The sequence below is a fragment of the Parapedobacter tibetensis genome (assembly GCF_024704835.1).
GTDB classification, from domain to species: domain Bacteria; phylum Bacteroidota; class Bacteroidia; order Sphingobacteriales; family Sphingobacteriaceae; genus Parapedobacter; species Parapedobacter tibetensis.
This window is the reverse complement of the sequence record NZ_JAMXBE010000012.1, coordinates 1-57671: the sequence shown is the minus strand read 5'-3', so window position 1 is coordinate 57671 and position 57671 is coordinate 1. Positions and strand designations below refer to the sequence as shown.

The 57671-nt window shown below is 42.1% G+C and carries 50 protein-coding genes and 2 tRNA genes; 36 read left to right on the top strand and 16 right to left on the bottom strand.

Annotated features, from left to right (window positions below; genetic code table 11):
• Nucleotides 1–184 precede the first annotated feature (184 nt).
• Nucleotides 185–1612: an NAD-dependent succinate-semialdehyde dehydrogenase gene (locus NF543_RS17825; RefSeq protein ID WP_257669535.1), complete on the bottom strand. Its 1428-nt coding sequence runs from the start codon at nucleotides 1610–1612 to the stop codon at nucleotides 185–187.
• 288 nt (nucleotides 1613–1900) lie between these two features.
• Here NF543_RS17825 and NF543_RS17820 point away from each other — a divergent pair, with 288 nt between their 5' ends.
• The 13 genes from NF543_RS17820 (at nucleotide 1901) to NF543_RS17760 (ending at nucleotide 19310) form a co-directional block, all read left to right on the top strand.
• On the top strand, nucleotides 1901–3358 hold the full coding sequence (locus tag NF543_RS17820) for a flippase (RefSeq protein ID WP_257669534.1): 1458 nt from the start codon (nucleotides 1901–1903) through the stop codon (nucleotides 3356–3358).
• Nucleotides 3359–3417: 59 nt separating this feature from the next.
• Nucleotides 3418–4497: a glycosyltransferase WbsX family protein gene (locus NF543_RS17815; RefSeq protein ID WP_257669533.1), complete on the top strand. Its 1080-nt coding sequence runs from the start codon at nucleotides 3418–3420 to the stop codon at nucleotides 4495–4497.
• A 52-nt stretch (nucleotides 4498–4549) separates the two neighbouring features.
• Nucleotides 4550–5674 carry a non-hydrolyzing UDP-N-acetylglucosamine 2-epimerase gene (gene wecB, locus NF543_RS17810; RefSeq protein ID WP_257669532.1) on the top strand — a complete coding sequence of 375 codons (1125 nt, stop codon included), beginning with the start codon at nucleotides 4550–4552 and terminating at the stop codon, nucleotides 5672–5674.
• 4 nt (nucleotides 5675–5678) lie between these two features.
• Nucleotides 5679–6740, top strand: coding sequence for a glycosyltransferase family protein (locus NF543_RS17805; RefSeq protein WP_257669531.1), 1062 nt, complete (start codon nucleotides 5679–5681; stop codon nucleotides 6738–6740).
• Complete coding sequence (locus NF543_RS17800; RefSeq protein WP_257957524.1) at nucleotides 6733–7647, top strand: glycosyltransferase family 2 protein; 915 nt, start codon at nucleotides 6733–6735, stop codon at nucleotides 7645–7647. The genes NF543_RS17805 and NF543_RS17800 overlap by 8 nt, the downstream gene beginning before the upstream one ends.
• Nucleotides 7648–7668: 21 nt before the next feature.
• The gene (locus tag NF543_RS17795) at nucleotides 7669–8583 is read left to right on the top strand and encodes a glycosyltransferase family 2 protein (protein ID WP_257669529.1); all 915 of its coding nucleotides are present in this window, start codon (nucleotides 7669–7671) and stop codon (nucleotides 8581–8583) included.
• Entirely contained in the window at nucleotides 8584–9657 is a 1074-nt protein-coding gene (locus NF543_RS17790; protein ID WP_257669528.1) for an EpsG family protein, read from the top strand.
• Nucleotides 9658–9688: 31 nt separating this feature from the next.
• A complete protein-coding gene (locus NF543_RS17785; protein WP_257669527.1) occupies nucleotides 9689–10774 on the top strand; it encodes a glycosyltransferase family 4 protein in 1086 nt (361 codons plus the stop codon).
• Between the two features lie 9 nt (nucleotides 10775–10783).
• A complete protein-coding gene (locus NF543_RS17780; RefSeq protein ID WP_257669526.1) occupies nucleotides 10784–11929 on the top strand; it encodes a glycosyltransferase family 4 protein in 1146 nt (381 codons plus the stop codon).
• A 142-nt stretch (nucleotides 11930–12071) separates the two neighbouring features.
• Nucleotides 12072–13802: a capsule assembly Wzi family protein gene (locus tag NF543_RS17775; protein ID WP_257669525.1), complete on the top strand. Its 1731-nt coding sequence runs from the start codon at nucleotides 12072–12074 to the stop codon at nucleotides 13800–13802.
• A gap of 38 nt (nucleotides 13803–13840) precedes the next feature.
• On the top strand, nucleotides 13841–15520 hold the full coding sequence (locus NF543_RS17770) for a capsule assembly Wzi family protein (RefSeq protein WP_257669524.1): 1680 nt from the start codon (nucleotides 13841–13843) through the stop codon (nucleotides 15518–15520).
• Nucleotides 15521–15721: 201 nt separating this feature from the next.
• A complete protein-coding gene (locus tag NF543_RS17765; RefSeq protein ID WP_444511714.1) occupies nucleotides 15722–18226 on the top strand; it encodes an SLBB domain-containing protein in 2505 nt (834 codons plus the stop codon).
• 16 nt (nucleotides 18227–18242) lie between these two features.
• The gene (locus tag NF543_RS17760) at nucleotides 18243–19310 is read left to right on the top strand and encodes a Wzz/FepE/Etk N-terminal domain-containing protein (RefSeq protein WP_257669522.1); all 1068 of its coding nucleotides are present in this window, start codon (nucleotides 18243–18245) and stop codon (nucleotides 19308–19310) included.
• Nucleotides 19311–19329: 19 nt separating this feature from the next.
• On the opposite strand, the gene NF543_RS17755 is transcribed toward NF543_RS17760, so the two are convergent.
• The 3 genes from NF543_RS17755 to NF543_RS17745 form a co-directional block, all read right to left on the bottom strand.
• A complete protein-coding gene (locus NF543_RS17755; RefSeq protein WP_257669521.1) occupies nucleotides 19330–20544 on the bottom strand; it encodes a bifunctional 3,4-dihydroxy-2-butanone-4-phosphate synthase/GTP cyclohydrolase II in 1215 nt (404 codons plus the stop codon).
• Nucleotides 20545–20578: 34 nt separating this feature from the next.
• Nucleotides 20579–22090, bottom strand: coding sequence for an LptF/LptG family permease (locus NF543_RS17750; RefSeq protein ID WP_257669520.1), 1512 nt, complete (start codon nucleotides 22088–22090; stop codon nucleotides 20579–20581).
• A gap of 82 nt (nucleotides 22091–22172) precedes the next feature.
• A complete protein-coding gene (locus tag NF543_RS17745) occupies nucleotides 22173–22550 on the bottom strand; it encodes an START-like domain-containing protein (protein WP_257669519.1) in 378 nt (125 codons plus the stop codon).
• A 103-nt stretch (nucleotides 22551–22653) separates the two neighbouring features.
• Between NF543_RS17745 and NF543_RS17740 the strand changes: the two genes are divergently transcribed.
• From NF543_RS17740 to NF543_RS17720, 5 genes are all read left to right on the top strand, one after another.
• Nucleotides 22654–22727 (top strand) — tRNA-Met (locus NF543_RS17740).
• A gap of 380 nt (nucleotides 22728–23107) precedes the next feature.
• Nucleotides 23108–25426, top strand: coding sequence for an Rv1355c family protein (locus tag NF543_RS17735; protein ID WP_257669518.1), 2319 nt, complete (start codon nucleotides 23108–23110; stop codon nucleotides 25424–25426).
• Nucleotides 25427–25428: 2 nt separating this feature from the next.
• Entirely contained in the window at nucleotides 25429–26136 is a 708-nt protein-coding gene (locus NF543_RS17730; RefSeq protein WP_257669517.1) for a GNAT family N-acetyltransferase, read from the top strand.
• Nucleotides 26137–26199: 63 nt separating this feature from the next.
• Nucleotides 26200–28326 (top strand): sensor histidine kinase, encoded by a 2127-nt coding sequence (locus tag NF543_RS17725; protein ID WP_257669516.1) that lies wholly within the window; start codon nucleotides 26200–26202, stop codon nucleotides 28324–28326.
• 79 nt (nucleotides 28327–28405) lie between these two features.
• On the top strand, nucleotides 28406–29491 hold the full coding sequence (locus NF543_RS17720; RefSeq protein WP_257669515.1) for a hybrid sensor histidine kinase/response regulator: 1086 nt from the start codon (nucleotides 28406–28408) through the stop codon (nucleotides 29489–29491).
• A 12-nt stretch (nucleotides 29492–29503) separates the two neighbouring features.
• Here the strand turns inward: NF543_RS17720 and NF543_RS17715 are convergent, their stop codons facing one another.
• The 5 genes from NF543_RS17715 to rplM all read right to left on the bottom strand — a co-directional run bounded on the left by NF543_RS17715 (nucleotide 29504) and on the right by rplM (nucleotide 33030).
• The gene (locus NF543_RS17715) at nucleotides 29504–29965 is read right to left on the bottom strand and encodes a response regulator (RefSeq protein WP_257669514.1); all 462 of its coding nucleotides are present in this window, start codon (nucleotides 29963–29965) and stop codon (nucleotides 29504–29506) included.
• 367 nt (nucleotides 29966–30332) lie between these two features.
• On the bottom strand, nucleotides 30333–31172 hold the full coding sequence (gene tsf, locus NF543_RS17710) for a translation elongation factor Ts (RefSeq protein WP_257669513.1): 840 nt from the start codon (nucleotides 31170–31172) through the stop codon (nucleotides 30333–30335).
• 119 nt (nucleotides 31173–31291) lie between these two features.
• Nucleotides 31292–32167, bottom strand: coding sequence for a 30S ribosomal protein S2 (gene rpsB / locus NF543_RS17705; protein ID WP_257669512.1), 876 nt, complete (start codon nucleotides 32165–32167; stop codon nucleotides 31292–31294).
• 21 nt (nucleotides 32168–32188) lie between these two features.
• Nucleotides 32189–32575: a 30S ribosomal protein S9 gene (gene rpsI, locus NF543_RS17700; protein ID WP_257669511.1), complete on the bottom strand. Its 387-nt coding sequence runs from the start codon at nucleotides 32573–32575 to the stop codon at nucleotides 32189–32191.
• Between the two features lie 11 nt (nucleotides 32576–32586).
• Nucleotides 32587–33030 (bottom strand): 50S ribosomal protein L13, encoded by a 444-nt coding sequence (rplM, locus tag NF543_RS17695; protein WP_257669510.1) that lies wholly within the window; start codon nucleotides 33028–33030, stop codon nucleotides 32587–32589.
• A 323-nt stretch (nucleotides 33031–33353) separates the two neighbouring features.
• On the opposite strand from rplM, the gene NF543_RS17690 reads away from it, so the two are divergent.
• From NF543_RS17690 to NF543_RS17670, 5 genes are all read left to right on the top strand, one after another.
• Nucleotides 33354–35099, top strand: coding sequence for a tetratricopeptide repeat protein (locus tag NF543_RS17690; RefSeq protein WP_257669509.1), 1746 nt, complete (start codon nucleotides 33354–33356; stop codon nucleotides 35097–35099).
• Complete coding sequence (gene lolB1 / locus NF543_RS17685; protein ID WP_257669508.1) at nucleotides 35077–35874, top strand: lipoprotein insertase outer membrane protein LolB1; 798 nt, start codon at nucleotides 35077–35079, stop codon at nucleotides 35872–35874. Before NF543_RS17690 ends, lolB1 begins: the two co-directional genes overlap by 23 nt.
• A 100-nt stretch (nucleotides 35875–35974) precedes the next feature.
• Complete coding sequence (locus NF543_RS17680) at nucleotides 35975–37261, top strand: murein hydrolase activator EnvC family protein (protein ID WP_257669507.1); 1287 nt, start codon at nucleotides 35975–35977, stop codon at nucleotides 37259–37261.
• 176 nt (nucleotides 37262–37437) lie between these two features.
• Nucleotides 37438–37620 carry a twin-arginine translocase TatA/TatE family subunit gene (gene tatA, locus NF543_RS17675; protein ID WP_188752827.1) on the top strand — a complete coding sequence of 61 codons (183 nt, stop codon included), beginning with the start codon at nucleotides 37438–37440 and terminating at the stop codon, nucleotides 37618–37620.
• 255 nt (nucleotides 37621–37875) lie between these two features.
• Nucleotides 37876–39306 carry a LysM peptidoglycan-binding domain-containing protein gene (locus NF543_RS17670; protein ID WP_257669506.1) on the top strand — a complete coding sequence of 477 codons (1431 nt, stop codon included), beginning with the start codon at nucleotides 37876–37878 and terminating at the stop codon, nucleotides 39304–39306.
• A 20-nt stretch (nucleotides 39307–39326) separates the two neighbouring features.
• Here NF543_RS17670 and NF543_RS17665 read toward each other — a convergent pair whose 3' ends face one another.
• Together NF543_RS17665 and NF543_RS17660 are read right to left on the bottom strand one after the other, a co-directional pair.
• Nucleotides 39327–39839 (bottom strand): phosphoribosyltransferase family protein, encoded by a 513-nt coding sequence (locus tag NF543_RS17665; protein WP_257669505.1) that lies wholly within the window; start codon nucleotides 39837–39839, stop codon nucleotides 39327–39329.
• Nucleotides 39840–40020: 181 nt separating this feature from the next.
• Nucleotides 40021–40596: a C40 family peptidase gene (locus tag NF543_RS17660; protein ID WP_257669504.1), complete on the bottom strand. Its 576-nt coding sequence runs from the start codon at nucleotides 40594–40596 to the stop codon at nucleotides 40021–40023.
• Nucleotides 40597–41026: 430 nt separating this feature from the next.
• Here NF543_RS17660 and thrA point away from each other — a divergent pair, with 430 nt between their 5' ends.
• From thrA to thrC, 3 genes are all read left to right on the top strand, one after another.
• On the top strand, nucleotides 41027–43474 hold the full coding sequence (gene thrA / locus NF543_RS17655) for a bifunctional aspartate kinase/homoserine dehydrogenase I (protein WP_257669503.1): 2448 nt from the start codon (nucleotides 41027–41029) through the stop codon (nucleotides 43472–43474).
• Nucleotides 43475–43507: 33 nt separating this feature from the next.
• Complete coding sequence (locus tag NF543_RS17650) at nucleotides 43508–44506, top strand: homoserine kinase (protein ID WP_257669502.1); 999 nt, start codon at nucleotides 43508–43510, stop codon at nucleotides 44504–44506.
• 78 nt (nucleotides 44507–44584) lie between these two features.
• Nucleotides 44585–45892: a threonine synthase gene (thrC, locus tag NF543_RS17645; protein ID WP_257669501.1), complete on the top strand. Its 1308-nt coding sequence runs from the start codon at nucleotides 44585–44587 to the stop codon at nucleotides 45890–45892.
• Nucleotides 45893–45924: 32 nt separating this feature from the next.
• On the opposite strand, the gene NF543_RS17640 is transcribed toward thrC, so the two are convergent.
• A complete protein-coding gene (locus tag NF543_RS17640) occupies nucleotides 45925–46533 on the bottom strand; it encodes an ABC transporter substrate-binding protein (protein ID WP_257669500.1) in 609 nt (202 codons plus the stop codon).
• Between the two features lie 123 nt (nucleotides 46534–46656).
• Nucleotides 46657–46833, bottom strand: coding sequence for a hypothetical protein (locus NF543_RS17635; RefSeq protein ID WP_257669499.1), 177 nt, complete (start codon nucleotides 46831–46833; stop codon nucleotides 46657–46659).
• 227 nt (nucleotides 46834–47060) lie between these two features.
• Between NF543_RS17635 and NF543_RS17630 the strand changes: the two genes are divergently transcribed.
• From NF543_RS17630 to NF543_RS17620, 4 genes are all read left to right on the top strand, one after another.
• Nucleotides 47061–48071, top strand: a complete 1011-nt coding sequence (locus tag NF543_RS17630) for a sensor histidine kinase (RefSeq protein ID WP_257669498.1) — start codon at nucleotides 47061–47063, stop codon at nucleotides 48069–48071.
• Between the two features lie 17 nt (nucleotides 48072–48088).
• The gene (locus NF543_RS17625; protein WP_257669497.1) at nucleotides 48089–48808 is read left to right on the top strand and encodes a LytR/AlgR family response regulator transcription factor; all 720 of its coding nucleotides are present in this window, start codon (nucleotides 48089–48091) and stop codon (nucleotides 48806–48808) included.
• Between the two features lie 39 nt (nucleotides 48809–48847).
• A complete protein-coding gene (locus tag NF543_RS25575) occupies nucleotides 48848–49129 on the top strand; it encodes a GIY-YIG nuclease family protein (RefSeq protein WP_373275019.1) in 282 nt (93 codons plus the stop codon).
• A gap of 26 nt (nucleotides 49130–49155) precedes the next feature.
• Nucleotides 49156–49232, top strand: a tRNA-Pro gene (locus NF543_RS17620).
• Between the two features lie 81 nt (nucleotides 49233–49313).
• On the opposite strand, the gene NF543_RS17615 is transcribed toward NF543_RS17620, so the two are convergent.
• On the bottom strand, nucleotides 49314–49682 hold the full coding sequence (locus tag NF543_RS17615) for a winged helix-turn-helix transcriptional regulator (protein ID WP_257669496.1): 369 nt from the start codon (nucleotides 49680–49682) through the stop codon (nucleotides 49314–49316).
• A gap of 81 nt (nucleotides 49683–49763) precedes the next feature.
• Between NF543_RS17615 and NF543_RS17610 the strand changes: the two genes are divergently transcribed.
• From NF543_RS17610 to NF543_RS17585, 6 genes are all read left to right on the top strand, one after another.
• On the top strand, nucleotides 49764–50177 hold the full coding sequence (locus NF543_RS17610; RefSeq protein ID WP_257669495.1) for a DoxX family protein: 414 nt from the start codon (nucleotides 49764–49766) through the stop codon (nucleotides 50175–50177).
• A 312-nt stretch (nucleotides 50178–50489) separates the two neighbouring features.
• Nucleotides 50490–51413 carry a helix-turn-helix domain-containing protein gene (locus NF543_RS17605; protein ID WP_257669494.1) on the top strand — a complete coding sequence of 308 codons (924 nt, stop codon included), beginning with the start codon at nucleotides 50490–50492 and terminating at the stop codon, nucleotides 51411–51413.
• Between the two features lie 113 nt (nucleotides 51414–51526).
• The gene (locus NF543_RS17600; protein ID WP_257669493.1) at nucleotides 51527–52294 is read left to right on the top strand and encodes an SDR family oxidoreductase; all 768 of its coding nucleotides are present in this window, start codon (nucleotides 51527–51529) and stop codon (nucleotides 52292–52294) included.
• A 369-nt stretch (nucleotides 52295–52663) separates the two neighbouring features.
• On the top strand, nucleotides 52664–53611 hold the full coding sequence (locus NF543_RS17595; RefSeq protein WP_257669492.1) for a hypothetical protein: 948 nt from the start codon (nucleotides 52664–52666) through the stop codon (nucleotides 53609–53611).
• Between the two features lie 84 nt (nucleotides 53612–53695).
• On the top strand, nucleotides 53696–54166 hold the full coding sequence (locus tag NF543_RS17590) for a DUF4199 domain-containing protein (RefSeq protein ID WP_257669491.1): 471 nt from the start codon (nucleotides 53696–53698) through the stop codon (nucleotides 54164–54166).
• Nucleotides 54167–54223: 57 nt separating this feature from the next.
• Nucleotides 54224–54529: a YbaB/EbfC family nucleoid-associated protein gene (locus NF543_RS17585; protein WP_257669490.1), complete on the top strand. Its 306-nt coding sequence runs from the start codon at nucleotides 54224–54226 to the stop codon at nucleotides 54527–54529.
• Nucleotides 54530–54672: 143 nt separating this feature from the next.
• Here the strand turns inward: NF543_RS17585 and NF543_RS17580 are convergent, their stop codons facing one another.
• Nucleotides 54673–55527, bottom strand: coding sequence for an N-acetylglucosamine kinase (locus tag NF543_RS17580; RefSeq protein ID WP_257669489.1), 855 nt, complete (start codon nucleotides 55525–55527; stop codon nucleotides 54673–54675).
• 194 nt (nucleotides 55528–55721) lie between these two features.
• Complete coding sequence (locus tag NF543_RS17575) at nucleotides 55722–57344, bottom strand: MFS transporter (protein WP_257669488.1); 1623 nt, start codon at nucleotides 57342–57344, stop codon at nucleotides 55722–55724.
• Nucleotides 57345–57671: the final 327 nt, after the last annotated feature.

Sequence of the window (57671 nt, the reverse complement as noted above, 5' to 3'; positions counted from 1 at the left end):
TATGGGATTCATCGTCAACCCATGTGGTGACCATTGGAGCCTAAACGGTGCCCGCCAGTTCCTGTATGGTTTCCGTGAGCAACCATATGGGTGTTTATATACCTTTGGGATAGACAGCTAACCGGATATTTTCTTAAATTTAGCTGATAATATATTAACAGAATTATTCGCCTACTCAAATAAACTACTCAAAACAAAGGTATTTCAATTCAGTGTATTCATCGAGCCCATGCTTTGATCCTTCGCGCCCCATACCGGATTGCTTGATACCGCCAAAGGGTGCCACAGCATTGGAGAGCAGTCCGGTGTTGATGCCCACCATCCCGGCTTCGATTTGTTCAGCTACACGCCAACATCGATTCACCCCGTTGCTATAAAAATAAGCCGCTAAGCCGAACTCCGTGTCATTGGCCATAGCGATACCTTCTTCCTCCTTTTTGAAACGGAATAAGGCGCATACAGGGCCGAACGTTTCTTCTTGTGCGACTAGCGCCTTTACGTCTACATCGGCCAAAACGGTGGGCTGGTAGAAAAAGCCCGATTTTGCCTTGCCACCAGTTAGCAGCTTCGCACCCCTATCAAGGGCATCTGTTACATGCGCTTTTACTTTGTCCACCCCATCCTGATTAATGAGTGGCCCTACCTGGACACCATCATCGAGGCCGTTGCCTACGTTGAGTTTCTTCACGGCAGTTGTAAGCTTCTTGGCAAAGGCGTCGAATATCCCATCCTGTACCAAAAAGCGATTGACGGACACACAGGTTTGTCCAGAATTTCGGAACTTGCCTATGATAGCCCCTTTCACGGCTGCATCAATGTCGGCATCGTCAAAGACAAGGAAGGGGGCATTACCTCCTAGCTCCAAGGAAACCTTCTTGATGGTCCCTGCCGCCTGTTGCATCAGGGATCTACCCACCTCGGTGGAGCCGGTGAATGATATTTTTCGGATTTTGTCGTTGGTGGCCAATTCCTGTCCGATACCCTTGCTGTCCTTACCGGTAATGACATTGAAAACCCCTGGAGGAAATCCGGATTGATGCGCCATAAGGGCCAAGGCCAATGCTGTGAGTGGGGTTTGTGAGGCAGGGCGAAGCACCACCGTGCAGCCTGCAGCCAATGCAGGGGCTACTTTGCGGGTAATCATGGCCAAGGGAAAGTTCCATGGCGTGATGGCCGAAACTACGCCAACAGCTTGACGGATGGTGAGCAGACGCTGCCCCATTTTAGGAGCAGGTATGGTTTCACCATAGGCGCGTTTCGCTTCTTCGGCAAACCACTCCACGAAAGATGCGCCGTAGTCCACTTCCTTTAGACTTTCGGCTAAGGGTTTTCCGCTTTCAAGCGTCATGATATGGGCTAATTCATTCTTTGCATCCATGATGCGCCTGAACCATTCCATGATGAGATTGCTTCGTTTGAATGCCTCAAGATCTCGCCAGCCCGGCCAGGCGGCGTACGCATGATCTATCGCCTTACGGCAATCAGCCACGGTGAGATCCGCTACTGAGGCAATCACTTTGTGCGTGGCCGGGTTGATAACATCGAAGGATTGCGTCCCTTTGATCCATTTGCCGTTGATGTAGGATTTGTCAGTGATTAGTGTATTGCTCATGTTGAAAAATAATAGATAAATGGGAGTGTTAATAAATTAAACACGCGATAAGCTTAATGGTTTTTTGTTACATATTTTGTCATTACTCATTTATTATGCGGATTAATTTTGTGATGTTCTCGTGAAACTGATAAATTTCTTCTTGTTCTTCAATAATATGGATTTCTTGTGAATATTCTATACTTATGGATTAATTGATAGTAGTGTTTGCTTTACCGATATAATCATATTAGCTTTAACCGATTTTTATCAATCTGTAAGATAGAATAACTCACAGTTTAGAAGTAAATGAGCGATATTAAAAGAAATTACTTTTACAATGTATTGGTTAATATTTTTAATACCGTTACACCTTTAGTGAGCTTTCCCTATATCAGTAGAATACTAATGCCTGATGGAGTAGGGAAGGCGCAATTCCTGCTTAGCTTTGCGCAATATTTCGTGGTACTGGCCTCTTTGGGAATCCCTTTGTACGGAATAAGGGAAATAGCTAAGGCGAGACATAATAGATTATCCTTATCAAAGACTTTTCTGGAAATTTTCATAATAAATATCCTATCATCTGTACTCATATCGTTTGTTTATTTGCTGGTTGTTTTCAATTATCAGCCATTTACTATTGAATATCCTTCTTTTTTATTAGTGGGGCTATTGGTTTTTCTCAGTTTCATGAATACTGATTGGTTCTATTCGGGATTAGAGCAATTTAAGCAAATTTCCTTGAGGTCTATGATTGTGAAAATTCTATCGCTAATAGGCCTTTTTCTGTTTGTGAAAACCAAAGCGGATTTGTGGATTTATTTATCTATTGCAGTGTCGTCGTTTTTGGGCAACCAACTTTGGAATGTTTGGATGCTAAAGAAACATGTTGTTTTCTCGTTCCATGGACTAAGGATATATCAACACGTTCGGCCTATTATGCTTAATTTCGGAGTCCTATTTGCTATAAGCATTTATACGGTACTTGATACAATTTTATTGGGTTTGTTGGCCAATGACGCAAGCGTTGGATACTATTCTGCAGCTGTCAAGATAAGCAAGGTTATCATTCCCATCATTACTGCCTTAGGGGTGGTTTTGTTGCCAAGATTATCCATTGCAATGAGTCAAAATAACCAAGAAGAAGTCCAATATCTGGCTGAGAAATCCTTTTGGTATATCAATATGCTGGCAATTCCAGCATTTTTGGGGTTGTTTGTCTTTGCTGATGAGTTTATTTGGCTTATTAGTGGCCCGGCATTTGGAGAATCGATTCTTCCTATGAAAATATTGTCTCCATTAGTATTAATTATTGGCTTAGCCCATTTCTTTGCTTTTCAGATATTAATTCCTGCAAAGAAGGAAAAGCAATATTTATTTGCCGTAGTGGTGGGAGGGGGATGCTGTCTTGTTTTGAATATATTGCTGGTGCCTCATTATCAAGCGGTGGGTGCAGCTATCGCAAATTTAGTCACGGAATTGGTCATTACCGTGATTTCCGTTCTCTTTGTTAAGCGATTTTTTAGAATAGATTTGACGTGGGGGAAATTCATGTTTAAGGTATTTTATGTTGCCATTCTTTTTAGTTTGATAGCAATGGCTTGCCGGATAGTAAGCACCAATGCTTTTATTATATTGGCACTAGGTATACCTCTGTGCGGGATTTTATACTTTTGTACGGTATTTTTTCTTGAGAGGGATCAATATCTGAAAGATTTATTAGCGATTCAACGTCAAAAATGGTTTAGTTCTCATAAATTAAAGTGAGGTAGATCTAGTCGAATACATGTAATGAATTGCACCTCCATAATAGACTTAGCTGTTATATGATTAGATTAATTGCTTATTATCTACCTCAGTTCCATCCGATAGCTGAAAACAATCTGTGGCATGGTATGGGCTTTACTGAATGGACGAATGTTGGCAAAGCCAAACCCCTGTTTAGAGGTCACTATCAACCCAGGGTTCCTACAGATTTAGGGTATTATGATTTACGTTTGTCTTCCACTAGAATTCAACAGGCCGAAATGGCGGCAAGACATGGTATCGAAGGGTTTTGCTATTGGCACTATTGGTTTGGTAACGGGAGAAGGTTGCTGGAGACACCATTCAATGAGGTGCTGAAATCAGGTGACCCATCGTTTCCTTTCTGCTTAGCCTGGGCTAATGAAACATGGAGGGGTATTTGGCATGGAGTTTCAAAAGGCAAAACACTCATTGAGCAAGTGTATCCGGGCACACAAGATTATATTGATCATTTTAATGCGCTATTGCCTGCTTTCCAGGATTCCAGGTATATTAAAATCGACGGAAAGCCTATCTTTACTATATATGTGCCTTTTGACATCCCCGATTGTAAGATAATGTTTGATATATGGAACGATTTGGCAGTGAAAAATGGTTTAAAGGGGATGTATTTTATTGGGCACACCACGCATAAGGAGAAATTACCAACGTTATATTCCTTGGGATTTGATGCGGTGAATTTGCTACGCCTCTATGATATAAAGGAGGCAAATGCACCCTCTTTATTTGATAAGGTATTGCATAAATCACATATAAAATACCATAATATATTTCCCTATTCCAAAGCCATGCAGTATTTTACCGGAGAAGAAGATTCCCAGGAACGATGCTATCCAACCCTTATTCCTAATTGGGATCACTCGCCAAGGAGTGGGATCAATGGGTATATTTTGACAGATTCTACACCTACATTGTTTCGTAAGCATATCAGGCAAACGTTTGATGCTATCAAAGGTAAACCGGCGGACCAACAGGTGGTTTTTATAAAATCATGGAATGAATGGGGCGAGGGTAATTATTTAGAGCCTGACTTGAAATTTGGACGAGCATATCTTGAAGTACTGGCCGATGAGGTCTCAAAATATAATAGTAATCCATAGTTTTTGTAGTGATTATATGTGCTGCTTAACTAAATCGTCGTGATCTTGAAATATGAATAAAATCCTGATAGTATTTGGCACAAGGCCTGAAGCCATAAAAATGGCCCCGCTGGTGAAAGCACTTAAAGATAATGGCTCATTTGAAGCGAAGGTATGCGTGACAGCCCAGCATCGTGAACTATTGGATCAGATTTTGCATTTTTTTGAGATTAGACCCGACTATGACCTCAATCTGATGCGTGATAATCAACGTCTATCCGGACTTTCTGCCAATGTGATCGAGGGTATGAGCACCATCTTGAACGAGTTTAAACCCGATTTGGTATTGGTCCATGGGGATACCACCACTTCCACGTTTGCAGCATTAGCCGCATATTATGCCCAGATTCCGGTCGGTCATGTAGAGGCTGGTTTACGAACTTATGATAGATACGCCCCTTTTCCAGAGGAAATTAATAGGCAGTTGACAGCCAGAATTGCAAGCCTGCATTTCGCGCCCACTAAAATGGCTGGAGCCAACCTGCTCAACGAACATATTGACGGTGAACACATTTTTATAACGGGTAATACGGTAATAGATGCCTTGTATTGGGCAAAAGATAAACTTAATGATTATCATGATGATGAAATTAATTTCCTAAAGTCTAAGCTTTCCCCTGAAAAGCGATTAATTGTAGTGACTGCACATCGCCGTGAGAATTTTGGCCAAGGGATTATTGATATTTGCTTTGCACTAAAATATCTTGCTGAAACGGAAGATGTGGAAATTGTATTCCCAGTACATCCCAACCCGAATGTACAAAAACCGATAAATGAGCTTTTGGGTCAACTAAAAAATGTCAGATTGGTGAAACCATTAGGTTATCCAGCTTTTACCTGGCTGATGCTTCGGGCCTATATGGTCATTACGGACAGTGGTGGTGTACAGGAGGAAGCACCGGGATTAGGCAAACCTGTATTGGTTATGCGCAAGGTTTCCGAACGCCCTGAAGCTATTATTGCTGGAACAGTAAAATTAGTGGGTACGGATACCCAAAAAATTATTCAGGAAGCTTCCTTATTATTGCATGATAAACATGCCTACAAGGCAATGTCAACTAGTGAAAATCCTTATGGTGATGGAAAAAGCGCCGAGCGAATTGTGGAAATACTAAAGAATCATTTGTTTCAATTTTAGTAAAATGTTACTATTTTTAGCTAATTACCCCAATCAGGATACATGGCATGAAGGGATGTCGCAACGTATAGTGGCTATGGACCAACAATTCAAAGCAGTTGCGCGGACTTACCTGTTTGTTTCCTATCGGTTGTTTGCCAGAAAGGAAGTGGAAAAAATAGCTGATGGGGTCGTCCAATATAGATGCAATTTGTTTATTCACTTTTTTTTGATTTTAAAACTGATTCGAAATGCGGATACCTTATTTTTTCATTCCGTAATTAATGTTTTGCCTGTATTGCCTTTGTTCTTATTTATTCATAAAAAAAGTAAGCTCATATTGGATGCACATGGAGTGGTTCCGGAAGAAATCAAATTATCGGGCCTGGCATTTAAGAGTTTCTTATATAGTCTCAGTGAAAGGATAGTTTTTAAAAGGGTCGATGTTGTCATTGTAGTGACGCACACTATGGAGAATCATTTCAAGGCCAAATACCTTTCATCGCGTCCTACTTTTTTACATTATACCATATTACCCTCACACCTTTATGACAAGGAAATCAATATTGAAATTCCAACTGATGTTGTGGAACTCAGGGTTGTATATAGCGGCAACACGCAATCTTGGCAAAACATCGAATTAATGTTGGAGACGATTAAAAATAATGATTATGGGAATATAAGATTCGATATATTAACGGGAGAGCCTGAACAAATGAAGAAACTCCTTGCAAAATTTGGATTGCAATCCAACAAAAGAATTCATGTACAAACAGTTGATCCGAAGGAGTTGGATGCTTATTACCATAACGCGCATTATGGCTTTGTACTACGTGATGATATTACGGTCAACCATGTTGCCTGCCCTACCAAAATGGTGGAGTACTTGTTCTATGGTATTATACCCATTGTCAAAAGTCCCAAAATAGGTGATTTTGAAGCGATGGGCTACGAATATTTATGTTATAAGGATTTTTCTGTTGACCTTATTCCGACAAAGAGTGAAACCAATCACAAGCTGATTCAAGAGCTTTTGGCCATTAACAAAAATAAAGATCTATTTCCTTTGGTTAAGCATTATGGATAATTCCAGTGTTGACATATTAATGGCAACCTACAATGGAGAGGCCTATCTCAAAGATCAATTGGAATCATTGTTACGGCAAACTTTTGCTCATTGGAAATTGACCATCCACGATGACGGTTCTTCAGACAACACATTGGCTATTATTAGGGATTACCAGCAAAGGGATAATCGTATCCACCTTCTTGATGATGGCGTAAGCGGATTAGGGTCGGCAAAAAACTATTTACACTTAATGCAACATGTCGATGGAGAATATTATATGTTTTGTGATCAAGATGATATTTGGCTGGAAAATAAAGTTGCCAGAATGGTTGATGCCATTTCGCGATACTCTAAGCCGGCAGCAGTTTATACGAATGCCTACCTATACAAGGATGCTGACATTACACCTCAGAAATCGACAACCATCCACCCCAGCACTGTCCGCAACACGCTATTCTTCAATTCGGGCATACAAGGGTGTGCGGTAATCATCAACCATCAATTATTGGAAATGTTAAGACCCTTTCCTGACCATGTCGCAATGCATGACCACCTTATCACAATGGGTGCCGTTTCGCTTGGCACAATGACATATTTAGATGAGGTACATATGCTATATAGGCAGCATCGGTTGAATGTGACCGGAAACCAGTTGAATGGGTATTTAAGAAAAGCAAAGTCCTTTTTATGTGATGGAAAGCCTGTGATCGATCGAGCCCATTACGAGGCTAATGAGTCGTTTTACCAACGATACTACGATTTATTAGACGAATCCACCAAGGAGCTTTTCAGGGCGTATTTTCGTTATGCCAATAGTCGTTCTGTGTCCGAAAGATTGTTTATTTTGTTAAAAAATCGATTTGTCTTGGGAGATAAGAAAGGAATTTTGCTTTTTAAGACCGTGTTGAGAAAACCGATTAACTAACATAACAAACGAGTAACAATTATGGCAATCCCATACATAAGTATATTTACCCCCACATATAACAGGGGCGCATATCTTAGCTTATTGTATGCGAGTATTAAAAATCAGGATTTTGGTTCTTTCGAATGGATTATTGTCGATGACGGCAGTACCGATGGTACTCAAGAAAAGGTGAACGGATTTATTTCCGAGGGATTGGTTCCGATTGGGTATCACTTCCAGCAAAATGCAGGCAAGCATATCGCAATCAACAAAGGAGTGAAAATGGCCGCAGGGGAATTGTTTTTCATTGTGGATAGTGATGATACCCTAACTAAGCATGCGCTTTCAACCATTGTGGAGCAATGGAGGGCTGTGCTTAAACGTACTGATTCAGCTAGGTTTGCTGGTGTTTGTGGTTTGCGTATTTATAAGGACGGCACGGTCATAGGAGGCGATGTGGACTATGAGATCCTTGATGCTTCAGCACTGGAGTATCGGTTCAAGATGGAATATAAAGGGGATAAAGCGGAAGTTATTTCTACAAGGATCATGGCACAATATCCCTACCCTGTAATATCAGATGAATCGTTTTGCGCGGATGCCTTGGTATGGAACAGGATAGCCAAATCTTATATGTTACGATTTTTCAATGAAGGGATATATATCTGTGAATACCTGCCTGGCGGTATCACAGATACGTCTGTTCGCCTACGAAAATCGAGTCCTAAATATGCCTGTTTGTATTACGCAGAGATGTCAAATATGCCAGGATTGTCGTTCATGCAAAAATTTAAGGCAGTGATTAACTTTTGGCGGTTTGCGGTTTATGACCAAGGGGCGGGGCTTTCAAAAAAAATGAAGCAGATTAATATGAGCTGGTCTGTTATCCTTTGGCCTGTGAGTCGACTCTTCATGCTTTTTGATAAATATATTAATCCCCAGAAAGGAAAATAGATGTTACCTTATTACGCACTTGTGATATTGACATTTTTACTTTGTCTTTTTGACTTTGTACAGCAGCGTTATATCCGCTGGTTCGTATTTGTTGGACATGGTGTTTTGTTAGTGCTATTTGTCGGTTTGCGTTCATTAGGCGTAGACAATGATGGTTTTAGTTATCAGGATGCTTTTAATTTGGCGGGGGGTATGTCATGGACTGATCTCTTTACGGGCAATTATCCGGAGAACATGGAACGGGGATATTTGTTGGTAAACAAAGTGATTTACTCATTGGGAGGTAACATCCATATCGTCTTTATGTTGATGGCGGTAACAACGGGATTAGTCAACTATACGCTGATATTTCGAAGGAGTCCTTACCCTTTTACCTCGCTACTAATTTATGTCTGCTTTTTTTATTTCTATAGAGATTTCACACAAATACGTTTTGCCCTTTCAGCCGGCATCGGTTTGTGGGCAATTTTCATGTTTGTCGACCGAAAATACATCAAGTTTTTTTTATTGGTTTTACTTGCTTCAACCTTTCACAGCGCTGCGCTCGTGGTATTATTGCCCGCGTTGATCTATATGGTTTTGAGAAACCAATTGGTTTTCTTGTTTTTGCCGTTGCTGGGGCTGATAGGAGGACTGTTTAACCCAACAATGCTGCTGTTCCAATTAGGAGGGTTGCCGCCTATATTGGCCCATTATGTAGAAGTGGATGAGATCGGAAAAGGTGGATATGTTATCTCAATTATAGCACAGGTCTTTTTGATCGGTATGGTTGTTTTTCGTGAAAAACTGTCTCAACATTATTCTGACCGATTATTGAAAATATTGTTTATTTCCTTGTCGTTGTCCTCGTTTATCAATTTGTTATTCATTTCGTTTGCTATTATGCAACGTCTGTCTTTACTGCTGTTTGGGACAATACTTTTCGCGGCACCTTACTTGTGTCGTACATTGGAAATGAATCAAAGGGAACAATTTGCGGCTTTGTCATTACGGTTTTTGTTTTTGGTGTATGTATTTTATTATGGGTTGAAAATGATAAGTCCCGATCTGATGCAGCCTTATTCAATATGGTGAATGTTATTCGAATTGCTTACTTTAAGAGGCTATGATTACGAAACGGAGATTGGCTTATATCATTCATGATGTCGCTGTTGGTGGGGCAGAAGTCGCCTTTCTATCAGCCTTGCCCAAATTGCATGAGACCTTTAACCTCAAAGTTTATGTGTTGGGTAGTGCCAAACCAACGTTGATGGCGGGACTAGCCGAGCCTGTACAAAAGCGTACGGTTTGTTTCAATATGCCAGCATGGGCCTTACCGTTATATATGCCTGTTATTTATCTGCGGCTTCGATCATTTAATCCCGATATCATAATCAGCTCATTGTGGAGATCCACAGTGCCGGCTATGTTATACAAATTCTGGCATGGCCATGCCCGGTATTTTGTCATGTTACATAGCAATGGATTCTTCCATTGGGCAGATCGTTTTTTCACGAGCAGGGCCATACGAATGAGCAATGCTGTATTTGCAGATTCCTTAGCAACAAAAGCATTTGCACAGACGATACATGGCGCCAAAAGCCCCGTGAAAGCACTTTCTTATCTCGTCAATCCTATACCTAGGCACCCTAGAGGATATGACTTTTCCGGAACAAAGAAATTCTGTTTTATGGGAAAGTTAAACAAAATTAAGCGGGTTTCACTGGCCGTTTCTGCGATTGCATGGCTCAGAGCGCATGAGATAGACGCTACACTGGATATCTTTGGAAGGGATGAAGGTGAGCAAGCAGCTGTCATGGAACAAATCCAGCTTGCTGGCATGCAGGAATATATCCGTATAAACGGAGAAGTATCTCCCGCGAAAAAGGATGAAATCCACGATTCGCATAATTTTTATATCCAACTTAGTATACAAGAAGGCATGGCCATGAGTGTGGCAGAGGCGATGCAGCACGGCATGGTCTGTGTAGTGACAGCTGTAGGAGAAATCCCTAATTATGCCAAGGATGGTCAGTCAGCAATTTTTATGGACACAAGGACCCCTGAATCATGGGAAGCGGCGATGAATAAATTGCTTTTAATCATACAAGATGAAGAAAAATGCAGTTCGATTTCAAAAGCTGCACATGAAACATTCAGAAATACGCCAATATTCTCAGATTCACTCATCGATGCCATTACTAATTCTTAACAAATGGGTGTGCCAAAGAAGATATGTCTTGTTTCCAATACGGCGTGGAGTTTTACCCGTTTCCGCATGGATTTGCTCAAAGCATTGGTAAGCCAAGGCTATGACGTGCTGTTGCTGGCTCCGGAAGACGAACATGTTGACCAGTTGTTAGCGGTAGGTGTTCGCTTTAGCGGATTAACCGCGTTGGCAAGCAAGGGGATGAACCCTTTGAAAGATATACAGCTTTACCGGGAATTTAAGCGCATATACACGAAGGAGCGACCTGACGTTATCATTCAATATACAATCAAGCCCAATGTATATGGTACATTGGCGGCGCATAGTTTGGGTATTCCAGTGCTGGCAGTGATTACGGGACTTGGTTATGCGTTCATCAATAAGGGAATCATTACAAATGTGGCTAGAAAGCTATATCGATTTGCGCTACGGAAGGCGGATAGTGTATGGTTTTTGAACAATGATGATTTACAGCTCTTCATTAATCAAAAATTGATTGTGGCGGAAAAAGCGCTACGGATTCCGGGTGAAGGAATCAATTGTTTTGATACGTTCAACCCGGTATTGGTAGAAAAGCACGATCATGATGAAGCGCGTTGCACGTTTTTGTTCATTGGTAGATTACTTTATGATAAGGGAATCCGGGAGTTTGTTACAGCGGCCCGACATATTAAGCAAATTTATCCTGAGGCTAATTTTCAGGTGTTAGGATACTTAAATGTTGTCAATCCTGCTGCTGTGCAGGAAGAAGAATTGATGGAATGGGTAAGCAAGGGGATCATCACGTATTTGGGTCCGGTTGATGATGTACGACCCTTTATTGCCGAGGTGGACTGCGTGGTGTTACCTTCCTATCGGGAAGGCATGTCTACCACCCTTCAAGAGAGTGCATCCATGGGTAAGCTGCTTATTGCCAGTGATATATCAGGATGTAGGGAATTGGTGGAAGAGGGAGTGACCGGATTTTTATGCCGAGAGAAAGATGCCAAAAGTGTAGCTGTCTGCATGGAACGCGTAATTAAATTATCGCCTTCCCAACGCAAAGAAATGGGGCAAAAGGGGAGGAATAAAATGATACAAGAATTTTCCGTAGATCGAATCATCGCGATTTATCTCCATCGGTTGGAAATGTTAATAAAAGGAAGCCTAACGGAATAGGCATGTTTTTTGATTGGCATAGCGGACAATGAGTTTAGGCAATGACTCTGTAATTTATTCGAAATTTGGCAAATAAGTTAAGTATCATTCAGATTTCATCTGTTTATTTTAATCATGTCGGTTTCATTATAATTTATCCATAATGCAGAAATGTATACGATTTAATCCTGCTGCTTCTTGTAAAATGTTCTTGGTCCTTTTCATAGTAGGCGTGGGTTCTTTAGGGCAATTAAGGGCGCAAGTATTGCCAGTCGGCACTCCGGTTTTAGAGGATAAGTATCGACGCGATCAATTATTGGGGTTGGTTGATTCAACAGTGTCTTTCACCATTCGTCCGTTGAGTGCAGCCGCACTACAGCGTACCAATGTTTTTGACCATGATGGCACATTGGAATCACGCAATTTTTTTTACACGCCGGATGGAAATGGGTATATACAATTTATGCCCGCTAGTTTACAGTTTCAAACCAATTCAACATATCCGTATGGCTGGAATGACGGGGGAATGATTCCTTCTCAAGGAGGACAGGTGAAATTATCTGCGGGAGTTTTTGCAAAGTATAAGTTCTTGAGTGTGCAATTCCAACCGGAAGTGGTCATGGCAAGCAACAGGATGTATGATGGGCTAGGAAACTCTCCGGGATTTGGGCGTCATTGGTATATCACATTTGGGAACAAGATAGATTTGCCAGAATATTTTGGCAGGAGCGTGTATACTGATGCGTTTTTGGGACAAAGTAGTGTCCGACTGAATTTTGACCCGGTTTCGTTTGGGGTTTCTACCGAAAACCTATGGTGGGGGCCGGGGATTAGAAATTCATTGCTAATGAGCAATACCGCACCGGGATTTCCGCATTTCACGATCAATACAACCCGGCCGGTAAGTACACCCATTGGATCTTTTGAAGGGCAGCTGGTTGGAGGAAGATTGCGGAGCTCAGGTTTCTTGCCGTCCATTACTGACGAGAGTCTTCATCAGGAGATGTATTACATTCCAAAGCCCAAAAGTGATCGCTATTTTTCAGGCTTTATCGCTAGTTATCAACCCAAGTGGCTGCCAGGTCTTTCACTGGGGATCATCAGATCCTTTGTGGTTAATAGCCATGACCAGACTGACAACTTGAGGGATTATCTTCCTTTTTTCAAACCGGTGAATAAGGAAGCACGCTATTTAGATGACAATGGGGATTTACAGACCGATGGAGAAGTGAGAGATCGATATGGCTCGGCCTTCTTCCGTTGGGTGATGCCTGCTGGTAAGTTTGAAGTTTACGGGGAATACGGTCGCAAAGTTCGTCCAGAAAATGGCAGGGATTGGATGGTTCAGAGTACTCATTCCAGGGCTTATGTATTGGGCTTTCGTAAACTTGTATCATTTAAATATTTCGGTGGCGAAGAAGATATGCTCCAGTTTGATGCTGAGGTTACAGAATTATCGTTCAATAGAACTAATTTTATGCGGGAAAGTCCCACATGGTACACCCACCATGTTGTTCGTGATGGTTATACGCATAGGGGACAAGTGTTGGGGGCAGGGATAGGGCCGGGTAGCAATGTGCAATCCATAGATATGGCCTGGGTAAGGAATATAAAACAGATTGGATTGCGATTTGAGCGGTTTGTACAAAAAGAGGATTTTATGTATAGGGAAGGACATGTGAATGATTTGCGTAGGGGTTGGGTAGATTTAGGACTTGCTGGTTATGCCACTTGGGACTATAAGAATTTTGTGGCATCGGCGAAATTACAGTATATGCATTCCTATAATTATAGATTTGAAATCTATTTTCCTCCAGAACATACTTTTTGGGGTGTTGAGCACCGCGATAAGAATAATTACCACTTGCAATTGGGATTATCATATCTTTTTTAACGGAAGATGGAGAGCACTTCACAGAATAAATGATATTTATGAAAAAAATAGGACAAGTACGATTAATAATATTCGGTCTGCTTTTGTCTGTAATCACCATAAAAGTAGAAGCCCAGGTTTTACCTGTAGGCACCCCGTTATTGGAAGATTATTATCGAAGAGCACAATTGCTTGGTTTAATAGACTCTTCGATTTCTTTCAACGTACGGCCTTTGAGTGCTTCTGCTTTGCAGGTCGATGATATCTACAACATGGATCGGGAGGAGTCATCTTCCATAGTATGGAGGAATGACGATAACAGCAGCATGGTACAGCTCATGCCTGCCATAATCCGATATCAGTATAACTCAAAATACCCCTACGGATGGAATGACGGAGCAATGATCCCCGCAAGAGGCCATCAGACGATGCTGAGTGCAGGTATTTTTGCCAAGTATAAATTTTTCAGTGTGCAACTAAACCCTGAAGTGGTGCTTGCCGAAAATAAGCGGTACGAAGGGTACGGAGGAGTAGCCGGACTAGATCGAGCTTGGTATAACTTCATCGGTAATCGAATTGATATGCCGGAATTATTTGGAACAGGTGCTTATTCCCGTATCCTACCTGGACAAAGCAGTATACGTGTGACATTCGATCCCATATCGTTGGGGATATCCACTGAAAACCTCTGGTGGGGGCCCAGTAGACGCAATTCGATATTGATGAGCAACACTGCTCCGGGATTTGCACACATCACCCTTAATACTACTAAACCAATAAGGACATATATAGGTTCGTTTGAAGGGCAGATTGTAGCTGGACGTATAGAATTGTCGGGTTACCCTCCTTCGCTGTTAGGTGATACCAGTGTGCACATGCAATATCTGAGAGATAAGACCCAATCATGGCGGTATTTTTCGGGAATTGTGCTGAGTTACCAGCCGAGGTGGATTCCAGGATTGAGTCTTGGGATGAATAGGGCATTTCTCACAGATAATGAAATGACAGGGCATTCATTGAGCGATTATTTGCCCTTTATCATCCCGGCAACTAAAAAGAGCGTGACGGACGATTCAGAATCAGGGGATTCGCGTGATCAGCAGATTTCTTTTTTCTTTCGTTGGGTTATTCCCAAGGCGCACGCCGAGATATATGGAGAGTATGCCCGCAATGACCACGCTTGGGATACTAGGGATTTAACGGTTCAGCTTGACCATACACGTGCTTATACAGTGGGGCTTAGAAAATTAGTGCCATTGCAGGGCGTAAAGGGGGCTATGCTGCAATTAAGTGGAGAGGTGACTCAATTGGCGGTCACCAATACCCGAAGAATACGAGCCGCGGGCCCATGGTACTTTCATGGTCATCATGGATATACCCATCGAGGACAGATACTTGGTGCGGGTATCGGACCCGGTAGTAATGTACAGTCCGTAGATATTAGCTGGATTAAAGGTCTAAAGCAAGTAGGGCTACAGTTTGAACGATTGGTGCATAACGAAGATTTCGCAAGGGGCGTTAGTGCCGATTTCAGAAGGAATTGGGTAGACGCAAGTATAGCGGCTTATAGCCATTGGGATTATAAAGGTTTCATTGCTTCAGCACATATCCAATATATTCACGCCTATAACTACCAGTATAAATTCAGTGGTTCATCCTCAGCGGATGAATATTGGGATTTTGACCCACAGGACAATACAAATTTTAATATTAGATTGGGGTTGATGTATCGATTCTGATGTGCTTTTTGTCAGGGCCTTATGTAATCATAGGATGGAAAACTAGTTTATTTACCATAAATTTCCTTTTTTAAATTGCTTACATCAGTAGATGAGCGTATGATAAAGTTGCATATGAAAGCAACTTTATCTAAGTTTGGTGTTCCATGCTGTACATGTACGATACAAGGGTTTAAATCAGATATTCAAAAAAAGCAGTTGATGCGTTACATTTTTCATTTAATTGGATTAATGATACTTGTCGGGTTGTATAGCAATTCGGCAATGGCTCAAGGCATAGATCCCAATAACCTATCCAATGTCCGTGTTGATGACTTATCTGATGAGCAGATCCGTGTCTATTTAAAACAAGCTGAAGCATCAGGATTGTCCGAATCCCAAATGGAGCAAATGGCGTTACAACGTGGGATGCCTGTAACCGAAATTGAGAAATTGCGTGAACGCATACAGCAATTGAAGGGCGGACAAGAAACTCCAACTAGGGTAGAACGCCCTGTGTTAAAACGGGAGGTGGATGATTCATTGCTCGCCAAGCAGCGGAGGGATACCGCCAAATCCGGAGAGACGGAGAAGGAGCCGACTGGAAGCAAAAGGCCCCTGCCGATTTTCGGTAGCTCCTTGTTTCAAGAAGATATGAGTGCTTTCGAGCCGAATCTACGTCTGGCTACACCCAAAAATTATGTAATAGGTCCCGATGACCAACTTTTGATTGACATTTATGGATTATCAGAAGTGTTTTATAATCCTACAGTAACTCCTGAGGGCATGATCAATGTGCCAAATGTAGGGGTGATATCGGTTGGGGGGTTGACTTTTGAGGAAGCCACAGGACGGATAAGGAATGAACTTACAAAGGTATATTCAGCTATCCGTACGGGAGAAACGAAAGTCAGTATTTCGCTGGGTAATATTCGTAGTATAAACGTGACTATCACAGGTGAAGTGACAAAACCGGGAACCTATACCTTGCCTTCGCTGGCATCGGTTTTCAATGCACTGTATTATTCAGGAGGGCCAAGTAAAAACGGCTCGTTTAGAAACATCAGCTTGGTACGGGATGGCAGTACCATTGCTGTGTTGGATATTTACGATATTATGATGAAGGGTACATTCAGCGAAAATATCCGACTCCAAGACCAGGATGTTTTGATGGTACCTCCATATATCAATTTGGTGGAACTAGATGGGGAGGTAAGACGTCCGGCGAGGTTTGAATTGAAAGAAGGAGAGACTTTCGCGGATTTATTACGTTATGCGGGTGGGTTTTCCGAAAAAGCTTATCAACAACGCATTAAAGTAATAAAAAATACGATGTCTGAGCGCCGTATCGAGGATTTGATGCAAAGTCAGTTTAGGCATTATCTCCCCCAAGCTGGTGATCAATATTTAGTAGAACGTATCCTCGAACGATTTGAAAACAGGGTGACCATAGCGGGCGCCGTATTTAGGCCGGGAGAGTACGAGCTTAGCCCCGGCCTGACCCTCTCCATGTTGATCAAAAAGGCGGAGGGGTTGAAGGAAGATGCTTTTTTGAATCGGGCATATCTTACGAGGCTCAAGGATGACTTACAGACCGAACAACTATCATTTAGTGTGGCCGATGTAGTGGCCGGTGTACAACCCGATATCGAATTGAAGCGAGAGGATGTGATCCATATTTCTTCCATTTTTGATTTGAAGGAGGAGTTTACCGTTCGGATTGAAGGAGAAATCCGTACACCCGGGGAGTTTGATTATGCGGAATCGATGACGCTTGAGGACCTGATCATGCAAGCAGGCGGATATCGTGAAAGCGCCAGCCCGAAACGTATTGAAATATCAAGGCGGGTTCGGGATGCCAATGCGCTGTCGGCCTCAGCCAAGATTGCGGAGGTTTTTCAGGTTGATGCCGACCGCGAACTCAGCAAGTCAGCCGCTAATTTTGTATTGATGCCGTTTGATTTGGTCGTTATCCGTACAGAATCGGGTTATGAGACCCAGAAAACCGTACGAATAGAGGGGGAAGTATTATATCCCGGTAAGTATACCATCTTGCGTAAGGATGAGCGCATTTCCGACCTGATCAAGCGGGCGGGTGGATTTACTCCTTACGCGCATATCGAGGGCGCGTCATTAAAACGTGGGGAGCTAACCAGGCAGCGAATGGCCGAAACGGAGGTTGAAAAATCACGGCAGGAACAAAAGGAACAGGATGAATATTCCAGGATGCTGACACTGGAATATTTGCAGAAGGATGCGGGTACGGCAAGCTCCGTGCATATTACGAGAAACTTGAATAATGATTTAGTGGGGATAAATCTTGAACGTATTGTTACCGACCCAGGCAAAAGAGGAGATTTGATTTTAGAGGATGGAGATGTAATCCGCGTGCCTAAGGAATTGCAGACCGTCAAAATTTCGGGAGAAGTATTAGCCCCCTCAACGGCGGTATATGCACCAAGTAAGGGCTTTAAACAGTATATTTCTCAGGCGGGGGGCTTCTCCCAGCGTGCCTTGCGCAAGGGATCATACATCATATATGCAAATGGGATGGTGAAAAGCACAAACCGATTTTTGTTTTTCAACAACTATCCGCCAGTCAAACCCGGATCGGAGATATTTATACCGCAAGCGCCTGAACGATTAAAAATAGGGCCGCAGCAGTGGATCGGAATGACTACTGGCCTCGCTTCTTTGATGGCTATTATCGTGACAATTACAAGGTAAAACGGCTGAAGTCAACATGGAAGAACGTAAGCAAACCCAACAAACCGATGAAATTAGCCTCAAGCTGTTGATTGAGAAGATGGTGAGGTTGTGTGGCTACCTCTTACATAACTGGAAGGTGGTTATCGGCTGTGTGGTCATTGGAGGAGCCTTATCACTCACGTATGCGCATGTAAAAAGGATTCAGTACAAGGCGAAGCTAAGTTTTGTCGTGGAAGAGCAGGGTGGAGGAACTGGTACATTGGGTGCAGCCGCGAACATTGCTTCCCAGTTTGGGATAAACCTGGGTGGTGTAGGCGGATCTGGCGGGTTCTTCGAAGGGGATAACATCATCGAGTTTCTCAAATCTCGCTCCATGATTGAAAAAACCTTATTGTCTGAAATCCATGAAGATGGCCGGCCACCTGAAATGCTGGCAGACCGCTATGCCTCATTGATAAAGCTTAAGTACACCGATCGTTTAAACGGTTTCCGATTTAGGGACACTTCCGGTGTCTATCTTCAGGACAGCCTGATCACCATGTTTTATAAATCCATCCTTAACCGGCATCTTAGTATAAAAAAACCGGACAAACGGTTGAATATCATAGAAATTGAAATGAAAAGCCCAGATGAGTTGTTCTCGAAGGTTTTTGTGGAAAAATTGATCGAAAACGCCTCCGACTTCTACATCCAAATGCGGACGCTGAAAGCGAAAGAAAACCTGGATGTGTTGACCCATCAGGTCGATTCCGTCCGCAAGGAATTAAATGCGGCGATCAGGGGAGTGGCAGCCGCTACAGATGCTAACCCAAATCCAAACAGGGTACTTCAGCGGCTACGTGTAGAATCGCAGCTTCGAACGGTGGATGTACAGGCTAACGGCGAAATACTCAAAGAGCTGGTGGCCAACCAAGAAATGGCAAAAATCACCCTTCGCCATGAAAAACCGGTCATACAAATTTTAGATAGGCCTGTTTTGCCGCTCGACAATAACCGGATGGGATGGGTGATGGCTGTGATAATAGGAGGCTTCCTTGGTGGGTTTCTGAATTGTATGGTATTAACACTCCGGTGGATTTACCTGGATATGATGGCGGAATAAATCCTAGTTCCCCCCAATCTTAAAGTCCTTTCATGATGGTATGCCCCATCTTATCTCGTTTGGCACGTAAATACTTTTCATTGTATTCGTTTGATTGAATCTCTATGGGCACATTTTCCACGATTTCCAACCCATAGCCAATGAGGCCCGCACGTTTTGTTGGGTTGTTGCTCATCAGGCGCATTTTGGTTACACCCAAATCTCGTAATATTTGAGCACCAATGCCGTAATCGCGGTGATCGGGTTTGAAGCCCAATTCCAAATTGGCATCCACGGTGTCCAAGCCATTCTCCTGCAGGTTGTAAGCGTGTAATTTGTTGATCAGTCCGATGCCTCGGCCTTCTTGATTCATGTATACAACTACTCCTTTTCCTTCGTTTTCAATCATTTGCATGGCACTGTGCAATTGTGGCCCGCAATCGCAACGGCACGACCCAAAGATATCCCCAGTAACACACGAACTATGCACGCGTACCAATATGGGTTCATCGGGTTCCCATTCGCCTTTATAAAGCGCGATATGCTGTTCCCCCGTATTTTTCTGCGTATACGCCATTAAATTGAATTGTCCCCATTGGGTAGGCAGGTTTACAGAAACTTCCCGCGTAATGAGCGTATCTTTCGTGAGCCTATACTCGATTAAATCCTTGATAGAAATAATCTTTAGGTTAAAATTGTTAGCCACTCGGATTAAATCGGGCAGTCGAGCCATTTCACCATCATCTTTGAGGATTTCGACCAACACACCCGCTGGCTCAAACCCGGCAAGCCGGGCCAAATCGACGGCTGCTTCCGTGTGACCGGTACGGCGAAGTACGCCTCCATCCTTCGCAATTAAAGGGAAAATATGTCCGGGACGACCAAATTCTTCCGGTTTGATGTTGGGGTTGATCAACGCTTTGATAGTCTTGGATCTATCTGAGGCTGATATTCCCGTGGTACAGCCATAGCCCTGCAAATCCACAGAAACCGTGAAATTGGTTTCATAAACAGCCGTATTATTCCCAACCATCAGGTTAAGGTCAAGCTCTTTGCATCGCTCTTCGGTGAGGGGTGTGCAGACCAGTCCTCGACCATAAGTGGCCATGAAATTAATTACTTCGGGTGTAGCGTTGCGCGCCGCAGTTATAAAGTCTCCCTCATTCTCGCGGTCTTCATCGTCTACCACGATAACCACTTTCCCCAATTTTATTTCTTCGATTGCTTCTTCAATCGTATTTAACCTGATGTTCATTGATTTTCTTTAAAACGATACAAAGGTACGGTACTTACGGCGATAACGTATAATCGTCATGTAAAGATTTATTGGGGGGCGCAACATTTCTATTGCGGATACCGAATCGCACCTTTATCCAGGCTAGTGTTTTTTCTGCCTTCAACCTGTATTGCTCAATATCAAACAGGGCTGAATCCGTAGCGGCCTTATAGGCCAAGAAGATGGCTAAGGGTGATAATACGAAGATGGCCATCCACATACCCCAAAAGGTATCGATGTTTCCTTCTTTCGTCGATTTTTCGCTTACTGTAGAGATGATATGGTAAATAAGAAAGAAAATAATGGCCACTACCACAGGGAGCCCAAGCCCACCTTTACGAATGATTGCACCTAAAGGAGCGCCTATACAAAACAGTAGAAGGCAGGAAACGGCTAGTGTGAATTTACGCTGGAATTCAACATTATAGAGAATGTCCTTGTCGCGATAAAAAGAATCTTCACCAGATTTGATGTTGAGTACATCTTTAATGTATCGTACTTGGTTCATGGCATTGCTTACAGCCATATTGCGTTTCTCTTTGGGGATCGTTTCTACAAACCCATGTGTATATTGGATAGGGGGGAGACTGGATACTACACTGCTTTTGGTATTATAGTAATCATTGAAATAATAGAAATAGTGCTTTATTTCCCTAAATACCGTATTTCGGAGACTATCCATTTGGATGGCGTTAGAGTCTGTATAGTGCCTGAGTTGCCTTAGATTGAGCATGGCATGGTGGTTCTTGAATAGGTTCTCGTCGGTACGTTTCATTTGGAATGCAGACATATCAAACTTTTGTTCGGTCTCCTCAAAATAAAACCTTGTGAACTGTTGGCGTGGATTGTATGCTTTGGCATTCTTGGTTCTGCTGTCTTCATAGCGTACCCCATCCTTGAGTTTGAGTATCATGAAATTGTTGTCGGGCGAATTGTATATGTAGCCTTCATTAGCCAATAATACATTATTGGCTGTGCTGCTCGACTTATGGTCATATATCATCAGGTCATATAGGATTTTGCCATCCTTACTTTTCCTTTTTGCGCGGATGGAATACCCCGGTATCGTGTTGTTGAAAATGCCGGGCTTGATGAGGAAATCGGCTTGTTTTATCCGGACATCATACAGCAAAGAACCCATTTTGAGATTCACCACGGGCAAGATGTAGTCGCTAAACAGAAAAGCTCCTCCACTAAACAACGCTACCAAGATGAATAAGGGAGTCATGGCTTTCCGAAGGGAGATGCCAGCGGCTTTGATGGCTACCAACTCGTAGCTCTCGCCCAAATTGCCAAACGTCATGATAGATGAAAGCAACATGGAGAGTGGCATAGCCATGGATATCTGTACAGCCGATTGATAGGCCAATAATTCCAAAATAACATACCATTCAAACCCCTTCCCAATCAAATCGTCAATATATTTGAATAGAAATAGCATCAACAGCACGAACATCACGATGAAAAAGGTGACGATGAACGGCCTGATGAATGATTTAAGGATAAGAAGATGGATTTTTTTCATCCCATAAAATGTTTCTCCAAGACCTATAGGAGCCCGGGAAACGCCTTTTAATGATAACTACATGCAAAGGTAAGTATTATTTTTAGGCACCTATAACACCTTGGAGATATTCTATCTGGTTATCCCAAATTAATTTACGATCAGCGAGGTTCTCTTCCCGAGCAAAATCAGTAATCGCTAGTGCTACATCGTTAGTGAGTTCATCCTGTACGATTTCCATCTCGAAATGGTAAGGTTCATCATCAAGCCATTTGTATTTCACCAATTTATTTTCTTTTAGACTGATGAGTTTGGCAGTATGTTGTTCGTCATCCCAGCTGAATTCATAAATACCATCCTTATACGCCACATCGTCAGCAAACCATTGTGCCAGTGCATTAGGTTCATGCAAGAATGAAAATAGAATTTTTGTTGACGACTTAATTTCGTATTCCAAATGGAACTTAATTTTTTCTGCCATGCCAATCTTAATAATTATACGATTTGAATTGTATCCTTCGTGCTTTCTCTAACTTTTTTTCTAAAGAAAGGGAAAATAAACTATATTTGCAAACTAAATTTTTGGCGGGGTAGCTCAGATGGTTAGAGCGCAGGATTCATAACCCTGAGGTCGGCAGTTCGATCCTGCTCCCCGCTACATCCGGAGCCTGTTCAGTTTACTGAACAGGCTCTTTTAGTGTAATGATAGGATGTTTCAGCTGTAAGGTTCGTCATCATAAATTAAAAGGCAAAATTTGAATTGAGGATTATTTTTGTAATTTTATGCTCTTTGGGATACACTAGCATTAATAATGTTGTTAAAGCGTATTCTAGCTTCCATCTTTATAAAATTTTTTAAGATAAAAAGCGGATACCTAAGCACAATTTTCGGAGCGTTTGTAGAAAGATGTAAATATATGATTGTCGTTTAGCTGTTGAGGAGGTTTTCTATAGCATGCTCACTGTTTCAAATTAAAGTAAGGGTGATAAGTGCAGTAGTAAATAGCGATGAGCGTATGATAATTCTAGCCATAAGACATGATGATTGATGATTTTAAGACCGGGCCATTGAAACACCGGATAACAAGCAACCAGCAACTAGACAAGGAAACCTTTCAGCCATTATTTTTTCGTATTGGAAACCCAGAAGATCGAGAAGGACTGGCGAAGCTATTGGAACGGAAACCTTATATTCAGGTTTTTGATACCATTGAACCGCAACTCAAAGAGCTGATAAAATCTTCTTTGCCGACCGAGACGTTGGAGGAAAGTCGGTTGTGTTCATTAATCGAGAATCATGTTGGAGATACGCCCTTTGACGAATATGGCGTATGGGTTTACTATCCATGGAATGAAAAGCTGGTGCACCTATTGGATGAAAACGAATTTGCTGAACTGAGGACAAACCGAAATAAATATAAAATCACTGCTGAAGAGCAATTTGTATTAACGAAGAAGAAAATAGGGGTAATTGGCCTTTCCGTAGGCCAATCGGTTTCCTTGACATTGGCTATGGAGCGAGGGTTTGGTGAATTGCGGATTGCAGACTTCGATGAGCTGGAAATAACGAATTTAAATCGACTTCGAAGCGGGGTGCATAACATGGGGTTGAAAAAGACGGTAATCGTTGCGAGGGAAATAGCCGAGATTGACCCTTATTTAAAAATCACATGCTTTCATGATGGGATTACAACAGAGAATTTGGAGTCCTTTCTTTTAGATGGGGGAAAGCTTGATGTATTGATTGATGAATGCGATGGGGTAGACGTGAAGATTAATTGTAGATTGGCGGCAAAGAAGCATCACATCCCCGTTTTAATGGAAGCTAGTGACCGGGGAACCGTTGACATCGAACGGTTCGATTTGGAGCCAGATAGACCAATATTGCATGGATTTGTAGAACATTTGGATATTTCAAATTTCAAAAACCTCAAAACCAATGAGCAAAAACTTCCTTATATACTTGCTTTTGCAGGGGTAGAAACATTGTCGATAAGGATGAAGGCCTCAGCGATTGAAGTGGGACAAAGCATTTCGACATGGCCTCAATTGGCAAGTGCGGTAACAATGGGCGGAGGGATTACTGCAGATGTATGTAGAAGGGTGCTCTTGGATTTATTCCATCAATCAGGGAGGTATTTTATCGATTTAGAAGAATTGATAGATGATACAAAGCCGGCAGCCCCAAACTTTAAGTACACTAAAAAGTCATTGAATGATGAAGAGATGATGAGGGTCGCTAAGCGACTGCCTGCTATTGGCAATACAGCGTATAATATAGACAATAAAATGGTAAAAGAGCTGGTTAGAACAGCATCTATTGCGCCGTCTCCGGGAAATAACCAGCCATGGAAATGGTACTTTGATGGAAAACGGCTTTATTTATTTCATGATATTGAGCGTTCGGAATCATATGGCGATTTCGAAAACATGGCATCCTATATGACTTTCGGCACCGCAATTGAAAATTTGAATTTGAAAGCTAAGGAAATGGGGGTGGAAGTGACGGAAATGCTTTTTCCATTACCTGATGAGCCCCTATTAATAGCGGCTTTTTCATTTAGCCCTTCCCAGCCTGTCAAGAGCGATTTGATAGCTCATATTCACTTACGATGTACTAATAGACATTTGGGTACCGGAATGAAATTGGATACCAAAAGTCTTAATGAGATACGGCGATCAATAGCGCCGATTGAGGGGGCTACGCTTAAATTTATCGAAGATAAGGATGACTTACAGCGTTTGGCATTAGTTGCTGGGAAATCCGAGAAATTGCGACTTTTTATACCGCAGGGCCATTATGACCTATTTGAAAAGGAGTTGAGATGGACAGTAGAGGAGACGGAAAAAACAAAAGATGGATTAGATGTCCGAACCCTTGGACTGAGCACCAAAGACACAATAGGTTTCAGGGTAGCAAGAGATCCAAAGGCTATGCAGCTGATTGCTGATTGGAATTTAGGGAAAGCGCTCGAAAATATGACATCAGACCTTATAGGAACGTCGTCAGCGGTAGGGCTTATCGCTATGCCAACATTTGACGCAATCAATTGCTTAGCGGCAGGTAAGGCTGTGGAGCGGCTATGGATTACCGCCAATAAAAATCTCATTTCATTACAACCTGTATTAGCGCCAGTATTACACTTCACGAGGTTAAGATATGGAAAAGGGGGAGATATGCCTATCAAGATTCAAAATGAGTTTGCCATACTGAATGAAGAATTTGATGCTATTTTTGATATTACTCCATTAAAGGAGGTGCCCTTATTCCTCTTTAGGCTGTTTAAAGGCAAGAATCCAACAGTGAGTTCCTTGAGGTTAAACTTGAATGAGGTTTTTTTTCAGAGAGAAAATTAAATATGATTTCTGTAACGTTCAGAGCTTTTCGCGCCACAGACGAACCCGAATCATGTGCACGCTTTATAGAGGGGCACAGGAAGGTGCTTGAAATCTATGGAATTACCATGATAACCTCCAATAAGGCACTGTGGACCAGTCATCCAAACACGTATGTCGTATTAGTTGAATCTAAAGCTGATGGTCGACTATTCGGAGGAGCGCGACTCCAAATAGCTGACAATGAATTAATGTTGCCAATTGAAGAAGCAGTAGGCAAAGTTGATGCTAAAATACATGAAGTAATCAGGCAGCATAGCGAAGGACAGATGACTGCGGAACTATGTGGTTTATGGAATTCCAGGGAGGTTGCCGGGTACGGGATAGGTAGTGCGTACTTAACTAAAGCAATTATTGTACTAGCGAGGAAGCTGAAAGTCAAATCATTATTTGCATTATGTGCACCGGCCACTGTAAGAATGGGAGGACGGGCAGGCTTTGTGATTGAACGGTCTCTCGGGAATGATGGTTTTTTCAATTATCCTAAATTGGATTTGGTGGCCACCGCTATGGTCATTAGGGATGTCAATGAGCTATCCCATGCAACGGAGGACAACCAACTTTTTATAAAGGAGTTTGACAAGACTCCCATTCAAAGTAGAGTGGAAAAAGGCCCAAAAGGCGAACTTATGGTGGAATATAACTTATCCTTAGATAAGGAGCATTCATAAGCAGCGCACTGTGGTTATGTGCAACATGCAATAAGCGAAAATAATATTGAAATATAACGGTAGATGTTTTTCTCACATATCCTATATCACGTTTTAGGCATCTTATTGGCTTATACAGATTCTACGCTAAAGTACGCAGAAGAAATTTCCTTGAATGTAGGTGTTATTGAAGATCAATACCACCAGTTTGAAATAACAGACATCATCCATAAGGAGTTTGATACACTACCAAACCATTCCCCAAACTTCGGATTAAGCAAATCAGTATTTTGGTTTAAAATTGAGGTAACCAATCAGGTTGTGGACAGTGTTTTTTTACTTAAAATTCAGAATGCCAATATCAATAGTCTGACTTTCTATAATATGACGAATGGCAAAGCGGAGGTTCAGCAGTTGTTAAGCATTACCCCTGTTTATAAACGTGAATTTAAGACACAATATCCCATTTTTAGGGTTAAGCTTATGCCTGGTTCAAAGGCTGTTTTTTTCTTGCGAGCTTCCGGAAATGGTATAATGGAAATTCCTATCACTATAGGCAGGGATGCCACCATTCTGGAATGGGTGGCCAATGACCAATTGTATTTTGGCATTTATTCAGGGATTATTATAGTCATGTTCCTCTATAATTTTTTCCTGTACCTATCAATTAAGGATAAACAATACCTGTATTACGTTTTATATATTTTAGTGGTAGGACTTACACAAGCTTGTCTACAAGGGTATGCTGCCAAGTTTTTATGGCCTGACTCAGAATGGTTAATCATTAGGGCTAATCATGTCATCACCGTTTTAGCCGGGGTCTTTTCCATTTTGTTTACGTTTAATTTTTTGCATGTCAAGCGTTTCTTGAGAATTGTTTACATTGCTTTGTGCGTCACCATTGGCATTTATCTTATATCTGCCATCCTTTATTTGGGAGGGAAGTACATCATTGGTCAGCAAATATTGCAGTTGAATACAGCCCTCAGCTCAGCATTGGTGTTATTTAGCGGTTTTTATATATACTATAGGAAAAAATATAAACCAGCGCTGTTTTTTTACGTCGCTTGGTCGTTTTTCTTGAGTGGGGTAATTATTTATATATTGAAGGATGCAAGTATTCTGCCATATAATAGTTTCACCAGTAATTCGATCTTGATAGGTTCAGGATTGGAGGTAGCATTATTGTCTTTTGCTTTGGCAGATAAAATAAACATTTACAAAAGGGAGAAAGAGGAATCCCAACTTAGGACGTTGCAAATATCCAAGGAAAACGAAAGGTTGATACGCGAGCAGAATCTCTACCTTGAACAGAAAGTAGAAGAACGTACGCATGAATTGAAAGAGTCTAACGAGATACTCCAACAGACATTGAAGCACTTGAAAGAGACCCAATCTCAACTGGTCGAAGCAGAGAAAATGGCCTCACTTGGACAATTGACGGCGGGGGTTGCTCACGAGATCAACAATCCTATCAATTTTGTGACGTCCAATGTTGCTCCTTTACGACGGGATATAAATTTATTGTGGGAGGCCCTCATTGAAATCGAAAAGGTAGGGCTTTCAAGTGATGCAATAGCGGACAAAAAGCAGCAGCTTGAAACCTATAAAGAAAAACTGGAATTGGAATACCTGAAGACTGAAATCGAATTTTTATTGAAAGGTATGCATGAAGGGGCTAATAGAACCGCAGAAATTGTGAAGAGTTTGCGCATTTTCTCACGAGTTGATGAAGATTCATTGAAATATGCTGATATCAACGAGGGGCTGGAATCAACATTGGTGATCCTAAATAGCGTGGTCAAGGATGCCCTACAAGTAACCAAACAATACGGTGACCTACCCTTGGTGGAATGCTATCCCGGAAAACTGAACCAGGTGTTCTTAAATATCACAACGAATGCAATCTATGCCATTAACAAGAAATTTGAAGGGGAATCTGGAGGAAACCTAATGATTAAAACTGAAGCTGACGATACAAACGTATATATTTTTATCAAGGACAACGGAGTTGGAATGCCAGCTGACATAATCGAAAAAATATTCGAACCTTTTTTCACGACTAAGGAAGTCGGAGAAGGGACTGGATTAGGCATGTCCATTGTCTACAATACAATCAAGAAGCATCATGGCGAGATAGAAATTGACTCATTGGTGGGTGAGGGGACGGAATTTAGATTGGTTATTCCACTTCAGCAACAAATACGATAGTTGTTGCGTTTATTAAAATCAATTATGCTATTTTTGTTGTTTAAGGTTTGATTTTTGCCTTGTAACTCCCATTAGCTTTATGCATAAATCTCCGGAAATACTCTACATTGATGACGAAACGAATAATCTAATTAGTTTTAAAGCCGCATTTCGATACCGTTATCCCATATATACCGCCACCAATACAGTTGAAGCTAGGGAAATACTGCGTGCAAATCCCGATATCCGGATTATTTTTTGTGACCAACGGATGCCGGGTGAGATGGGCATTGACTTTTTACATCAAATGAAGAAGGATTTTCCTAGGCCCATAAGGATTCTTCTTACTGCATATGCCGATATGGAGACCGTAGTGGATGCAGTAAATAAGGGACATATCTTTAGGTTTGTGCAGAAGCCTTGGGTAGAAGAGGAAATCATTTCATCTATTGAGGAGGCCAATAAATTTTACGTTGCAAACTCCATGTTGGATATCAGGAATGAGGAACTCCAAAGGGCCTATGACGAACTCGATAAATTTGCATATAGTGTTAGCCATGACCTGAGAGATCCATTGACTGGAGTATTGTCAGCGATTAAATTGGCCTTCGAGTTTGATTCAGTTGAGCGAATTCATGAGCTTTTGGGGTTGATGGAAAGCTCTATATTAAAATTGAATTCGTATATAAACAGCTTGCATGATTACTACCTGTTAAAACGCGGTGAACTCAGTATTTCGGATATTGACTTTAGCGCATTATTCGAATATTTCAAGGATTTCTATCGGATTTATACCCAAAGCAACAACATTCAGTTTACCATTAGCAGTACACAAAATGAGGAATTTAAAAGCGATGAGATATCGTTGAAACTAATCATACATAATTTGTTGTCCAATGCTTTTAAGTATCAAAAAAGGGACAGTGATAACAAAATTGTCAAATTATCCGTCATCGTAGGGAACAACATTGCAACAATACAGGTAAAAGATACGGGGATCGGTATCGCGGAGAAAGATATTGGAGAGATTTTTAAACTTTTTTTCAGAGGAAGTGATCAGGCGGAGGGAACGGGTTTCGGGCTATATAATGTGAAAAGTGCTTTGGCAAAGCTTCAGGGCGAAATAGAAGTCAATTCCGTAGAAAGTATGGGAACAACTTTTACTGTGGTTATAGCGAGTAAATAGTTATGAGATGGCTTAGGAAAGAAGCTTTTGCCTGAGTAAAAATTCGAGCTGTTCGTTGGTCACCTCAAGCTTGGAAAACGATTCTTTTATTTTTTTCCTTTCCGAGTGGACTTCATAGGCTCTTTTGATGGTGTTATCCAATTCTTCTTCACTCCATGGCTTACTTAGGTAGTGAAATATTTTGCCTTTATTCACGGCATCCACTACGGCACCCATATCGGCATAGCCGGTGAGTAATATCCTCATGGAATCAGGGCTGATTTTTATAATTTCTTCCAAAAATTCAACCCCAGTCATATGTGGCATTCGCTGGTCGGTGATGATTATATCAATTGGCTTTTCCTTGACGATTCGAATAGCCTCGATGCCACTTATGGCAGTATATACGCTATAGGTCAGACGGAATGTAGCCCTGAAGGAAATTAAATTATTCTCCTCATCATCCACATATAAAACCGAAATCCTATTTTCCATTTTTATAATAACATTGACTCCCAAGAATATGTTTTTATAAGGAGTCGTAGTAAATAAACTTTGTGTACATTCTTTTTTAGCCTCGGTAAATTAATGGACATTGCAATTCCAAATCCCAAGTTAGTAAACTTTATTCTAAATAGGAGGGGATTATTGTAATTTAAGTCTATTTTTTACAAAAAAACGATGTTACAATAGCAACTTTAGCGAACCTTGCCAATGAGCTTTCTTAACGGTGTATTATTGTCAAATAAGTAAATCCCGCTAAATTTAGTAAAATTAACACCTCCTGAAATGTGGGATTTCAAGGAGGCGCTAATGTTTCTTATATATGTAATGTAGTACGTCTTTGTAGCATTATTACTACCTAGGCGCCCAATTGTACCCTTTTGAAAACAGTTACGGTCAGCCCTTTGGAAACACTATCTAAGAATTGAGCGATGTTTTTGGAAGAATCTTTAACAAACTCTTGGTTTAGCAAAGTGGATTCTTTGTAGAATTTGTTGAGTTTGCCTTGCGAAATTTTTTCTACCATTTCTTCTGGTTTACCTTCTGCTCGGATTTGCTCCTTGGCGATTTCCAATTCGCGTTCAATTATGCGGACATCCACATCGCTCTTGTCGATGGCAACTGGATTCATCGCTGCAATCTGCATCGCTACATCCTTGCCGGTTTCATCAGCGCCATCAAAAGTGTGATTAAGACCCACCAATACGCCCAATCGGTAATTACCATGTATATAGGCCACCACTTTGTCGGATTCTGCAGTTTCGTATTTAGAAATATCTATTTTTTCGCCGATTTTGCCAGTTTGGTCAAGTAGCAAGTCAGCAATTTTTACACCGTCTATTTCCAGTTGCTTCAACGCCTCAAGCGATGCAGGTGCATGAGCGATAGCGGCTTCTGCAATACGTTCACCGAAGGCGATAAAATCGCCATTCTTCGCCACGAAATCGGTTTCGCAGTTTAGTTCTATAATGGCTCCTTTCTTACTGTCGGCTGTTGTTTTAGCAATCACCACGCCTTCATTTGAATCGCGGTCTTGGCGGCTTGCAGCCACTTTAGCGCCTTTTTTACGCAAATAGTCGATGGCGGCTTCAAAGTCACCGTTGGCCTCAATCAATGCTTTTTTGCAATCCATCATACCTGCACCGGTTTGTTGGCGCAGTTTGTTTACATCTGATGCAGAAATTTGTACTGTGGACATGTTATTTTCCTTATTTTGTAATTTACGAATGTGCAACTAAAAAACCGGATGACACCATCAGTTTACGGAAAGATAATTCTTCCGAAACCTCCTGATTACCATCCGGCTTCTATAAGAGATTATTCTCCGTCTTTAGCTTCTTCCGATTCAGCAGTTGCCTCTGCTTTTGCTTTACGTGGACGCTTACCTGAGGTTTCGGTGTCAGCCTTTGCCTCTTTTTCCTCCACTGTTGCTTCTGGTTCTTCTCCAGTGTCAATTTTGGCTTTGGCGGCAGCGGCTTCCTTTTCAGCTTCTTCTTCCTTGTCGCGCTTGCGCTCTTCAAGGCCTTCTTGAATGGCTTTCCCTATGAGTTCGCTGATTAGAGTAATCGATTTGGTAGCATCGTCATTAGAAGGAATGGGAAAATCGATATTTGTTGGATCGGAATTCGTATCCACCATGGCGAAGGTAGGGATATTCAATTTCAATGCCTCACTTACTGCGATATGCTCTTTCTTCACATCGATGATGAAGAGCGCTGCTGGTAAGCGGTTCAAGTCGGCTATGCCGCCTAGGAGGCTTTCCAATTTGATACGCTCACGTTGTATCATCAATTTTTCTTTCTTGGACAATACATCGTATGTGCCGTCTTTGGTCATTTTGTCGATATTCGACATTTTTTTGATAGACTTGCGTACGGTAGCAAAGTTAGTAAGCATGCCGCCTAACCAGCGTTCCGTCACATAAGGCATGTTTACGGCCTTCGCTTGGGCTGAAATGATGTCTTTGGCTTGTTTCTTAGTTGCCACAAACAGTATTTTCCGCCCCGATTTGACAACCTGCTTAATTGCAGAAGCAGCTTCTTCAAGCTTGGTAAGTGTTTTGTTTAAATCTATGATATGGATGCCATTGCGCTCCATGAAAATGTATTTGGCCATTTTCGGATCCCATTTCCGGGTAAGGTGGCCAAAATGTACACCTGCATCCAATAATTCTTGATATGTTGTTCTTGCCATTTTTTAATCCTCCTTAAGAAATTAACGTTTACTGAATTGGAACTTCCTGCGCGCTTTGCGACGCCCGGGTTTCTTACGCTCCACCATACGGTCGTCGCGCGTTATCAGCCCTTTGGCACGTAATGCAGGTTTCACTTCCGGGTTGAGCTCAATGAGCGCTTTGGATATCGCCAAACGAACGGCTTCCGCTTGTCCTTTGATACCGCCTCCGGCCACGTTAACTTTTACATCGTAGTTTCCAGTAGCACCGGCTACTTCCGTGCTTTGGGTAACGATGTATTGTAATGGCAATGTAGGAAAATATGTTTTATAGTCTTTACCATTTACGGTAATGTTGCCGCTACCAGTAGATAGGTAAATACGGGCAACTGCAGTTTTTCTTCTTCCTGAAGTGTTGATTGTTGACATTTCTTTGCTCCTTAGAATTTAACAGTTTTTGGACCCTGCGCTACGTGCGGGTGCTCGCCACCAGCATAAACATAAAGGTTTTTGAACAACGCACGCCCTAAACGGTTTTTGGGTAGCATACCTCGTACCGCGCTTTCCACGATGCGTTCCGGATGTTTAGCCAATAACTGCTTTGGAGAAATAAAACGCTGGCCGCCCGGATACCCGGTATATCTCGAGTACACCTTGTCATTGAGCTTATTGCCAGTCAACTTAACCTTGTCTGCGTTGATGACGATCACGTTATCACCGCAGTCTACGTGTGGGGTATACGATGGCTTGTGTTTCCCCCTGATTACCTTAGCAATCTGGGATGACAAGCGCCCCAAGATCTCTCCCTCAGCGTCAACAACAATCCATTCTTTGTTGACCGTGCTTTTATTGGCAGAGACAGTTTTGTAACTTAACGTATTCACTTGCTTTGTTTTGAAATAATTAATTTAACTATATTTACGCCCTTACTTTTAAGGGACTGCAAAGGTACAATAAATAAATTGATTTTTCAAAGCTGTGCAGCGCTATAAATTCTAAGCACTATTTAAGACGTCAATTGTTAATCAATTAGGGATGCTTAGCGATGGCAAAAATATCACGCTGAAGCAATTATTGGTAGTTGTATTCGCCTAATACATTTTGCTTGTGTACTTTTGAACCAAATATAGTTTGCATGTCCGTTGGCCAATGGTTTTGTTGAAACCACAAAAAAAAGCAAACGATGTGATAAATGAGTAGTTAAATGATGATGAACATTCGATTCTTTGTGCCTTTTTTTTTGTGTACCTGTTTGTCGGGCTTTGGTAATGTGGCCTTTGCCCAAGAAAATATTGTTGTTCCAAAAATACTGAGTGCTGGGGATAGTTTGTTAATAAAGGAATTGTATTTTCAGGGTATCCAACAAAAGTCCTCGGGACAACTAGCAGCCGCCGAGAAGACATTTGATAAGTTAACTCTGTTGCAACCCGACAATGATGCAGTCCATTTTGAACTGGCACGGATTTATTTTGAAAAAGAAGACTATTGGGCTGCCGAAAACGCCGCAAGGAAGGCGGCCGACCTTAACCCCGATAATGAGTGGTATTGGGTCATGCTGTTGGATATTTATAAGAAGACAGCCAATACGAAGCGCATGCCTCTGATACTCGACGAACTCATCAGGCTGAATCCAACCAAGGCGTCCAATTACTATGACAAGGCCTATGCGTTGTATCTGGATGAACAGTATGAAGCGTCCCTTGCCACATTTGATACGATAGTCGGAAGATTTGGGGCGACGGATGGTCAGCATATTACCAAATACCAGATTTATATGGCCCAAGGGGATAGGGAGGCAGCTAAAAAAGAACTGGAATTACTCATCTCCAAAAAGCCAAAGGAAAGCAATGGATACATAATGCTGGCTGAATTGTATACCGATGACAAGGATACAAAAAAAGCGATGGCATTATTAGATAAAGCAGCGGCTCTATTTCCAAACGATCCACTTATCTTACTGGCTAAATCAGATACTTACCTTGCCATGGGCAAGCAAAAACAAGCATATGATTATCTTCACCAAGCGTTCCTTAACAAGGAACTGGATATTGATGCTAAGGCAGGAATACTGTATACGGCAGTAGGCGACCACAAGCGCCCCATCGCCACTAAGTCGTTGACGGATCTGGCCGACTTACTTGCCGAAACCTATCCCATGGAGGTAAAAGCACATGCTGTGAAAGGCGATATATACATGCAAATACAGCAGTTGGAGCAGGCACGTCTGGCATATTTAAAGGCCATAGATATCAATAGATATATTGATGGAGTCTGGCAACAGCTTTTGCAATTAGAGCTCCAAATGGGGCGCTATGATGATGTCGAGGAGCATGGGATAGAAGCATTAGCGCTATTCCAAAACCATCCTTTGATGCTGTTTTTTACGGGGCATGGATTTTTAGGCAACAAGAATTATCCCCAAGCCCGCACCTACATGGAAGCCGCATTAAACAATGCAGACGAAGAGCATACACCGTTACTCGCCCAGTTGTACAGCAGCCTTGGTGACATTTACAATGCGCTAGCGATGCATGCAGAATCTGATGTAGCGTATGAGGAAGCTATTGCATTGGACAGCACGAATGCCTATGCGTTAAACAATTATGCTTATTATTTGGCGTTGCGCAAAGAAAGATTGTCTCACGCCGTGGAGATGTCGAAAAAATCCAATGAATTGGAGCCAAACAATGCATCATATGCAGATACATATGCTTGGGTACTCTTCCAGCAGGGGCAATACAAAGAAGCGCTGGTATGGATTGAAAAGGCCATCAAGTATGCGGGTGAAGCCTCTGATACCCTGCTTGAGCACTATGGTGATATTCTTGCAAAATCGGGCAATATCAATGAAGCGGTGGTTCAATGGAAAAAGGCGAGAACCATTTCTGAATCGGTTGGCAAGGATATTGATAAGTTAGCTAAAAAGATTAATGGGAAACAATATATTGACTAGTGGAGGCCCTTTTTATGCCTTGATGTTGATAAGCCTGTTGCTTTCATGTACACCCAAAAAGCAACTGGTCTCCCCTGATGTAGGAAATGAAAAGCGGGTCTCCCGCGCCGAACGCGTGCATATCATTGGAGCCGTGACCCAAAGTCAACTATATTTCACGACGTTTAGCGGTCGGGCAAAAAGCAAGGTATCCATTAATAAAGACAGTTATGACGTGACAGCGAATGTACGTATTGAACGAGACAAAGCGATCTGGATTTCCATTACGGCATTAATGGGCATTGAGGTGGGGAGGGTATTGATTACGCCAGACAGCGTCAAAATCATGAACAGGCTACAAGCTCAATACATCAGAAAGCCTTTTGATTATATCTATAAATTTACCAGCAGGGAATTGGATTTCTCCAACCTGCAAGATTTACTGGTCGGCAATGTGATTACTCAAGCCATTGGTCGTGATGTCCAAGTTTTTACCGCCGATGCCGGCAGTATTTTGCGTGGGCAGGCTAATGATTTGTTGTATTTGGTGCAATTGGATAAAAATTACCGTACGGTACTTACCTTAATGGATGAAGAAGGGCGCAACCAACGATTGGAAGCATCATATACCAGCTATAGTGAATCTGCTGGGCAATCGTTCCCTAATCAGGTGAACATTTCCATAACGGCCGACGATTTGGATTTGCAGTCTGCGATGAACTATAGTAGGGTGGCATACAATGAGGCGCTCGAAATGCCTTTTAGTATACCCTCGAGATATAAGGAGGCCCAATAATTATGGTCGGACTATAATTTATCGAGCTAGTTTTATTACTTTCGCAAACAGTAATTGGCTGAACGCCGGTTCCACATATCAAACATAGTAAAAGATATTGATGGATTTTATTAGAGGAATTTTAAGCATAGTTGCATTTTTTCTGGCATTGGCTACCTGCTATGCCCAAAGCAGTGCCGAGCTTAAAAAGCAGCGTGAACGCCTGAATCGAGAGATTGAGCAACTCAACCAAAGCTTAAAAAGCACATCCAGTGATAAGAGCCTTTCGCTTAAGCAGGTGAATGCATTGAACGCTCAGCTGCGTTTACGTGAGCAAAAAATTAGTACGATCAATAGCGAAATCAGGCTCATCAGTAACCGGATCGCTTCCCATAATAAAACCATCCAAAACCTTCGTAACCAACTGGCTAAATTGCGCAAAGACTACGAAAGCATGGTCATGTTTGCGTTCCGCAATCGGAATGCACACAACAAAATGATGTTCATTTTTGCGTCGAAAGATTTCAACCAGGCATTTAAACGGATAAAATACCTGCAGCAATTCAATGAATCGCGCAAGGAACGGGCAAAGGAAATCGAAGATACCCAGAAAGAGATCGCGTTGAAAGTGGCGCAGCTGGAGGCCAGTAAAAAGGAGCAGGCGTCATTGCTTGGCGAACAACAGGAGGAACGTAAAGTTATAGCCCAAGAACAAGGCGAACAGTCGAAAGTGCTCAATGCGCTTACAAAACAAGAGAAGCAGTTTAAGCAGGAGCTCCAAAAGAAGCAGCAGGAAGATGAACGGCTGGCTAGGGCGATAAGAACAGCCATCCAGCGCGAAATTGCGGAACAGCGTCGATTGGAAGAGGAGGCCCGTAAGGCTGCACTAGCACTGGAAGCTGAGAGGACTGGAAAGACGGTCAAAGAAGTGGAAGCCGAGAAACCAGCCGTGCGGAAAAGTGACACTGAGGTACTGGCGTCCACGCCGGAAGCCGCGAAACTATCGGCTGATTTTGCTAGCAACAGGGGAAGGTTGCCATGGCCGGTGCAACAGGGGATCATTACCCAGCGTTTTGGACGGCAAACATATGGAAGAAATGTTACTGTAAACAATAGCGGAATAAAGATCCGAACAAGTAATGATGCGTCTGTACAAGCTATTTTTGAGGGCACAGTGGCCGTCGTTTACAATGTTCAGGGTGTATATGCCGTAGCTGTCCGACACGGCAAGTATTATTCTATTTATAATAATTTGAGAAACCTCACGGTGAAACGGGGACAAGTAGTGCAACGGGGACAAACACTGGGCACAGTATTGTCAGATACGGATGATGGAAACTCTGAAGTACATTTCGAGATTTGGGAGGGAGCCGCACCGATAAATCCCGAACCTTGGCTAGCAAAATAAAACTTATGATTAGCGTTGAAATAATCCAATCCCAGCGGCTTAGCCAATTTCGTTAATCCGCTAAGGATAAACAAATGAGCAATAATTGTACTAATAAAAATATTATACCTACATTTGTAAAATCGCCTGTATTATACAGGATTGATAGATGGATTTGGTAATTTAAAACAACTATTATGTTAGATTCAGTGCTGTTGTTTCTTGGTGCGCAAGAGATTATTTTGATTGTTTTAGCACTCCTTTTACTTTTTGGTGGCCGGAAAATCCCCGAACTGATGCGTGGCATGGGACGTGGTATCCGTGAATTCAAGGAAGGTCAGAAGGAAACTCCTAAAGAGGAATTGGAAGAAAATAAATAACAAAACTCATATTCAATACCGGACGGGACGTTATACCGAACAGCAATAAGTTCGGCATAAGGTCTCTTTATTATTTTATGGCAGGCCATATTTCATTTGTTGTTGGGCTTTTATTTGGTGGTAATGCAATAAAAAGTGCATTGGCACGTTTTCAACACTAAGTAATGTGTGCCAAATGACACATATCGTTGAAATCAATAGGCTATTGGATTGTCTTGTAAAAGCATTATGGCATAAATACCTACTAACGAAAATATGAGATTAAAAGGAATTTCGGCAATAGCCGTGAGTAGCATATTGTGTGTGCAGCTAGCAGTTTCGAAAACCACTTCCCTTGATTCGTTGTCCGACACATTAACGGAAAACAACATAACCGACCATATTAATGCACAACTCGACTTAACCGCAGACAGCATAAACTTTGTTCACCTAGAAGAAACCTTCGATCACCCATCATTATTTCAGATTGTTCCGACTAGCATAAAGGGGAGGCTTGCCTATTTGCAGAAAGCGGTCCCACTCACCTATAATACTCAAGTGCAGTCTTATATTGACACCTATAGTACAGACCGTTATAAACGACATCTTTCCCGTATGATGGGGCTTGGGCAGTATTATTTCCCGATTTATGAGCAGGTATTTGCCGAAATAGGAGTGCCCGATGAAATCAAGTACTTATCTATTGTGGAGTCGGCTTTGAATCCCCATGCGGTATCTAGAATGGGAGCCACCGGTCCATGGCAGTTTATGTTTGCCACAGCCCGGATGTATGATTTAGCAATAGATAGCTACATAGACGAACGAAAAGACCCCGTGGCTGCTAGTTATGCCGCCGCCGCCTACTTATTGGATGCTTACAATGAATTTGGAGACTGGCTATTGGCCATTGCCTCCTATAATTGTGGCAAAGGCAATGTATTGCGGGCAATTCATCGGTCTGGGGCGAGTAACCCTGATTTTTGGGCCATCAGCCCTTACTTGCCAAAGGAAACACGTAATTATGTGCCTGCGTTTATTGCCATGACTTATATGCTGGGATACCATGAAGAGCATGGTATTGAGCCGGTTGAAGCGGACATGTTGTTAAAAACGGAAACGGTATGGGTCCAAAAATTTGTACCCCTTAATGGTGTGGCCCAAGCATTGGATATCGATGAAGGGGTTATCAAAACCCTTAATCCAGCATATAAAAGGGGGATTGTAAACGGTACCCCTGAGATGCCAAAACGGCTTATATTGCCGGAAGTACAACCAGCCACCTTTTCGGCTTTGTATGTAGCGTTGAATAACCCCATGGAAAACGCCAAGGTGATGAATGTTTCAAATCCATCTCATTCAGGTCAAAACGCCACCACTCATCGGGTGCGTAAGGGCGAAACATTAGGTAAAATAGCCAATCAATATCGGGTCACCGTACAAGACTTACGAGTCTGGAATAACCTCAAAAAGAACACTATTGTACCTGGACAACGCTTAAGTGTCTTCAAGCCGGAAGTGTCCTCCACTTCTAGCAAAACAACAAATTCGTCAGCCTCCCAGATCAGCTATCGTGTGAAGAAAGGGGATACGTTGTCTGACATCGCCCAAAAACATCGTGGTGCCAGTGTATCCAGCATCAAAGCGGCTAACGGGTTGAAAAGTAACAGTATTAAACCTGGCATGACGTTGAGAATCGCGATGAAATAAAACTAGGTATATCAGATTTTTCACATAAGCCAAGCCGCATCCTCACCACCATCGCACTCATGAAGGTTTACCGTGACATGCTCCTTAAGGATAGTGGATAACTTCAGACCCGAAAAATCACTGAAAATTGGAAATTTATGATGACTCCGGTCAATTAATACAGCCGTACGCATTTTTTTCAGGGGAACATTGAAGAACGCACCCATACCATACGCCAATGTACGCCCGCTATTCAAGACATCGTCAACTAAAATGACGACTTTATTCTTCGCCTGTTCAATGGGGATATCCGTTTGCACATCCAATGTTCTGCTCGTTTTATCCAATGTAACTTTAATAAGCTGAATATCCAGCGAAGAGATTTTTTCTAGTAACGTCTTTAACCGTTTGGCAAACACGTACCCGCGCTCAGCTATACCCACCAAGATCAATGATGATTCTTCAAAATTGTCTTCAAGTATTTGATAGGCAATACGAATGGTTTTTTTTTGTATCTGCTCTTGGTCAAGGACTAACACTTTTTTTGTGGACATGCTATCTTGTATAGTGTAATGCGTGGTAAAAATAAGAAATATTCATGAAGCCTGAGGCACAAACATGTATGAAGTTAGGTGAATTGCTCTTAGACATCATAGATAAAATAGGTATATGCTAATAAAAAAATCCGGACAACGAAAACTCGTGCCCGGATCTATTTATTTTGAACGTCTTTTTTTAATTAACAGGAGGTTGCTGCACTAGCCCATCAGATTTGTTTTCTGCGGTGAACATCCTACCCCCATTATAATAATAACGCTTCCAATAAGCTTCATTCAGGTTACTGATCATCACCCCACGGCTCGATGAAGCATGCGCAAATTTATCATCACCGATGTATACCCCTACATGGGTGATGTTTCGGCTCCTTATTTTGAAAAACACCAAATCACCGGGTTTGAGCTCGTCTTTCCGTATGGGGTTCACCTGCGTGTAAATATTACGACTGTTGTAGCCAAGTGTCGTGTTGAACACTTGTTCATAAAGCTCATAGGCAAATTTTGAACAGTCAACACCTTTTTTTGTTTTACCGCCCAACCGATAAGGAGTGCCTATCCATTCGTATATAAACTGGTAAAGCTTGGTGTTTGTAGACGCAGAAACCGCAACTCCCATTATTTGGGAAAAGTATTCTTTGGCTAAATTATCGGGGTCTTCTGGGTTTATGGTAAGCTGATTGGTTGGAGTCTGTGCCTGCGATACAGCAAATAAGCAAGCAAATAGCATACATGCTATTAATGTTTTTCTCTTCATTAAGCTGCGTTTTTGTGAAACATGCAGACGTTGATTGTTTATTGACGTACCTATTTTAGGTCCGTTGGTTCGCAAAGCTATGTTAAAAATATTATTGATGCAAGGAAAAATTAATAATTTAATAATCTCAACAGTTTTTTCATAGTGTACGCTAATAAATAAGAAACAAGGGTTATAAATATAGAAATCATAAAAAAGTGACTTTTTTCTTGTTAATATCAAAATAATAGTTTTCCTTTGTCGCAGAAATTTGAAAAAATATCGTGAAAAGACATTCAATAATTACAACGACAATTATTACCACCGGGTATGAAGCACGGAGGAAGTAATTTTATGTTGTAATCGTAATGATAAAGAACAATAAAGCGCCTTCCTCGAATACAGGAAGGCGCTTTTGTTTTCAGATAAACGAACTAATTCGACTAAGAAAATGAAGGTACTCAAATTTGGCGGCACATCCGTAGGTTCCGTAGACAGTATCCGTGCAGTACTAGAAATTGTAAAGAGATCACATGAATCCGGTGAGCGCCCGGTAGCAGTATTATCTGCCATGGGGGGCGTGACCAACTTGCTCACTCGGCTTGCGGAAGATGCCGCAGAAGGCGTGAATTTCATGGGTGGGTTGCAAGAATTGGAAGCCCGCCACTTTGCAGTGGTGAAACAGCTTATCGGAATTAAATATCAAAACCCTGTTTTCACCAAGCTGAAACTTTATCTCAATGAATTGGAAGACCTGCTGCAAGGTGTCTTCAACCTTAGGGAATTGAGTTTGCAAAGCAAAGACCTGATTCTGAGTTATGGCGAAAGGTGTTCGGCGTTTTTGGTTAGCAAAATTGCTGAACAGTATTTCCCAGAAGCGTTGTTTGTGGATGCCACACGGCTTATCCGAACGGACAGCCATTTTGGGAGCGCGCATGTAAATCAGGCAAGTTCGGAGCGGCTTATACAGGCTTTTGTTGCCGAGAACCCCGGGCAATTGCTGTTCGTCACTGGATTCATCGCAGCCAATGAAAATGGCAGGGTCACCACATTGGGTAGGGGGGGGAGTGATTATACAGCAGCCCTCATCGGCTCGGCACTTGATGCCGAAGCCATTGAGATATGGACAGACGTGGATGGCATGCTTACTGCTGATCCCCGCATCGTAAAAAAGGCGTTTTCGCTTCCCATACTTTCCTATACGGAGGCGATGGAATTGTCGTATTTTGGAGCCAAGGTTATCTATCCACCTACCATGATTCCAGCATTCCTTAAGAAAATTCCCATCATTATACGGAATACATTCAACCCGGATTTTGCTGGAACAACAATCCAACACGATAGCGGCAAAACAACATTGCCGATCAAAGGCATTTCTTCCATTTCAGATATCAGTCTAATCAACCTGATTGGCAGTGGGATGGTGGGAAAGGCAGGCTTCAGTGGGCGGTTGTTTACCCTATTGGCTCGGGAACAGATTAATGTGGTACTAATTACCCAATCTTCATCCGAACATAGCATCACGTTTGCCATACATCCAGCAGATGCATTACGTGCAAAGGGGTTGATTGAAAATGAATTCGAACTGGAACTGCAAGCCAATAAGCTATTGGAACCGGAGATTGAAGGGAAATTGTCTGTACTGGCCATCGTCGGTGAAAACATGAAACAGACACCCGGCATGTCTGGGCAGCTTTTCCATGCCCTAGGTAGAAACGGTATCAATGTCCGAGCGATAGCCCAAGGCTCATCTGAATACAATATCTCGGTGATTATTTCCCAGTCTGACCTTTCCAAAGCACTGAACGCGGTGCACGATGCTTTTTTTGCCCAATTGAACAAGACCATGCACGTTTTCAGCCTGGGGACGGGAAACATTGGCTCCACCTTGTTCCGGCAGATACAGGAGCAATATGGGTTTTTGCTAGACCACAATGACATTGAAATAAAAGTAGTGGGAATCAGCAATTCACGAAAGATGTTGTTCAAGAGTGATGGAATCACGTTAAACAACTGGCAGGAACAGCTGCAAGAATTTGGCGAACAGGCGGATTTGGCGCAGTTTATGGCACAGATGAAGTTGATGAATTTACCTAATTGCGTGTTTATCGATAACACGGCAAGCGAATTGCCAATTCATTATTACGAGGAAATTTTCAAATCCAATATCTCCATAGTTACCTGCAACAAAATCGCCAATTCGGGCAAATACGCCCAATACAAGGCCCTGAAAGACACCGCCCGCAGGCATGGGGTAGATTTTTTTTACGAAACCAATGTAGGGGCAGGTTTACCCATCGTGCGTGTGCTCAAGGATTTGATGCTGAGCGGCGATCGCATCATTCGTATTGAAGCAATACTTTCGGGTACGATATCGTATATTTTCAATAATTTTACCGGAGACGCTTCCTTCCATGATGTTGTGGAAACGGCACAACGATTGGGGTATACCGAGCCTGATCCCCGAGATGACTTGAAGGGTACGGATTTTATGCGTAAAATGCTGATACTAGCAAGGGATGCAGGCTACCCGCTTGAAGCGGAGGACGTGGATTTGGGGACCATATTGCCAGAAACATGTATCCGGGCGACTTCGGTGGATGATTTTTACCGGGAATTAAAAGCCGCGGATAGCTATTTCAATGACTTGAAGGATAAAGCTCAACAACAGGGGAAAGCCATCCGGTACATCGGCAAACTGGAAGAAGGCCACGTGTCTATCGCATTGGAATTGGTAGATAAAGACCATCCTTTTTTTACGCTCTCTGGGAGCGACAACGTCATCTCATTCACGACGGAACGATACAAAGAACGGCCATTAGTGGTGAAAGGCCCTGGAGCGGGCGCAGAAGTGACCGCCGCAGGAGTCTTCGCCGATTTGGTAAATGTTGGAGCATAATTATTTGGCGCCTAATAGCTTGCATTGGACAATATGGAATCAATATATACAACAACCGGAATAAAAGCTGAAGCAGACCGCATCGAAAAAGACAGCGTACATGTATTTGCCCCGGCCACCGTGGCCAATATGGTCTGTGGATTTGATGTTCTTGGTTTTGCCTTGAATGAACCAGGAGATGAGGTAATCATGTGCAAAGCTGATCGTCAAGGGGTACACATCGTGAATATCACAGGCGACGATGGGAGGCTACCCCGTGAGGCGGCAAAAAATACCGTCAGCGCGAGTGTGATGTCATTCCTCCAGTATATCGACCGGACTGATGTTGGGGTGGAAATCGAATTGCATAAACAAATGCCCATCGGGAGTGGCTTGGGATCAAGCGCGGCAAGTACGGTAGCGGGACTGTTTGCAATCAACACATTGTTGGGTAGCCCGCTTTCGCGGCAAGAATTGCTACCCTTTGCCATACAGGGAGAAGAATTGGCCTGTGGTCATGGCCATGCAGATAATGTGGCGCCCTCCTTATTGGGAGGTATCACACTGATCCGGGGATACGATCCGCTGGATGTGGTGGCGTTGCCTGTACCGTCCGAACTGTATACATCGGTGGTGTTTCCGTATGTGGATGTGCCTACACGCGATGCCCGGCAGATGATCCGAGCGAAAGTGGCGCTCAAAGACGCCGTCATTCAATGGGGGAACATCGCCGGACTGGTAGCGGGTTTGTTTACTAGCGACTATCACTTGATTGGGCGTAGCATGCAGGATGTATTGATTGAGCCCACGCGTGCCATCTTGATACCAGAATTTTACGAAATGCGCCGATTAGCCATGGAGGCAGGGGCACTTGGATTCGGTATTTCTGGCTCAGGTCCATCTGTTTTTGCCTTTGCCCAAAGCAAGGACATTGCAACTCATATCACTTCGGTGGTACAGGCACACCTGGCTGGTCAAGGTATCGATAGCAACGGATATGTTTCTGGAATAAATACCGAAGGACCGAAGGAAATACAAGGTCGGGAAGAGTGAAAGCAAAAGCCCGAAAGCATTGAACACAGATGACGCGAACTAAACGGGTTTACACCGATACGAGATTAGAACGATAAGATGCAATTTTACAGTACAAATAATAACGGATTACGGGTTTCTTTCAAGGAGGCCGTCTTTAATAGCCTACCGGCTGATAGGGGATTGTACATGCCAGAGCGGATACCACAGCTGGATCCTTATTTCATCCAAAATCTCCAACAATATTCATTGCAGGAAATAGCCTTTACAGTAGCCAAGTCGCTGTTAGGAGAAGATATTCCGGAAGCCGACTTGCATGCAATCATCCGTGATGCCATGGATTTTGAAGCGCCTGTAAAACCGTTGGATAGCGGTACGGCTGTATTGGAACTGTTTCATGGTCCTTCGTTAGCCTTCAAGGATTTCGGGGCCCGTTTTATGAGCCGAATAATGGCTTATCTATCAGGAGAAGAAAAATCCGTGTTGGATGTATTGGTGGCTACTTCGGGTGATACTGGAGGTGCAGTAGCGTTGGGCTTTCTGGGCGTACTGGGTACAAGGGTTACCATCCTATATCCCAAGGGAAAGGTAAGCCCTGTGCAGGAGCTGCAATTGACTACCAATGGCCAAAATATACGGTCCATCGAGGTGGATGGCACATTCGATGATTGCCAGTCGTTGGTCAAAGAAGCATTTAATGACGAAGACCTTCGGAAAAAATTGCGGCTTACCTCGGCAAATTCTATCAATATTGCACGGCTCATTCCGCAAACATTCTATTATTTCAATGCTTATGCACAGTTGCTGTCGCAAGGCATCAAGGAGGTGGTGTTTTCCGTTCCTAGCGGTAATTTCGGTAATATCGGTGCGGGATTGATGGCCTATAAGATGGGATTGCCTGTGAAACGTTTCATCGCTGCCACCAACGTGAATGATACGGTGCCACGTTTCCTAGAAAGCGGCAATTACGAACCTCGGCCATCCGTACAGACACTGGCCAATGCCATGGATGTGGGAAATCCGAGCAACTGGGTGCGAATCATGGATTTATTTGATCATGATGTGGCTGGGCTGAGGAAGGTTATATCTGCCTACACATACAACGATTCTGAAACCCAGATAGCCATACAAACGATTTTCAACCGTTATGGCTATGTGGCCTGCCCGCATACGGCTATCGCTTGGCTGGCAGCCGAAACCTACCGGCAGCAACATCCCGGAGCATATGCGACAGTGTTCCTATCCACTGCCCACCCCTGCAAATTCCCGGAGGTTTTTCCGCCTGAAATCGCTGCGAAGATTATCATCCCCGAACAAGTAAAGACGTTGAAAGGTCGTAGGAAAGAGGTGATGGAATTGCCAGTGGATTTTGCAGCATTCAAATCGCATTTATTGAAATATCCTTAATTGGGCGGAGGAATTGCCCATGGCTTGTGATTTTAATTCAAACTAAACTGCATCCAGACATCTTCATTACGCCCGAAGAAAAATTGCCGTGGGTTGATGATTTCCGCCAGTATTTCTATGTCATCGGCAATGGTAGCCCCGGGCTGATGCAGGAATTTACTGTTGTGTATAACGTATACGTTATTGTTTTTTACGGCTTGTGTTTCCGACCATTCCCGATTGGATAATGCAGCGGGCAACTCATCCAATAGCTGTGGCATGGGCTGGCTACTGATGATGATTAGGAGATCAGGATTCAGCTTGTCACTCGGTGCATCAAAGTAATTGATGCCGCCGGCAATACTGACAAGGTTATCGATATATTCATTATGTGCAATTGTCATTGGGGATACACCGTTGATGCATAATACTTTGGGTTTATGCTCATCAGCAATGAACTTGAGTTTATGGGTGATGATATTGATACGTTCCTCAAGGTTTTCAGCTAACTGGTCCGCCCGTTGTTTCACATTCAGCATATCTCCGATGATGCGGATGGTGGAATAGATTGTTTTGGGAGTCTTGGCTTGGATAAATTCACCATGCTCTTCAGTCTGTTCGAGTAATGATATGCATGCGGTATCGAGGTTTAATGCTTCCAAGATGCTGTGCAATGAAATAAGCGGGCTTTGCATGAATGCAAAGGTAAGGAAGTTGGACGAGAAGTGCGAGATTGCCCGCGGCTCTTTATTGCCTCAGTCCCATATGAATCCTTTAGGATACCATTACCGCGATAATACCTTGAAAATATTGATATCTTGCAGGGATATAAAGGAGGCATTCAGTTGGATCCGCTCTTGGATAACTTCACTCCCAGCCTGTCCAGCCACCATTAGCAGGGCTATGAAAAAGGGAATAATAAGTAATAGAAAAGGTGAAATGTTAACGCTCAATTTTTTCATTGTTCTTATTGTTTGCAATATTATACAATCACACCAACTTCCAAACGCACAGTACAAAGGAACTAATACTTGGCTTTCTGTAGAAATCTTTTAGACCAACCGTCTGATTTTGTAGACTAACGGGTTTTTAGACGTTCATCTATCGTAATAGGGGATTGGCCGATAGAAGCGAGATGTTTGTCTATCAACCAAAGCAATTATTGCTTTTGAACAGTATATTTGCAATTATGCTTAAAAATAAAGCAGTTTTGATTCATATCCTCATTTGGGTGGTCTTATTGACGGTTTTGTATCTTGTTAATGTAAGGGAACGACCAGAGGAGTCGGCCATTATTATATTGCTATATGGTGCATTGAACATCGTTATTTTTTATGTGCACTATTTCTTTATCAATCCACCGCTCATTGATAGCAGTCAGTATGGGCGTGCAGTATTGTATATGGCAGTTGTTTTAGTGGTTTCAATAGCCGTCAAATATGCCATGGCACTGCAATTTGAAGATATCATTCTGCGGTATGGCGATAATAAGGATAAGGTGTTGACCCCTATACAGTACGTCGTTGCCGCGTTGATAACGGGATTGTTTTTCATGCTGCTGAGTTCTGCTATATATACGATTTCTTCTGATTTCAAGAACCGGGAGCAGCGTAAAAGCTTAGAAAATGAAAAACTCAATGCAGAGCTGGCCTTTCTGAAATCACAAATCAATCCGCACTTCTTATTCAATTCATTAAATAATATCTATTCACTGGCCTACCAGAAATCAGAAAAGACACCCGAGGCCATCTTGAAATTGTCTGAGATCATGCGATATATGCTTTATGAAAGCAATGAAGAGGCCGTTTTATTGGAGGAGGAGATTAATTATTTGCAAAATTATATTGAGCTGCAGAAATTACGCTTCAAGGAAAAAATTTATGTTGATTTTCATGTGGAGATTGATGAGACGAACCATCGCATCATGCCCTTACTGCTCATTTCATTCCTTGAGAACGCGTTCAAGCATGGCGTGTCTACCGATGCGAATAAACCGATTCGCATTGATATAAAAGTTCAAGATGGCCGTTTGCATTTCAAGGCAGAAAATGCGAAGAGTCAAGTGAATAAGGATCAAACGAAAGGGGTGGGGCTTACCAATTTAAAACGAAGGCTCCAGTTAGGGTATCCGGATAAACACACCATTAATATTGTGGAGTCCGACAATTATTACAGTGGTGAACTTTTCATATATTTATAACCCAAAAGTATACGCTCATGGTTAGATGTATAGCAGTAGATGACGAGCCGCTGGCATTGGATATCATTGCAGATTATGTGGCTAAGATACCTGAACTATCACTTGTAGCCAGCACGACCAATGCCATTGAAGCACTGACGATGGTACAGAATGGTGAAGTGGATCTGGTGTTCTTGGATGTACAGATGCCTGAACTTACAGGAATACAGTTTCTTAAAATCATCAATGGTAAATGCGATGTTATCCTCACTACAGCTTATCCCCAGTATGCATTAGAAGGCTATGAACTCAATGTGGTGGATTACTTGTTGAAACCCATCGCTTTTGACCGCTTTTATAAGTCTGTTCAGAAGGTCTTGAACAATTCGGTGTTGAAAACGCAACAACCGGTTCTTTCGACCGTACAACAAAATGATATGGTTGATTTCATTTTCGTCAAGACTGAACATAAAATCCAACGAGTAGACCTTGATGATATCTTGTACATAGAAGGGCTCAAGGATTACATTTCCATTTTTACAACTACCGAACGTATTGTTACCCTTCAAAACATGAAGAAAATGGAAGATATCCTTCCTGCTAACCGTTTTGTAAGGGTACACCGTTCATATATTGTGGCACTCGACAAAATTGCGAGTATCGAGCGTGGACGCATTTTTATCCAGGATAAGGTTATTCCTGTTGGGGATACTTATCGTGATGCTTTCTACAAATATATCGGTGATAAAAACGGATAATTTACGAATAGTCACGCCATAGGCGTGACCAGATATCGCATGATGTCAAGGTCGTGGGAGCTTTTAAACCTATTTCTGAGAACCATGTATCATGTTTACATATTATATAGCGATGCCCTCGGTAAATATTATACCGGAAGTTGTTCGGATATAAACAAAAGGCTTGCCGAACACAATAAGGGCCAAAGCAGGTATACAAAAAGTGGGATTCCATGGGGAATTGTGAAAGATTTTGAAGCTGCTAATCGACGTGAGGCACTTAAGCTAGAGGCTAGGATAAAAAAGCGTGGGGCGAAGAGATTTTTGCTAGACCTGGATTGATTTTTTCTTATATTTGCACCCCCAAACGGGATGTAGCGTAGCCAGGTATCGCGCCAGCATGGGGTGCTGGAGGTCGTGGGTTCGAATCCCGCCATCCCGACCAACCAAAAAAGCCCCTGCGAACGCAGGGGTATTTTTATGCAAAAGAGTTCACCAAGTTTGCTTGAGCGGGCTCTTTAGACAATTATTTACCAATGATTTTCTTACGGTGAGCTAAACCCCAATAATGAAGTTCATCCAATACTTTTTCAAGCGACATCCCATGTTCTGTAATAGTATATTGAACAGCCGGGGGAAAGGTATCAAACACTTCTCTAATTATTAATTGATTCACTTCCAGACTTTTTAAGGCTTTGGACAGCGTTTTATCCGTTATTCCGTTGACTTCCCTTGCAATTTGCTTAAATCGTTTAGGACCTTCCGACAAAGAAAACAAGATAAGCAATTTCCATCTTCCGTCAACAGCCTCAAGAGCATCTCTGATTGAAAGCATCGTTTTAGGGCAGCCACCTTTTGACAACATTTCTTTTTCGTTTTTTACATTACTTCCCATTTGGATAGTGCTATCCAAAGAGGAAGTACTATCGTTCGGATATCAAATATGGTTAATTTTGTGATGATAAAAGGATATAATATGGCAAGTGAGCAAAAAACATCAAAAACAATGAACATTATCCTTTGGATAGCACAAGTGATGCTTTCAATCGGTTTTATTTGGGCAGCCTCGATGAAACTGTTTCAACCAGCTGACAAATTAGCTGAAATGTGGGCATGGACAGCAGGCAATGTCACATTGGTAAAACTTACAGGAGTATTGGATTTGTTGGCAGGTATTGGATTGGTTTTTCCGGCATTACTTCATATACAGCCAAAGCTTACAATTTATGCCGCATTTGGAACGATCGCATTGATGATCGCTGCAAGTATTTTTCACATTTCAAGAGGGGAGGCATCACAAATTGGTATAAACATTTTCTTTGGAATTATTGCGGTATTCATTATATGGGGAAGACTCAAGAAGGTTCCGCTAGTGACCAAAGCGAAATAAGTTTAAAACAACCCTATTTTTGGCTACAACTACAAGAGATTCGGCTACATTGCATTAGGTGTTGTTTCGGAACTTTGAAAAAATATAAAACAGAAAATGGGCACACAAAACAAAATCGGATTAGTAATATAATGCTTACTATGTCTCTAATACCATTAATGGATGCGCTCGTTTAATCGCTTCAAATACTGATGGTGTGGCTTGGGGTGGAACAACACCAAGGCCCGGAGACGATAGATTGTTAAGAATAGGTTGAAATAGTCTAACCTTGAATTATTGAAAAAATATCATTAAAAATAAGTATCTTTCCATATGCCAATCAAACAAATTCACAGAATCAAGACCATTAGCGAGTTTCATAAACTTCGAGGATTATCTAACCCTGAGCACCCCCTAATAAGTTTGGTAGATTATCGGCAAATCAGTCATTCCCCCGAAAATAACCAGGTAAGCTGGATACAAGATTTTTATACCATAGGCCTAAAAAGAAATGTATGCGGAAAATTCAGGTATGGCCAGCAGGAATACGATTTTGACGAAGGATTGATGTCCTTCATTGCTCCGGGACAGGTTTTTAGCGTAGAATTGCTTGACAGTGAAGAATCTGTGCAACCTTCAGGATGGCTGTTGCTTATTCACCCCGATTTTTTATGGAATACTTCTTTGGCGAAGGGTATTAAACAATACGAGTTTTTTGGTTATGCGGTCAATGAATCCCTGTTCCTTTCAGAAAAAGAAGAGACTGTTATTGTAGGGATTATGCAAAATATCCAGCAAGAATATCATGCTAATATTGATAAATTTAGCCAAGGGATTATTATTTCGCAAATTGAATTGTTGCTTAACTATGCAGACCGGTTTTATAACCGCCAATTTATTACCCGTAAAATAGCCAACCATAAAATCCTTGATCGGTTAGAGAAGCTGCTTACGGATTATTTTGATAATGATGATTTAATTGAAAAAGGCTTGCCAACAGTTCAGGATATTTCAGATAAACTCAACGTGTCTTCCAACTATTTAAGTAGTTTGCTTAAAACGCTCACCGGACAAAGCACCCAACAACACATCCACAATAAACTGGTTGGAAAAGCCAAAGAAAAATTATCCACTACTGAACTTTCGGTAAGCGAAATCGCCTACGCATTGGGATTTGAACATCCGCAGTCATTTAGTAAGCTGTTCAAGAACAAGACCAAACTTTCGCCTTTAGCGTTTAGGCAGTCATTTAATTGATGAGATTTTTTCTAAAATACGTCAACCCCCATTTTTGACTACAACAATAGGAGATTCGACTACATCCCATGATGTGTTGTTCATGAACTTTGCAGTAAATAAAAAAGTAAAATATGAACACACAAAACAAAATCGCATTAGTAACCGGCGGGAGCCGAGGGCTGGGCAGGGATATGGCTTTAAACCTTGCCAAAAAAGGAATTGATGTAGTACTCACCTACAAAAGCGGCAAACAAGCAGCTGATAACGTGGTAGCTGAAATTGAAAATAGCGACGGGATAGCCCTGGCCTTGCAACTGGATGTTTCAGACCACAACGGTTACGCCGACTTTTTCGGCAACAGGTTAAATCCACAGTTACAGGAAAAGTTCAATACAAGTAAATTTGATTTTCTAATCAACAATGCTGGTACGGGACAATTTGCTCCTTTTTCTTCCGCTACGGTTTCTCAAGTTGACGAATTGATTGATATACACTTCAAGGCTGGCTATTTTTTCACTCAGCAGGCGTTGGGTTATTTGAATGACGGTGGTGGTATTGTTAATATTTCCTCAGGATTGACCCGTATTATTTATCCCGGATACTCAGCCTATGCCTCGATAAAAGGTGCTTTGGAAATCCTTACCAAATATCAGGCAAAAGAATTGGCCGAACGAAAAATAAGAGTCAACATCGTTGCGCCGGGGGCTATCGAAACAGATTTTAACGGAGGTGCCGTTAGGGATAATGAAGAAATGAATGCGCACATTGCTTCGGCTACGGCTTTGGGGCGTGTGGGTTTGCCAACGGATATCGGCCCTGTGGTCGCTTTCTTATGTACGGAAGAAGCCTATTGGATTAACGCCCAACGAATTGAGGTTTCAGGCGGACAGATGATTTAATGTAAGTAGGTCATCTTTAAAAAGATAAAGTCGTGATTCGTGGTCACTTCAAATACCCATTCGTCGATAGGCTATTTGTTAAAACAGGGACCTATTTTTAGAAAACAGGTTCCCTGTTTTATCCATCAGGAAATGGTATTTAAGCGCTCAGGGTATTGTCTTCACGGAAAACCCTTCCAAAATGAATTTTTGAATCGTTGGCTTGTGAGTTTGTTGAATACAAATGAGACTTTTTTTGTTTCTCATTTGGTGAAAACTTAATATGATGTCCATTAATAGGCTTCCATGTGGGTATCGAAAATAGAAACCGCATCATTGTAACAGGAAATTTATTGGATATTATTGGTATTTATATTAGGTTAGCGGGCTATGCAAATAAAGAGTAGTTTCATTGCCCAATTTAGAAAAATCCACTTTTTCATGATATGTTGTTATCTTGTGGGTTGTGCGGGGGGCGCCCAAAGCGAAAGGGAAAATCGACGAAAACCATCCTTTACCCCAATTGCGGGGATTGACTATTATGAGGTGAGGCGGTCATTTGACAGCGGCTTGGCATATGATTCCATTGGATTTGTACAGGAACCCGAATGGCATGTGAAATTCACTCGTGAGGATGCCATCCAGATCTATGTGCCGGGCAGTGATTCCTCGTTCAATTTTGAGATCACCCACGATCACGACTCATTTTTCCATTTTGCGAGAGAAAGCTGGAAAGTGATTGACCTGCACCGCGACAGCATGATGCTCCAACGCCTGAGTTTAGACGGCCTGAAAGTAAATAAGATACGCTCCAATGTATACATGCGATTTTATTCCAAACAATATTTGCAACAACTAAGTACTTCCTTGGCCGATCTGCGGAAGCCACGCAAACAGGACTCCTTGTTTGTTCAGCAAATGATCGAACGGGCTAACTGTAATCCAACAAATGTGGATAGTTCGTTTTCTTCTAAGCAAACTGTGAAATTGGCGAGTAAGAGTCCGAATATCGAAGTGAAGCGTCGTCAATACGATAGCCTGGAGCTGATAAACCAATCGGCTGCTTACGCTTACTTGTATCCTGAATATGATATTGTTATTGACAAGGCATACAAAGATTTTTACCATACGTTCTCGGTATTAGTGGATCAGGAAGGGAAAATGCATCTGGGTAAGTTCTTTGTGATGCCCGAGTTTGAGGAATCGAGAAGGAGAGTGCTCACGGGTATTGTAGAGGTGTACCTGCAAAATTTACTGGAGATTACACCTGCCACTACCTTGGGTTTGCCACATAGTAGCGTACTATATCTGAGGGTGCGAGGGAAAATGGGGGGATAGTAGGCTATGTGTCATGAAGCCTTTAGCGCTATACTTGCTTTTTTATACCTTTATCTATATATTTGAGTGGTGATCTACCCTTTTATGAAGATAGCCATTTATTACGGAATCCTTTTCGCTTTTGCCATTTTTATATGGGCAGTTATTGAGTCATTGGTAGGGCTCCATGACCGATACATTCAATATCATGAATACCTTTCGTATTTTTTCGCCGTACCTTCTGTGGCTATTATGTTTTGGGGTATCCGAAGCAGTAGGAATCAATCCGATAGCCGCACGGGATTTAGGAAAGCTTTCATGGCTGGGTTAGGCATCACATTGGTAGTCACCATGCTGTGCCCTTTGGTGTGGTATGTCTTTTGTGTGTTTGTGAATCCGACCTTCCTGAATAATATGATGCATTATGCTGTTGAGACTAAAGGAATGGATGCACAAATAGCTGCACTGCGATTTTCCTTGTCCAATCATATTTTGGTATCTACGATTTCCACATCGGTAATCGGTGTGGTTATTGCTTTCGTTATTGCTATCATTGTTGCACGGCGAAAAAATTAAAACAAAACATATTAATTTCGGTTCACCAAAGAGGTAGGTGTTTAAAAGAACAAAAAAATGTTTGACAAATTATTAGCGGCGCGCCAAAAGGCCGAAGAAATTAAGAAACGATTGGATAATATCAGTGTAGTGGGTGAAGCAGAAGGAGGACTCATTAAAGTGACAGCCACTGCCAACAAGGAGGTAACTGATATTATAATCGACCCCGTGTTGTTCTCTAATTCTGATAAAGAGGAACTGGAGGAACTCCTTGTCGTAGCGATTAACAACGCCTTGAAACAGGCTGACAATATCAGTCAAACGGAGATGCAAGCCGCTACCCAAGATATGCTAGGTGGATTAGGTGGCCTATTTGGTCAATAAACAGAAAATAGGACGCAGATGATTATCCTTTCCAAGGACGAAGTATATAAGGGTTGTGATAATTTACCAATGCTGAAAAATAAAAAGGGTTGAAGTTTGATTCTTCAACCCTTTTTTAAAAAATAGCCTGTTTATCCGGTAGGTTATTTCGCCGATCTATTGATATGGTATTGCACCAGATCGTCTATCGGCGAGCGGACAATCCGGCCTACCTTCATGCCATATTGATTGGCTGTATCTTCCAATACGTTTCTGAAATTATAGCCCACTGAACCAATGCAATTGAACGAATAATTTTGGTAATCCGGATAATGCGAAACTAAGTTGCGAAAGAAATCATCGAAAGCATTTTGGACGATTCCGCGCGAATAGCTGATATCGACCGATACATCATACACAAACTTACTGAAACTCGCACAAAACCGATTAGCCAAGGGCTTGGTGTAAACAGCGTCCATCACATCATCGGGAGTGAGTTTGTAGGTTTCCCAGAATATTTCACGGACATTTTCTGGCATATACCCCCGGATGTAATCAGTAAGCAGTTTTTTACCAATATAACAGCCGCTGCCTTCGTCGCCTAAGATATAGGCAGCTGAATCGATATTGTATGCAACATCTTCCCCATTATATATACACGTGTTGGTTCCTGTGCCCAAAATTGCGGCAAAGCCTGCTTGGTCGCCAAGCAAGGCCCTGGCGGCAGCCAGTAAATCATGGCCTACAAACACTTGGGAATTGACGAAGACCTGTTGGAGTGCCTCAATGACGATATTGGCCTTTTCATCATTGTGCACACCCGCACCGTAATAATTGACTTCTACTATCTGATCATAGGACAAATCCTTTGGTAATCCCTTTTTAAGTGAATTTACAATGTATTCGCTATTCACGAAATACGGATTGTAACCTTCAGTATTGAAATACACTTTTTTCCCGGCATCATCCAATAAGCACCAATTTGTCTTGGTTGATCCTCCGTCTGCGATAATAATCATTTGTTGGGTTTTATTTTGTTGGTATATTTTTAATCCAATGATATCCATCTGGATATACGCGCCGAAAATACAGTTTTCTGTGAAAAAAATAACATTATAGACCCGCTTATTTCAAAAATATTATGTCTCCTTCTAAAAAATTGACAAGAAAATTGAGCTATTGTTGTCTTCAGTATGTTTCAGGTTTCTCCTTACTAATGCCCACCCTCAGTATTTAGATTTTCTATATCATGCCCTTGTTTTTTCAGTATTCCCGATACCTTCCAAGCAAAGAATGCAAGGTAAGCAAAACATGCAACTGGGACCCAATACGACAAATGGATATCATGTAATACGTCAGCAATACTCCCCTGCAAAGGCGGGATGATAGCCCCTCCCAAAATCATCATGATTAAAAGAGCAGACCCTTGACTAGTGTATTTACCAAGTCCTGTGATGCTCAGTGCAAAGATACTTGGCCACATGATAGAGCAGACGAGTCCTCCGCTAATAAAAGCAAATATACCAATCTTGCCTTCCGTATAAAGGCCAATGAGCATGGCGCCAACACCCAATATACCCAATGCCATCAGCAATTTAGCTGGCTTCGCCTGTGCCCAAAAATTGGCGATAATCATCACGGCAATGCAAATGGCATAAATATATAAATCGGATACATCACGTCCGCTGATGCGATTTACCAGCAATATCACGGCAAACGCCAGGTATGGGACCAATATACTCATCAATGCGCGCATTGTTTTGCTCATTCTGAAAACGGTCACGGCTCCCATCCAGCGACCAATCATCAGGCTTCCCCAATATAGGGAGATAAAATGTGAAATCTGAGATTCATTATAACCACCAAATGCCGGAGTCTTCAATAAAGCACCAAGATTGCTCTGTATGGTCACTTCTACACCTACATACACAAAAATAGCCAACATTCCCAATGTAAGTTGGGGGTATTTCATTGCTCCCCAGCCGTTGCCATTTTTCTGCGCGGCACCATTGGAGAGAAATAGTGTGGTTACGACCACAAGCAGCGCGATGATTAGCATAGCTAAGGTACCTTGGTGCCCGTAACTTTCGGGAAGCACAAATCCAACGAGAATAATCGCTAAAAGGGAAAAAGTGATTATCAATAATGCCTTGGTAAGTTTATTACTGCTTTCTGGTTCCTCATCGGAAGTGACCCGAGGCATTTGTTTAATGGCGAAAAGTACAGCCACCAAAAGGAATACCCCAGCCAAAATCATATACAAAATATTGATCGAACTAATGGGGGCATTAGCCACCTGTTCGGGTGTGGCTACCACGGTGCCAAATAGGATAAGTGTAATGATGATGGGGCCAATAGTGGTGCCAAATGAATTCACCCCGCCCGCCAAGCTAAGTCGGTGTGCCCCTGTAGCAGGATCGCCCAACGCCACCGCAAAAGGATTGGCTGCCGTCTGCTGCAAGGAAAAACCCAAAGCAATTACAAAAAAAGCCATGAGAATAAACATATATTCCGAACTATTGACCGAGGGAATCATGCATATCGCTCCGACCACTGATATAAAAAGCCCATAGATGATACCCTTTTTATACCCTATTCTATTCAGGAAATCATAACCTACCCCACTTGAATAGAGGTATAAGACCAATGAACCGATGTAGTAAGCACCATAAAAGGCTGAATCTATCAGTTGGGATTCGAATTGCGTAAGGTCGAAATGTGATTTGCAGAAAGGTATGAATACTCCGTTTGCCCCAGCCAGAAACCCCCAGAAAAAAAATACCATGGTTAATGAATACAGGGCTGATGCGTAGTTTTTGTTGGATGTAGTTGTCATATAATTTGCTAAGGTTTGCCGAAATTTTCGCCTAACATAATGGTTTTAGTACCAATAATTCAAATTTTTTATGTTTTTTATATAAACAGCGTTTAGTAAAACGTTTTACCTATCTGATAAACAATCTGTTATACTATCGTTAATTTTGGATTGGAATATCAGGTATGACCTACCATCACAGTTAGGCAGTTTATGGAGAATATGGAACCGCTGCAAATCGTTTTATTGCTATCTCACCATGGAGTGATATCCATATGGAACACTGATATTGAAAAGCCGTTGCGTAAGTTCAATTAAGAAATGCAACAAAAGTTAATTAACAATACC

Coding starts and splice junctions, on each gene's coding strand:
- NF543_RS17745 (WP_257669519.1), bottom strand. CDS start 22,550: ATGGCAGAAAAAATTAAGTTCCATTTGGAATACGAAATTAAGTCGTCA.
- NF543_RS17785 (WP_257669527.1), top strand. CDS start 9,689: ATGATTACGAAACGGAGATTGGCTTATATCATTCATGATGTCGCTGTT.
- thrC (WP_257669501.1), top strand. CDS start 44,585: ATGCAATTTTACAGTACAAATAATAACGGATTACGGGTTTCTTTCAAG.
- NF543_RS17580 (WP_257669489.1), bottom strand. CDS start 55,527: ATGATTATTATCGCAGACGGAGGATCAACCAAGACAAATTGGTGCTTA.
- tatA (WP_188752827.1), top strand. CDS start 37,438: ATGTTAGATTCAGTGCTGTTGTTTCTTGGTGCGCAAGAGATTATTTTG.
- NF543_RS17750 (WP_257669520.1), bottom strand. CDS start 22,090: ATGAAAAAAATCCATCTTCTTATCCTTAAATCATTCATCAGGCCGTTC.
- NF543_RS17755 (WP_257669521.1), bottom strand. CDS start 20,544: ATGAACATCAGGTTAAATACGATTGAAGAAGCAATCGAAGAAATAAAA.
- lolB1 (WP_257669508.1), top strand. CDS start 35,077: ATGGGAAACAATATATTGACTAGTGGAGGCCCTTTTTATGCCTTGATG.
- NF543_RS17650 (WP_257669502.1), top strand. CDS start 43,508: ATGGAATCAATATATACAACAACCGGAATAAAAGCTGAAGCAGACCGC.
- NF543_RS17625 (WP_257669497.1), top strand. CDS start 48,089: ATGGTTAGATGTATAGCAGTAGATGACGAGCCGCTGGCATTGGATATC.
- thrA (WP_257669503.1), top strand. CDS start 41,027: ATGAAGGTACTCAAATTTGGCGGCACATCCGTAGGTTCCGTAGACAGT.
- rpsI (WP_257669511.1), bottom strand. CDS start 32,575: ATGTCAACAATCAACACTTCAGGAAGAAGAAAAACTGCAGTTGCCCGT.
- NF543_RS17770 (WP_257669524.1), top strand. CDS start 13,841: ATGAAAAAAATAGGACAAGTACGATTAATAATATTCGGTCTGCTTTTG.
- NF543_RS17735 (WP_257669518.1), top strand. CDS start 23,108: ATGATGATTGATGATTTTAAGACCGGGCCATTGAAACACCGGATAACA.
- NF543_RS17765 (WP_444511714.1), top strand. CDS start 15,722: ATGCGTTACATTTTTCATTTAATTGGATTAATGATACTTGTCGGGTTG.
- NF543_RS17615 (WP_257669496.1), bottom strand. CDS start 49,682: ATGGGAAGTAATGTAAAAAACGAAAAAGAAATGTTGTCAAAAGGTGGC.
- NF543_RS17585 (WP_257669490.1), top strand. CDS start 54,224: ATGTTTGACAAATTATTAGCGGCGCGCCAAAAGGCCGAAGAAATTAAG.
- rpsB (WP_257669512.1), bottom strand. CDS start 32,167: ATGGCAAGAACAACATATCAAGAATTATTGGATGCAGGTGTACATTTT.
- NF543_RS17715 (WP_257669514.1), bottom strand. CDS start 29,965: ATGGAAAATAGGATTTCGGTTTTATATGTGGATGATGAGGAGAATAAT.
- NF543_RS17730 (WP_257669517.1), top strand. CDS start 25,429: ATGATTTCTGTAACGTTCAGAGCTTTTCGCGCCACAGACGAACCCGAA.
- wecB (WP_257669532.1), top strand. CDS start 4,550: ATGAATAAAATCCTGATAGTATTTGGCACAAGGCCTGAAGCCATAAAA.
- NF543_RS17725 (WP_257669516.1), top strand. CDS start 26,200: ATGTTTTTCTCACATATCCTATATCACGTTTTAGGCATCTTATTGGCT.
- NF543_RS17635 (WP_257669499.1), bottom strand. CDS start 46,833: ATGAAAAAATTGAGCGTTAACATTTCACCTTTTCTATTACTTATTATT.
- NF543_RS17775 (WP_257669525.1), top strand. CDS start 12,072: ATGCAGAAATGTATACGATTTAATCCTGCTGCTTCTTGTAAAATGTTC.
- NF543_RS17720 (WP_257669515.1), top strand. CDS start 28,406: ATGCATAAATCTCCGGAAATACTCTACATTGATGACGAAACGAATAAT.
- NF543_RS17690 (WP_257669509.1), top strand. CDS start 33,354: ATGATGAACATTCGATTCTTTGTGCCTTTTTTTTTGTGTACCTGTTTG.
- NF543_RS17815 (WP_257669533.1), top strand. CDS start 3,418: ATGATTAGATTAATTGCTTATTATCTACCTCAGTTCCATCCGATAGCT.
- NF543_RS17575 (WP_257669488.1), bottom strand. CDS start 57,344: ATGACAACTACATCCAACAAAAACTACGCATCAGCCCTGTATTCATTA.
- NF543_RS17825 (WP_257669535.1), bottom strand. CDS start 1,612: ATGAGCAATACACTAATCACTGACAAATCCTACATCAACGGCAAATGG.
- NF543_RS17760 (WP_257669522.1), top strand. CDS start 18,243: ATGGAAGAACGTAAGCAAACCCAACAAACCGATGAAATTAGCCTCAAG.
- NF543_RS17670 (WP_257669506.1), top strand. CDS start 37,876: ATGAGATTAAAAGGAATTTCGGCAATAGCCGTGAGTAGCATATTGTGT.
- NF543_RS25575 (WP_373275019.1), top strand. CDS start 48,848: ATGATGTCAAGGTCGTGGGAGCTTTTAAACCTATTTCTGAGAACCATG.
- NF543_RS17790 (WP_257669528.1), top strand. CDS start 8,584: ATGTTACCTTATTACGCACTTGTGATATTGACATTTTTACTTTGTCTT.
- NF543_RS17610 (WP_257669495.1), top strand. CDS start 49,764: ATGGCAAGTGAGCAAAAAACATCAAAAACAATGAACATTATCCTTTGG.
- NF543_RS17805 (WP_257669531.1), top strand. CDS start 5,679: ATGTTACTATTTTTAGCTAATTACCCCAATCAGGATACATGGCATGAA.
- NF543_RS17800 (WP_257957524.1), top strand. CDS start 6,733: ATGGATAATTCCAGTGTTGACATATTAATGGCAACCTACAATGGAGAG.
- NF543_RS17665 (WP_257669505.1), bottom strand. CDS start 39,839: ATGTCCACAAAAAAAGTGTTAGTCCTTGACCAAGAGCAGATACAAAAA.
- NF543_RS17605 (WP_257669494.1), top strand. CDS start 50,490: ATGCCAATCAAACAAATTCACAGAATCAAGACCATTAGCGAGTTTCAT.
- NF543_RS17660 (WP_257669504.1), bottom strand. CDS start 40,596: ATGAAGAGAAAAACATTAATAGCATGTATGCTATTTGCTTGCTTATTT.
- NF543_RS17595 (WP_257669492.1), top strand. CDS start 52,664: ATGCAAATAAAGAGTAGTTTCATTGCCCAATTTAGAAAAATCCACTTT.
- NF543_RS17590 (WP_257669491.1), top strand. CDS start 53,696: ATGAAGATAGCCATTTATTACGGAATCCTTTTCGCTTTTGCCATTTTT.
- NF543_RS17680 (WP_257669507.1), top strand. CDS start 35,975: ATGGATTTTATTAGAGGAATTTTAAGCATAGTTGCATTTTTTCTGGCA.
- tsf (WP_257669513.1), bottom strand. CDS start 31,172: ATGTCCACAGTACAAATTTCTGCATCAGATGTAAACAAACTGCGCCAA.
- NF543_RS17600 (WP_257669493.1), top strand. CDS start 51,527: ATGAACACACAAAACAAAATCGCATTAGTAACCGGCGGGAGCCGAGGG.
- NF543_RS17630 (WP_257669498.1), top strand. CDS start 47,061: ATGCTTAAAAATAAAGCAGTTTTGATTCATATCCTCATTTGGGTGGTC.
- NF543_RS17820 (WP_257669534.1), top strand. CDS start 1,901: ATGAGCGATATTAAAAGAAATTACTTTTACAATGTATTGGTTAATATT.
- NF543_RS17795 (WP_257669529.1), top strand. CDS start 7,669: ATGGCAATCCCATACATAAGTATATTTACCCCCACATATAACAGGGGC.